The sequence below is a fragment of the Campylobacter massiliensis genome (genome assembly GCF_014253065.1).
Classification (GTDB): Bacteria; Campylobacterota; Campylobacteria; order Campylobacterales; family Campylobacteraceae; genus Campylobacter_A; species Campylobacter_A massiliensis.
In genome coordinates this window covers 575,834-633,504 of the sequence record NZ_JACLZK010000001.1, presented here as the reverse complement: position 1 = coordinate 633,504, position 57,671 = coordinate 575,834, and the positions used below count along the sequence as shown (strand labels likewise).

Genomic DNA, 57,671 nt, shown 5'->3' with positions numbered 1-57,671 from the left:
GCAAACGGCGAACCGACGCTTTACCCGGATCTGGCGCGGTTAGTAAGCGAGCTAAATTTGATAAAAGGACGAGCTAAAACGCTCATTCTCTCAAACGGTTCGGGCGTGCTTGATCCTAAAATTTGTGAGGCGTTAAAGGGGCTTGATATCGTCAAATTTAGCCTTGATAGCACGGTGCAAAAGACCTTTGCTAGGATCGACCGCTCGGGCGAAAAAATTGGCGTCGGCGAGCTAGTGGCTGCTATGGCTAAATTTAGGCAAAAATTTAAAGGCGAGCTAGTGCTTGAAATCCTGGTCGTAAAAGGACTAAACGACACGAAGGCTGAATTTGAAGCGCTAAATGCGGCGATAAATCAAATTTTGCCAGCCCGCGTGGACATAAGCACCATAGATCGACCGCCTGCGTACCCGGTCAAAGGCGTGGGCCGAGAGCTCCTATATGAGCTTGCGCAGCAAATTTCCGGCGTACCGTGCGTGATAGCATCGGCAAAATACGGCGATGAAAAATTTGAGCTTAGCAAGGAAGAGCTGCTAGAGCTCGTAAAACGTCGCCCGCAAAGCGAAAATGATGTAACAAATAGCTTTTCTGAAAGCTCGAAGCAAAATTTGCAGGAGCTTTTGGCTGACGGAAAGATAAAAATAGTAAATGCGGCTGGAACTAAATTTTACCGACTTGCGTGATTTTTGCGTCAAAATTTATCTTTTTGCTCACTAAATTTTTGCCACTAGTAAATTTAAGCTAAATTTAATTGACAAACGATACGTTTTTGCCTATAATACGACTTCTTTTAAAATGTTCCGGATTAGCTCAGCGGTAGAGTAGTCGGCTGTTAACCGATTGGTCGCTGGTTCGAATCCAGCATCCGGAGCCATCTATACTCAAAAATCTCTTTAAAACCCCGATTTTATCGATATTTCAAGAGCTTTAAGCTTTATTGGTTTTATTAAATTTGTTCCCTATTTGTTCCTAATTTTTTTAATATTTCAATTTCTCACCGTGTTTTCTAAGTCAATCTAAGATGCCTTATTTTTGTTTTTAAAAACAAAAAAATAATTTTTTATCCTAAATTACTCTAAAATACCCTAGAGAACCATAGGGTATTAAAAATTTTTCGAAAATTACTTAAAAATCATTCAAAAATGCAAAAGTAAACAAAAAGTTGCTGTAATTAGTTATATAAGAACTAAGCAGAAGGAGAAAAATAATATGCTTAATGAACTATATAACGACGTAGAGTACAAAGCACTTCTCGAGCATATAGCCATCAATATAAAGGACAAGCGGTGCTAAACAGGCAACAAACGGCAAAACTTCTTAGTATCGGCGTATCTACACTTGATCTTCGCATATCGCAGGGCAGGGATATTCCGCGTTATATCAAAATGGGAGATGCGAAGAATTCTAGAATAGCGTTTGCTATTACGGACATTGCGGCTTATATTTTTCAAAAAAGGGTTAAAACATGCTCTTAATTTCTATGGTAGATAATAAAGAAAAGGATCAAAAATGAGTAATGCCCTTCAAATAGGCGGACACAACGTGGTTCTTTGCGTTAGAAGCGAGTTTTTAACTTTAAAGAAGGCTATTATAAGGTATGAGCACAATGTTAGAGAGGTTAAACATGCCTCTAAGATCGGATATCTTAGAGGTAACAGCCGAAATAATAGATACCTAGTGCTTAGCGAGTATAACGATAACGGCAATATGCGAGAGATGCCTAGTAGCGATAGGGAATTTAACGACAGAAAGTATATAAAAGCACTTTTGAAAAAATACCACGAAAAAATGAAAGCCGACTACGAAGCCCAATCAAAAACATATAAAAACGGTAGAGTAGTAAAGAATCATTGGCGAGATAATATGGTCGGATTTTCAGAAGTAGTTATTAGCTTTGGTACAGAGCGTCCAAAAGACCCCAAAGAAGGACTAAACCAAACCGAAGTTAATTTTGTTAATGCTCAAGTTTCGCTTGACAGAGTCCTTAAATTTGCAAGATTATACCGTGCAAAATACGGAGTAAAATGCTTGTTAGTTGTTGAGCATAACGATGAGAAGACTAAGCACTATCAGCTTATTTTTACAAACTACTTATTTCAAGAGCATAAAAATACCAGGTTTAACGGTAAAGACGAAACGATAGAAAATTTACAGGATAAGTTAACTATATTAGAAAACTTTAAAACGAAGGTTATTAATTTTATCTCAAAAATAAGTAATTTAATACCGAATTTTAGTAGGTTGCTAGATGACGAACCAAATGAGGTAAGAAAAGAGATAAAAGGCAAGATGTATATTAGGGATGGGATGGAGATGTAGCTGGTCTATGAGGTGATCAAGGAAGTTTTTACAATGAAATCATAACAAAAGTTAAAAGCAGTTATCTATCCAAGATAATTAGTGTAAATAAAGCTTAATAGCTTTAAATGCGATTTGCTATATAAGCTACAATAAAGGACCGACGAAGGCTACTACGATAAGTCATAAGCCTAAGCGTCCCAATGCTCTTGGCTCAGTCACATGCCCCTATTCTTCTACTGAAATTTAATTAAAAATGCACTCGCGCCTCAAAAGCTATAGAAATAAAGGTGGTTTTTAGATTAGAAAGAGATTATAACAGCATGATTTTGAAGAGAATCACAGTAAAAATCAATAGGAATAGAGAATATAGCCTTTTGAATGTATATTTTTTATATCAAGATTTAAATTTCTTTTTAACACGCCTACTAAATTTTGCATAGCTATTTTTGAACTCATTTTATCGTGATAAACGACCTCTTCTATCATTGAAAAGGTGGTTATATTATTTACGTTTTGGGCTAGGAGCAAGATCAGCTTATGCTGTAAATTTGTTAGAAAAATTTGTTCGTTATTTTTATAAATTTGCTCTTTTTCGAGATTTATCTTAATTTCTTTGTTTAGCATTAAAAAGCTTGCCTCTTTGCTAGGAGATAGCATAGCGATACTATCGAGTAAAACGCTTGTTTTAATGGGCTTAAACAATATAGCAGAACTTCCGCCGTGAAAATTTTTTAAAATTTTAGAATAGACTTTTTTGTTTTTTGCTAAAAATATAAATTTTTGATTCGGCGAGATGGATGAAATATTAAAGAAATCAATTTCTTCTTTATTCTCAAACAAAGGGTCCAGGTCGATAATTACGACATCTAAATTTGTATTGCAATTAAGATAAAAATCCAAAAAGTAATCAAAATTTATAAAATATAAATTTAAGAATTTATCCTTGTTTAGCCTTATTTTTCAATTAAATTTTCGTCGCTACAAACAACTAACGCACAGAGCTTTTGAAGCCTTTTTATTCTTGATGTAATTTAAAATCCTTATAAGTTTAATTTGATTTATTATCCAATAAATAAGCTAAATTTAATTTTAAAAATGAAATTAAAATGAATTTATTTAATATAATTGCGGCGAAATTTTGAAATTTAAGGAGACAAAATGTCAATTTCAAGACGAGATTTTTTAAAGACATCCGCTGCAACCACGGCAGTAGTTTGCTCAAATCCCCTTATGTCCAAGGAGAGCAAGATCAAAAGTATACTGCACGCTTCAAATTTAGGTGCATTTTACGCCGACGTCGACGAAAACGGAAAGATAGCGAAAATTAGACCGCAGGTATCTGATAAAGACCCTAAATATCCCGGAAACGAGGCGTGGATAGATAGAGTTTATTCCGATACCAGGATAAAATATCCTTGCGTTAGAAAAAGCTACCTAGAAGGTAAAAACGCTCCCGAGCTTCGCGGCAAAGAGGAATTTGTGCGAGTGAGCTGGGATGAGGCGATGAAGCTAATAGTTAAAAAGCTTCAAAGCGTAAAGACGGACGAGATTTATAATGCAAGCTATGGCGGCTGGGGGCATCCCGGTCTTCTTCACAACTGCAACTCCGTGGCGGGTAGATTTTTTAATACCGTTTTTGGCGGAGCGGTAGGAACTGACGGCGAGTATAGTAACGGCGCTGCTGGCAGAGTAAAGGCAACTATCGTTGGAGATTTGGAAGTTTATTCTCCTCAAACCGCACATGAAGTAATGCTTGAAAATACGAAAGTTTACGTAATGTGGGGCGCTGATTTATTTAAATGCAATCAAATCGACTATAAAATAGCAAATCGCGGAAACAATCCTTATTTTAAAAATACGCAAAATCGGGAATAAAATTTATCACGATTGATCCGCAATACACGGAAATTGCTAAGAAATTTAACGCCGAGTGGATTAAAATTCGCCCAAATACCGACGTGGCGCTTATGCTTGGAATGTGCCATTATCTATATACAAGCAACCAATATGATAAAGATTTTATCGAAAAATACACTTTTGGATTTGATAAATTCCTGCCTTATCTGCTTGGTAAGAGCGAAGATATGGTAGAAAAAACTCCTGCCTGGGCAGCAAAGATAACGGGCGTTGAGGAGAGCGTTATAAAAGCGCTTGTCGATACTTTTGTAAAAAATCGCACATTTTTAGCGGGCAACTGGGCTATGCAAAGAGCTCATCACGGAGAGCAGGCCGACTGGATGCTTATGGTGCTTGCTTCAATGATAGGACAAGTCGGTCTCCCCGGCGGCGGATTTGGATTTTCTATGCATTATAGCGGCGGCGGACAAGCGTTTTCGGGCGTTAGTTTGCCGGTAGGCCTGCCGCAAGGTAAAAACAAAGTAGATGCAAAAATTCCAGCCTCAAGAGTTAGCGAAGCTTTACTAAATCCTGGTAAAAAGATCAAATTTAAAGGCTCTGAGATAACTTATCCAGATATCAAAGTTATGTATATAACGGGCGCAACCGTTTTGGGACACCATCCAGATACAAATGAACTTATAAAGGCTATCCGCAAGCTTGATACCGTGGTGGTTCATGAGCCTTGGTGGACGCCGATGGCAAAGATGGCCGATATAGTGCTTCCTTCTACTACTCCGCTCGAAAGAGACGATATAAGCTATGGCGGCTCTTATTCGCAAGATTATGTTTATGCGATGAGAAAGGTTGTAGAGCCGCTTTTTGAAGCTAGAAACGATTATGACGTTTTTGCTCAGATGGCAAAAATGGTGGGCGAAAAAGAGCATCGTAAATTTACAAGCGGCAAGAGCAAAGAGGAGATCATAAGAAGCTTTTATGAAAGAAGCGATTGCGTTAATTACGTAAGTTTTGATGAATTTTGGGAAAAAGGATACGTGTACTTTGAGCCGGGCGAAGAGGCAAAGAAATTTGTTCGTCACTCCGCATTTAGAGCTGATCCGGTAGCAAATAAACTAGCTACGGAAACAGGTAAAATTCAAATTTTCTCGCAAAAATTTGCTGATTATAAACTTGATGATTTTAAGGGACATCCTATGTGGTTTGAGCCTGCAGAATGGCTTGGCAATGGCGAACTTACGAAGCAATATCCGCTTCATCTGCTAAGTCCGCACCCAAAATATCGCATCCACTCTCAGCTTGATAACTCTTTTGTAAGAAAAGCATATAAAGTAGGAAATAGAGAGCCTGTGCTTATAAATGATGAAGATGCTAAGAAATTTGGTATAAAAGACGGCGATACGGTTGAAGTCTATAGCGACAGGGGTAGAATTTTAGCAGGTGCCGTCGTAAGCAAAGACATTATGAGGGGCGTCGTGTCGATAAACGAAGGCGCTTGGTATGATCCTGAAAATTTAACAGATGAAAACCCAAGATGTAACGCAGGGCACGTAAATTTATTAACCAGCTCAAGACCTACTTCGACTATGGCACAAGCGACTTCTATAAATACCTGCTTGGTGGCTGTCAAAAAAGTTGATGCTAAGGCTTATGCCGGCATTAAAACACCGATAATAAAAGGAGCATAAATGAGAAAAATTCTATTTTTAGCAGCGGTCTTGGCAAATTTTGTTTTTGCAAAAGATATGTTTATCTTTGATATCAAGGCCGATTTGCTTGATCCTAAAACCAAAGAGGTCGTAGGTGAAATTTACGAAGGTACGCCCGTAAAATTTATAAAGCAAGAGGGTGATTTATCGCTTATCGAAGTTGGCGGAGAGGTTACAGATAACAAAAATATCTTAGCCTACAAAAAAGATCCGTTGATAACCTTTTTGATGCTTAAAAATCAGGAGGCAAAGCCGAAGGCGCAGTACCTAATAGACAGCAAAAAATTAAATGAAAATAGCTACGCCTCATGGGAAGAGGCTGAGCTTGTTTATTATGACACTTGTAGCTCATGTCACGCGGCTCACAAACCAAAAGAGCATTTGATGAACGAATGGGATGCATATCTAACCGCTATGCAAACATTTGCCAAAATAAACGATGAATAAAAAGCTAGAATCCTACGCTTTATGCAAGCCTTCGCAAAAGACGGAATAGCAAAAGAAGAAGATTAAAATTTTAGGCCAAATTTGGATAAAAATCTAAATTTGGCCTATTGCGAGACTTTAGTAGCCGCTAACTTTGAATAACAAAGAGTTTAAATATTGTTTACTTAGCTGTACAAATCTAAACTAAATAAATTTAGCTTGTAGCTAGCTAAATTTAAAACGGATATTTGTGATTCCCCATGCCTTCAACGGTGATCCATTTTAATTCCGTCATCTCCTCGATAGAAAAACGCCCGCCCTCGCGACCCAGTCCGCTCATTTTTACTCCGCCGAAAGGAATATGTGCCTCATCTTGCAGTGAAGGGCCGTTTACGTGCAGCATCCCGGTCTCTATTTCCTCGGCGCAGCGCAGATAGTTCGCGACGTTTTGAGTGATAACGGTCGCGCTCAAACCATAATCCGTACTATTGGCTGGTTCTATGGCTTCATCTAGATCGCGAGCCTTGATAATAGCCGCAACCGGCCCGAATGCCTCGGTTGAAAAGATTTTCATATCAGGCGTAACGTCTACCACGGTAGTCGGCATATAAAAGTTGTTTTCGCTCGTGCCGCCGGTTAGTACCCGCGCGCCTTTTTTCTTCGCATCGATAACAAATCATAGATAAATTCGCACTGTTTGCGCTCGATAAGCGGCCCGATAACGGTGCGTTCGTCGGTCGGATTGCCGACTTGTAAAAATTTAACTTTATCCGTAAATTTGGAGACGAAATCGTCATAAATTTTTTCATGTACTATGACGCGCGAGCCCGCCATGCAAATTTGACCTTGATGCATAAAGATACCGAAAAACTCGGTATCTACGGCGTAGTTGACGTCTGCGTCCTCAAGAACTAGAACGGGACTTTTCCCGCCTAGTTCAAAGGTGCATTTTTTCATATATTTTGCCGCGCTTTGAGCTATATGCCTGCCGACCCGGGTCGATCCCGTAAACGTTATCATGGAGATGCGTTTGTCTTCTTGAAACGTTTCGCCAAGCACCTCTTTTGAGCATGGAATAATATTTAGCACGCCGGCGGGCAAGCCGGCCTCCTGTAGGATTTCGCCGAATATTAGACCGCAAACGGGCGTGTTTGACGACGGTTTTAATACGAAACTATTGCCCGCCGCTATGGCAAAGGCAAATTTTTTACTGCTTAGTATCATCGGCGCATTAAACGGCGAAATGCCGGCGACTACTCCGAGCGGACGACGAACGGCATACGAAAAAACACCGTCGTCGTTTGAAACGAAAGTTTGGCCGCTCACGCGTCTGGCCTCACCCGCCGCAACGCGAAATATATCGCTAACGACGCTGATCTCAAAGTTGCATTTTGCGATCGTCGAGCCGCTTTCGCGCATTAATATATCTCTAATATCATAGGCCCTTCTTTCAAAAATTTCAGCCGCCCTTAAAAGAACGGCCTCTTTTTCTCGTGGAGCGGTTTTGGCCCAAAGCTTTTGCGCCTTATACGCGCTTGCGATGGCTAGTTCGATGTCCTCTTTGCTAGCCATGTGCACTTTGGCGAACACCGAACCGTCGGCGGGATTTATGCTATCTACGACGGTGTTGTCGCTTGAGCTTACGTGCTTGCCGTTTATATATAGTTTGTACTCTTTCACGATGTTTTCATTGCTAAATTTAAAGTCTGATTATATACTAGAAATTTTTACTATACATTGAAATTCGCCTAAAATGCCAAATTTTGGCTTAAATTTGACTATTTTCTATAAAAATCGCGCAGATAAAACTCTCTGCGCTCCAGCGCCTAAAAGCGCAGTCGTAGCAGCTAATCTCGCCGCCGCAGCTCGTCTCCTCTTCGTCGTTATCTAGCTTAAATTTAGCGCAGTTTTGGGCTGTTTCTCGCGCTTTTTCGTAGTCAAATTTGCCAAATTTAAACTCGCCTTTTTCGTTAAAATTTAAGTTCATTAAAAATTCCGAAGCTCTTTTACGCTCAAATTTCTAAATCCACCGCCAGCTTCTTTTTTGACGAGCAAGGTCGCTTTAAAATCCAAAAATACGGGCTTTAGCGCACCGATTAATTTTACGCGCTCATCCGGAAAAAGTGGTTTAAAATTTTCATCCGCGACCGCTTCGATAAAATTTAAATCCAAAAGCTCGCGTACGCTCAAATTTGACTTTTCTAACTCAAATTTACCTCTGATCTTGCCATAGTTTCCGCTAAGTCTAAGCCCTATGCCTGCAAGCGCGCCGATGACACCGCGAGCGCTGCTTTTTAGCTCTTTTAAAAATACGTTTTGCTCTCGCGCCGTCTCAAACGCCTGCCGTGGCTTTAAAAATATCTCCTTTGCGCTCTTGCCAAAATTTATCAGCCCTTGCGCGCTTAGGAGATCTTTTTCAAAGACCGCCGCGATACCGGGCTCGGCGCTAGGTGCGCATTTGTGCTCTAGTAAATCAAGCGCGAAATTTAGCGCGCGCTCTTTTTGTGCTTCATCCAGCATAGCTTCTAGGCACATGCAGCTGTTGTGCGAGGTATAGTTTATGCGCGGATCTAGCAAAAGCTGATGGCGCGTGACGAAAGAAACGGGCGCGAAAGAGCCGATAAACGCGGCTATCTCTTCGGCTAGCAGGCCAGTAGAAATATCGCCGCCAAGCTCGTCCGTGTCGTCGATGCAAAGTAGAAATTTAAATTTCATTTTAAAAACCTCGATTTTTAAGTCAAATTTAACTATGTATGAAATAAAATTAACTTTTTATATTTTAATAATATTAATCTCGTTTAAAACGTATTTTACAAAATATATAATAAAAATTTCATTTCCAAGGAGTTATCAATGAAAAGGATTGGCCTAATCGCCTGCTGTGCTGCAATGGCGCTACACGGCGAAGTGTTTACGCTGGGACAAGTTGAAGCCGTAGAAAGCGTCGGCGGCGTACAAAAAAGCGACACGAACGTAGTTGTTTTGGACGAGCAAAAGTTGCAACGAGACGAGATAAAGCGCCTCTCAGAGGTCGCTTACAGCACGCCGGGTGTATACGTAGATAAAAAGGGTCCGCGCGCCGAGCAAAATTTCTACGTTCGTGGCTTTGACGCGCGCAGAGTGCCGCTTTTTATCGATGGCATTCCTGTTTATGTACCTTATGACGGCAACTCGGACTTTGGACGATTTACGACATTTGATCTAAGCCAAATCAACACTCTAGCTCCGTGCTTTACGGTCCAAATACGATGGGCGGCGCGATAAATTTGATCACCAAAAAACCTACAAAAGAACTTGAAGGTAGCGTCGGCTACGGCTTTGAGACGGGTAGAAACGCCAAGACTTACGGCAACAACGTTGATTTCAGTATCGGCACTAAGCAGGAGCTATTTTACGTGCAAGCGGGCGGCAGCTATATGGAGGATGCGGGACAGCAGCTCTCTCACGACTTTAAACCGGGCGTTACTCGCAACGAAGACGGCGGCAGACGCGATAACTCCGTACAGCGCGATAAGAAATTTAATATAAAATTCGGCTTCACGCCAAATGAGACCGACGAGTACGCGATCGCCTATATCAATCAAAAAGGCGAAAAAGAGCAGCCGTACTATACGGGCCGTTACGCCAGATATAATATGGCAAAACGCTTCTGGGAGTGGCCGAGATGGGACAAAGAAAGCATATATTGGCTATCTCATACGCAGTTTGCAAATAGCCTTTACGTAAATACCAAAGCCTTTTATGACAAATTTGTAAACGACCTAAACGGCATCAAGCCTTTTGTATTTAACAGCCACTACCGAGATAAAGGCTACGGACTAGGTACGGAGATAGGCGGCGATATCGGAGATAGAGATACGTTAAAATTTGCGGTTAACTATAAATTTGACGAGCACAAAGAGCATGACGACGGCGAGCCGGTGCAGACCTATCAAGATAAAACATACAGCTTTGCGCTGGAAAATACTTATAAATTTACCGATTTTACGCGGCTGATTTTAGGCGCAAGCTACGATACTAGAGACGCGGTCAAGGCTCAAGAATACGGCAAAATAACGTCAAACAAAAACACGCTTTACGATTTTGAGGTCGCCAAACGCCACGCCTTTAACTACCAAGCCGCGATCAAACACAGCTTTGACGGCAACGACGAACTTAGCGTTAGCTTTGCTAAAAAGACCTATTTTCCTAGTATGAAAGAGCGCTACTCAAAACGCTTCGGCCGCAATGAGCCAAATCCATACCTAAAGCCCGAGGTCGCCAACCACTACGAGGTCGGTTATCAAAGAAGCTTCGGCGAGGCTTTGAGGCTTGAAACGGCGATATTTTACTCTAGGGTCAAAGACGCTATCGGCGAGCATAACATTATCATAGGCGGCAAAAAGCTAGCTCAAGCTATAAACGTAGACAAAGCCGAGTACAAGGGCTTCGAGCTTGGCGCGACATATTTTGCTGGGCAAAATCTGGAGCTAGGCGGCAACTATACGTATATAAGCGCAAAATATAAAAGCGGTGCGGATAGCAGAGTTTACGACATACCTAAGCACAAGGCTTTTGCTTATATAGATTACAAAATCATGCCTAAATTTAGCATTTATGCATCGCAGTATATGATCTCGAGCCGCTACTCAAACTCTTACGAAGTGACTAAACTAGCTGGCTTTGGCGCGACAAACGTCAAATTTATCTACAAACCGACCGAAAGCCTAAGCGTCGAGGCCGGTATATCAAATTTGTTTGATAAAAACTACGAATACAGGGAAGGCTATCCGGAAGAGGGAAGGGTGTTTTTCACGAATTTAAGATATAAATTCTAATTTTATCGGTTAGAATTTGCAGGGCGGATCGCTCCAAAAAGGAGTCGGTCCGCTTAAAATTCGACTCTATTTATATAATAAAATCTATTTTAAAATTTCTTTGGCTATACTTTACAAAATCGTTTAAAGGCAAAAAATGTTTAAAAAATTTTTGTTGTTTTTCTTTGCGTTTTCGGGCTTTTGCTTTGCGATGACGCCTGAGCAGATCAAAGACTACATCGCGCAAAACAGCGAGAATATCGAGCAGCTACAAGGCACTCCGTCTAAAATTTACGCCAGCTCGCCGCCGCTTTTATATATGCTTTACGCGCTCGATCCCGCTAAAATCAGCGGCACGAATTTCGAGTGGAACGACTACGAGCGGCCCTACGTCAAAAAAGAGGTGCAAGAGCAGCCCGTCGTGGGCGGCTTTTTCGGTCAGGGTAAAATTCCAAATGTCGAGATGCTGCTACGCCTAGACCCGGGTCTCATCCTCGTAAACGCAAGCTCTCGCAACACCAAAAAGATGAGCGAGGTCTTCGGCTCTATCAAAAAACCGATGCTCTATCTGAGCGCGACGAAGCTCGAGGATTATCTGGATGGGTTTGAAATTTTAGGCGAAATCACGGGTAAAAAAGAGCGCGCAGCACGTCTCATAAACTACGCGAAGGAGTCGCTAAATTTGACCGCGCAGATCGAGGAGTACATTAAGAAAAACAACCTGCAAAAGGTAAAAATCTACTACGCGCAAGGCGGCGACGGGCTAGCCACCGAGTGCGAGGGCTCGTGGCATGCGACGCTCATCGAGCGAGCAGGCGCGCAAAACGTGCATAAGTGTAGCGAAGATCCAAACGCCAAATCTTTCGGACGCGTTAAGATTAGCTTCGAACAGCTCGTAAAATACGACCCCGACGTCATCCTCATCTACGAAAAGGAGCTGTTTGATAAAATTTACGGCGATCCGAAGTGGCGATTGCTCGGCGCGGTGAAAAACAAAAAGGCGTTTTACATCCCGCGCGAGCCCTTTTCGTGGTTCGACCGCCCGCCTTCGTTTATGAGGTTTTTGGGGTTAAAATGGCTCATAAGCTTAACCTATCCCGATGCGTTTAAATTTGACATGGCTCGCGAGACGCGTGAGTTCTACAAGCTATTTTTGGATCTTGAGCTCACAGATGCGCAAATTTATAAAATTTTGGGACGCGCCGAGTGAGTAAAGAAAAATGAGTAAAAGGGCGTTTGCATTTTTAGCCCTGCTGCTGGCGCTTTGCGTCGCGGGTTCGCTGCTGCTCGGTAAATACGGCTTTAGCGCGGGCGATTACGCGCGCTACGTCGCCGCTCTTTTAAAAGGCGAAAATTTAAAAGAGTATGAGGTCATGCACACGCTTTTGCTCGAGATCCGCCTGCCGCGCATACTTGCCTGCGTGCTCATCGGCGCGAGCCTGGCGATCAGCGGCGCGGCGTATCAGGCGATGTTTGTAAACCCGCTAGTAAGCCCCTCTATCCTGGGCGTTCTAAGTGGCGCGGGATTTGGCACAGCGGTCGGGATGTTTTTTAAGCTAAATGAATACCTAATCCAGCTCAGCACATTCGGCTTCGGTTTTCTTGCCGTGGCAGTGGCGCTAGGCGTTTCGGCGCTGTATTCGCGCAGCGGTAGCGTCATCGTGCTAGTGCTGGGCGGCGTCATCAGCAGCTCGCTCTTTACTTCGCTGCTCTCGGTGCTAAAATACGCCGCAGACCCGAACGACGCGCTTCCGGCGATCACCTATTTTTTGATGGGAAGTCTCGGCTTTGCATCCAAGAGCTTCATCCAAATTTCAATCCTGCCGATGTGTGCGGGCATTTTGCTGCTAGCGCTTAGCGGCAAATACCTAAACGCGCTAAGCCTTGGCGAAGAGGAGGCAAAGAGCCTGGGCGTAAACGTGGCGCGGGTTAAAATTTTCATCATCCTTGTTGCAACCTTCGTTAGCGCGCTTAGCGTGACGATCGCTGGCATCATCGGCTGGATCGGGCTTATCGTACCGCACATCGCGCGCTTTATCTTCGGCGCCGACAACCGCGCAGTTTTAGCTAGCTCGGCGATGATCGGCGCGATATTTCTGCTCTTTTGCGACAGCTTCTCGCGGCTTATTTTTACTTTCGAGATCCCTATCGGCATCGTGACCTCGCTATTTGGCATTCCGATGTTTATCATCGTGCTGCGCCGCGCCAAGAGGAACTTTTGATGCGAGAAAATTTGATAGAAGTGCGAAATTTGCGTTTTGCATATCAGGGCAAGCCCGTGCTAAAGGGCATCAGCTTCGACGTCGCGACGGGCGATACGCTAAGCATTCTAGGCGCCAACGGCAGCGGCAAAAGCACCCTACTTCGCATAATGCTCGGATTTTTAAAATTTGAGGGCGAGGTGCTAATCGGCGGCAAAAGCGTGCGAGACTACGGCAAAAAGGGGCTTGCCTCCCTCGTCGCCTACGTGCCGCAGACGCACGCGCCGTCCTATGACTACAGCGTCTTTGACGTCGCGCTGATGGGCGCGCTGTGCAGGACGCCGCTATTCTCTAGCTTTAGCGCGGCGGATAAAAAGCTAGCCGAGCAGGCGCTGGAAAAGATGGGCATCGCGCATCTAAAAAACGCGCCCTACACAAAGGTCAGCGGCGGCGAGCGGCAGCTGGCGTACATCGCACGCACGCTGGTTCAGGGCACGAAAGTGATCTTTATGGACGAGCCTACAAACGGGCTGGACTTTGGCAATCAGATCAAGCTGCTCGAGATGATCAAGGCGCTGGGAGATGAGGGCTACACTTTCGTGCAGACGACGCACTACCCGCGCCACGCGAAGTTCGTTTCAAATTTGACGCTGTTTATAAAAGACGGCGAAATTTTAGCTTTCGGGCGCAGCGAGCAGCTCATAAACGCCGAAAATATCGATAAAATTTACGGCATAAACTACGAAAGATACGAGGATAGATTATGATTTTACCTTCAAACTACGACGAGATCGACTTTGACGCGCTATATAAGGCGCAAAAGGCAAGAAGCTCATTCGGCAAAAAATTTGCCGCGGACTGGGACAAAAAGGCGCCCAGCTTCAACGAGGGCGTGATGAAAAGCGCCTACGCGCGCGAGTTTATAGACAAGGTTGATTTTACGGGCGTCTCTACGCTGCTTGATTTTGCGTGCGGAGCGGGCGCGTTAAGCGTGCTGGCGGCTAAAAAAGCGGATCAAATTTACGGCTACGACTTTTCGCCTAAGATGCTAGAGTTTGCCAGGCAAAACGCTAAAATTTACGGCGCGCAAAACATTAAATTTGCGCAAAAAGCCTTTGAGGACGACTGGTCGGACGTGCCTATATGCGACGTGGTTTTGGCCTCGCGCTGTCTTGAGGTGGACGATCTAAAAACCGCGCTTAACAAGCTTCTTTCAAAGACCAAAAAATCGCTTTACATCACGTTTAAGGTTGGCAGCAGCTTTGTGGATGATGAGATTTTGGATGCGATAGGGCGCAAGGTGGAGCAAAAGCCCGACTTCGTCTATCTTTTAAACATCTTGTTTCAAATGGGCTATTTGCCAAGCCTTAGTTACATAAAAGCTAAGTGCCATGCGGGCCCGGAAACAAGCGCGCAGGAGCTCATACAAAAGACGCGCTGGGGGCTTGGCGGCGAGCTAAGCGAAACGGAGGAGGCGCGCCTATCGGAGTATTTTAACAGCGGCAAATACAAACCAAGGCAAGAGTTTATGCATTGGGCATTCGTGCGAGTGGATAAAAATAGTTAAATTTGGTTTTTTTAGTTAGTTGATATAAATTCGAGATTAAATTTAAGTGAAGTCAAATTGCTTTAGCGAGCGCTATAAACCGCTCGCCATGTAAAAGCATTAAGCACCAATGATGATGTGGCTAGCTTTGATTATAGCAGTTACTTCATCGCCAGCTTTTAGAGCTAGGTTTTTAGCAGACTCGTTAGTGATGATAGCGCTTAGCTTATCTCCGCCTGCTATCTCGATATCTACTTCAGCATTTACCGCACCCTCTACTACTTTTACTACCTTACCTTTTAGTTGGTTAGTAGCGCTTAGTTTTAGACCGTTATCGCCTTTAGCCACTATGATAGAAGAAGCTTTAAACAGATAAACTACCTTTTTACCCGCTACTAGATCTAAAGCCTTTTGGCTATCTACGGTTACGGTTGCTTTTACTGTCTCTCCGCCTTGTAGCTTTGCTGCTACTAGAGAGTTTACCGCCCCCTCTCTTACCTCTGTGATTTGAGCTGACAGTTGATTTCTTGCGCTAAACATTGCGTTTTCCTTTGTGATTAAATTTGATTTCGTATTAAAATCTGGATGAATATTAACAACTTAAACTTTTATAAAACTTAAAAAACGAATATGTAAAATTCTAACTTTATCACTAAAAACTCATACATTAACGATTATCGGAATTTTAGGTATTTTGATAAATGAAGTAGAAAAATTTAATTTCGTAAATTGGAAATTGGGGTAGATGGGTTTTGGGTTAAATTTGAAAAGGAGCGGGAGGGAAATGTAAAATTTGATGAGGTATGCCTGCGTAATATTATAGCGACAGCTCAAAAAACTATCTTTAAGATATATGCTAAATTTGCATATATAAATCATCATCAGATACCGATAAAATCGCACTAAAAATAGTTTAAGTTTTTGCTTGATTTAAGCAATAATTCACTACAATCAAATCTTAAATTTAGATTTTCAAGCTATCATTTCGCAAAAATTAAGGAAAATCATGCAACCTATTTTTACGACGCAAATCATCAAATTTAAAGGCGTGCAAAAAAGCGCCGTGGATGATATTTTGGTGCGCGAGATCAAGCTTGAGATCTACATAAACGGCAAGCGTTTCGGCGCGGTGATGGCTACTCCGACCGATCAGGAGGCTCTGGCCGCAGGCTACCTCATCAGCGAAAATTTGATCGCAAGCCCCGAGGATATCGAGAGTATCGAGCTCTCAGACGACGCTTTAAGCGTGCGGGTAAAGGCTAAAATCAACGAAAAACGCCTCGAGCAGTTTGACGAGGAAAAGGTGATAATCAGCGGCTGCGGGCGCAGCTCGACGGCAAACATTGATCCCGAGGCTATGGCGGCACGCTCGATAAAGGGCGAGGTTAAATTTCACAAAGACGAAATTTTGCGCCAGATGGGGCAGTTTTACACGCAGTGCGAGCTTTACGAGATGACTGGCTGCGTGCACACGGCTAAGCTTTTTGTTAGCGGCAAACAGTTTTATATCGGCGAGGATATTGCCCAGCACAATACGATAGACAAAGCCGTCGGCAAAGCTATGCTAGCCGGCGCGCAGCTGCAAAATTCGTTTTTGATGGTGAGCGGTAGGCTCAGCTCCGAAATGGTCGCAAAAGCGGTCATGCACGGCATCCCAGTGCTCGTCTCGCGCACGGCTCCCACTAGCCTTGGCGTCGTGATAGCGCGTAAATTTAACCTCACGCTGTGCGGCTTTGCGCGCGGCGAAAACATAAACGTATATAGCGGCGCGGAGAGAATCTATGAGTGAGCAAATCCGCGAACTGATCGCAAAACTGCTAAATCCAAAGGGCAGGCTAGACTGCGGAGCGGCGTTTAAGATCGCCTCAAAGCTAAGCATAGAGATCGGCGAGGTTAGCGACGAGGCCGAAAAAATGGGCGTAAAGATCGACAACTGCGAGCTAGGGCAGTTTGGCGGGCTGGAAAACGGACGCGGCAAATACACCGTGATGACGCAGCTAAAACAGATGACCGACGAAAAGGGCAGAATACTGTGCAAAGACGCTAGAGACGCGGCTGCGGGCGTGGGGCTAAAGACTATCCGCTCGACGCTAAAAGACTATAAAATCGACGTAAAATACTGCCAGTTGGGGTGTTTTAAGGAGAAGAAAGGAAAAAAGATGAGAGTAAAAACCAAAACTTGGATAGAAAACGACGAGGGCGAACTGATCTTTGGTAAGGGCAAAACCGAAGTCCTAGACGTCATCGCCGAGGTCGGCTCGATCTCAAAGGCCGCCGAAATCCTAGGCATGAACTATAAAAAATGCTGGAATCATCTGCAAATTTTGCAAAAAAATCTAAAAGAGGAGCTCTTTACCACCAAACAGGGCGGCGGCGAAAATGCCGGCACGACGCTAAACGAGCGCGCACATGAGCTGATAAACGCCTACAGGCAGCTACAAAACGATATCGAGGACTTTGCGGATAAGCGCTTTAAGGAGCTGTTTTTGAAAAAAGACGGCGAGAAAAAGGACTCGGCCAAAGACGACGCAAACGATAAAAAGAAATAAAACCACATCAAATTTAAGGGAGAAAAATGTACGTAAAATTAAACGATAGGGTCTATCTAAACAAAGGCAAGATCACTAGAATAAAGGTAGATAGCGTCCAAGACGGTATCAGGATCCGCTTCTACGAGGGGCAAAATCAGGTCGCTAAAAGCGGACGCTTCGAAACTGAGGCAAAAGCTATCGAGTGGCTAGAGAAAAATTTTATAAATAAATAAATAAAATTTCTAACTCTCGCAAAGGGTCGCGAGCCTCTGCAGCTAGCGTCTCTTTGCCTTAAAAACTCGCAAAGAACGTTAAATTTGTCGCTTGGTGGTTAAAATTCTACTTTTTAAATTTAGCGCTTAAATTCCTCCACAATAAAGTTGCCGCAAGTAAATATCCGCTCAGAAAATCAAAAATCGCTTTTAAAATTTCACTTTTTGTTTTGTAAATTTTAAGCTCGCAAACGATGCGAGTAAATTTGACCGATAAATCAAAACGCGTCCTCATCGTTGCTCAAATTTGGCTGCGCCTCAAGGCTAAATTTATCTATTTTACGCGCCAAATTTAGGGTAAAATTTAGCCGTAAATTTTTAAAATGAGCCTACAAATTTGCCGCCAAATTTTATGTGCGAATATCTTTTAAATTTGAGTAAATCGCCGCGCGGCAAGTTTTATGCAGCTAAGCGCAAATTAAAAATAATAGCCCGCAAAATTAGCTTCAAATTTCCCAGAAAAAGCCCTAAATTTGCGAAAATTTACTATAATTACCGTATCAAATTTAAAGAGTAAAAATGCTAAATTTAGACGAAATTCGAAAAAATATCATCCTAAAACCGGGCGTGCATTATTTTGACTACACTGCTTCGGGGCTTGCTTATGAGCCCATTGAGCGCGAGATAGCGGAGACTCTCAAAACCTACGCCAACACCCACTCCGACAGTAGCTCCAGCGCCATCATCACGCAGCGGCGCTACGAGGGCGCGCGAGAGAGCCTAAAAAAGCTACTTGGGCTTGACGAGCGGTTTTATCTCATCGCTTGCGGGCAGGGCGCGACGGCCTCTATTAAGAAATTTCAGGAGCTGCTTGGCATCTACCTGCCGCCTGCAACTAGAAGCGCAATCGGCGAGGCAAATTTACGCGCCGCACAGCTTCCGCTCGTGCTCGTTTCGCCATACGAGCACCATTCAAACGAGCTTAGCTTTCGCGAGGGGCTTTGCGACTACATGCGCGTGCCGCTTAGCGAGTCCGGCGAGATCGATCTACTCGCACTTGAGCGTATCTTGAAGCTAAATACAGGACGCCGCATCATCGGCTCGTTTAGCGCCGCCTCAAACGTCACGGGCGTCGTCAGCGACTACAAAAAAATCAGCGAGCTAATCAGAGCGGCGGGCGGTATCGTGGCCTTTGACTGCGCGGCGCTGAGCTCGCACGCAAATTTAGACTGCGATCATTTTGACGCGATTTTCCTCTCGCCGCATAAGTTACTCGGCGGAGTCGCAAGCTGCGGGCTTTTGGCGATCAAAAAGGAGCTGCTTAACAGCGACGTGCCGACATTTGCCGCGGGCGGAACGGTCGCTTATGCTAACCGCGAAGGACACGTATTTTTGAAAAATCCCGAGCAGCTAGAGGAGGGCGGTACGCCGCCTATCATCGGGCTTATGCGGGCAAATTTAGCCTACGCGCTGCGAAACGAAGTCGGCTTTGAGAGGATAAAAAGTACCGAGGACGAGCTAGCGCGGCTTTTTGAGAGCGAGCTAGCGGGCATTGACGAGATCATAAACTACGCCCCAAAGGACGCGCCGCGGTTACCGATAATTTCGTTTAACGTGCGCGGCGTATCGGCTTATGATTTCGCCGCGAGCCTTAGCAACGACTTCGGTATCCAGACTCGCGCGGGCGTGATGTGCGCGGGACCCTACGCTCACGATCTGCTGGGTATCAAGGAGGGGCGCATGCCAGAAAGCAAGCCCGGCTTCGTGCGCGTGAGCCTGCATTACACGCACACCGAGCAGGACGTGCTATATCTAGTTGGCGCGATAAAATCTTGCATCAAAAAACACCGCGAGCTCTGGGGCGAGGAAAAGGCGATGTATGAGATGTTCGGCGGGAAGATTTAAATTTAAGCGGGTTAAATTCAGCTTGCGAAAAGGTCAAATTTGAGCAAATCAAAAATACGCGGTCAAATTTGAAAATTTACGCCGTAAAGATACGGGTTTGGGCGGTCAAATTTGATTAAATTTAAAAACTAAAAAGAGTAAATTTAAGAAAGAAAAAGGGCACAAAGCGCGCCCGAATCACGCAAATTTAAGCCCTAAATTCGACCCAAATTTGCGCGTAAAAAAGTTAGTTCTTGCGAGTATTCGCGTCAGGCGTGAAAAGCGGCTTATCTAGCAGCTTAAAGTCGCCGATAAACTTCTGACCCTCTTCGCTAGTCGCCCACTCGATAAATTTATTCGCATTTTCGATGTCGGCCTTAGCGCAGTGCTTCGGATTTACCGCGATTAGCGAGTAGAAGTTCTTTAAGTCGTTGTCGCCCTCGTTGATGATAACCATCTCAGGCGCGCCTTTTTTGGTGTCCTCGTACTTGATGTAGGTGCCGCGGTCGGTGAACGTTACGCCCTTTTGCTCGGCTGCTGCGTTGATAGTAGCTAGCATGCCTTGGCCGGTTTGCATGTACCAGCCGTCTTTTTCAGGCACTTCGCCGACGATTTTTTTCCAGATACCTTTTTCTTTGTTGTCGGTGCCTGATTTATCGCCGCGAGAGAAAAATTTGATATTCTCTTTTTTGATTAGCTCAAAGCTCTCTTTTATGTCTTTGCCTTTAAATTTATCGGCGATCGATTTATCGGCGATAACGACGAAGTCATTGTACATTACGGCTTTTCTCTCGACGCCAAAGCCCTTTTCTACGAATTCTTTCTCGACTTTTGGCGAATGCACGAAAAGTATGTCCGCATCGCAGTTTTCGCCGAGTTTCAAGGCCGCTCCGGTGCCTACCGCCGTCCATTTGATATCGACGCCGGTTTTTGCTTTATACGCAGGATAGATCGCGTCTAGTAGTCCCGTATTATCGGTGCTGGTAGTGGTTGCCATGATGAGTTCGCTATCGCCCGCAAACGCCAAAACGCTCGCAACTAGCGAGCCTAATATTACTTTTTTCATTTTTCTCCTTTTTTAAAAAGTATGCTATTATAGCACATTAAATTAATACTTAAGAAATATGCAAGGAAAGAATATTTGGATTTTTTACTAAACGGATTTTTGGAGGCCTTTAGGCTGCTTTTTAGCGGCGACGAGGAGACGTATTCGGCGATCAGGGCGACGCTTTACACTTCGAGCGTTTCGATATTTTTTGCGATTTTAGTCGGTTTTCCGCTCGGATTTACGCTGGGATTTTACGATTTTCGCGGACGGCGAGTATTACGATTGCTTAGCGATACGGCGCTTGCGATGCCGACAGTTGCGATCGGGCTTATTTTGTATGCCTTTATCACGCGAAACGGCCCGCTTGGCGAGTTTGGACTGCTTTTTACGCTAAAGGCCGTTATGCTCGGCCAGTTCGTGCTGGCTCTGCCTATCATCGTCTCGCTAAGCGCTAGCGTCGTGGAAAATATGGACAAAAAGCACTATCTAACCATACTAAATTTACGCCTGAGCGCGCCAAGGCTCGTCGGATGCGTACTTTACGAGCTAAGATACGCTTTGATGGTGGTCGTAGCGACGGCGTACGGGCGCATCGTCGCCGAGGTCGGCGTGGCGATGATGATCGGCGGAAATATCAAATACTTCACTCGCACGATCACGACCGCGGTGTCGCTGGAGACGAATAAGGGCGAGTTTGCGATGGGTATAGCGCTGGCTTTGGTGCTTATCTTTATCGCGTTTGCCGTAAATTTGACGATACACGCGCTAAAAAGGCTTGATAAATGAAATTTGATAAATTTAGAAATTTTACGCTCGCAAAATGTGGGCTAGGCGCGTCAAATTTGAGCCTTTGCGCAAATTTAACGAGAAAGGCGCGCAGTGATAAACGTTAGAAATTTACGCCTAAACTACGGTGCGAGCGAGATTTTAAATATCCCGCGCCTTGATATCGACGTCACCAAAATCACCGCGCTAACGGGCAGCAACGGCAGCGGCAAAAGCACGCTGATGCGAGTGATGTCGTTTTTACAAAAGCCCACTAGCGGCGAAGTGCGGCTGTGGGGGAGCAGCGCGCCGAGTCTAAATTTACTGCGCGACATTAGCGTTTTGTTGCCGGAACCCGCGCTTTTAAAACGCTCCGTGAGGGAAAATTTTAGAGCCGTTTTAAAAAGCCGCGGAGTGCTAGCGGAATTTGAGCAAAGGGCGAGCGAGGCGTTAAATTTGGTCGGGCTTGACGAGAGCTTTTTAAACAAGCGCCACTTTGAGCTTAGCTCGGGGCAGACGCAGCGCGTTAGCTTTGCGTTAAATTTAGCGCTTAGATCGCGGCTTTATCTACTCGACGAGCCGACAAATAGCGTGGACGTGGGCACGTCAAAGCTTTTCGGCAAGGCGGTGCTTTATATGCGGCAAAGATACGGCTGCGGCTTTGTGATCGCTAGCCACGACGACAAATGGCTAAGCGCGGTCGCCGAAGAAAACGTCTTTTTGCACAAGGGTCGCGTGTGCGAATTTGAGTACAAAAATATTTTCGACGCGCAGGGTGGGGTTTTAAAATTTGACGAAAACGCGAGCGTAAATTTGCCGTCAAATTTGCGTAACGCTGTAAAGATCGCCGTAAATCCAAGCAAAATAACGCTAAGCAAAACGCCGATAGAAGGCTACTTAGGCGGCATCTTGCACTCGGTTTCGCTCTATCTTGGCAAAGAGCTTTTGGTAAAAATCAAAATCGGCGACTTTTTGATAAAAACGCTGGCGCCAAATTCGCAAAATTTTAACGTCGGCGAAAATATTTATTTTAAATTTGACGATGGAGCTTTTTTGAGGCTTGAATGAGCCTCAAATTTTACAAATTTCGCCCCCGGTTTTAAATTTAGGCTCATTTAACGCCCGTTAAAATAGCCGAGTTAAAAGTAAATATCAAAATGAAGCGTAAATGCGAGATATATGCGCAAATTTCATATTTCTTTTATCCCCTAAAATTCGCTACAAGTAATATGCAATTAAGGCATATTTAAGCGTATATTAATTTTTCTAATTTATTTTTTTTTAAGTATAAGAAATAAGCCAAAAAGTAGTATAGTTTCACAATCGAGAAAAATCTCAAAAAATAGACAAAAATGATAAAGGAAGGCGATGACTAGCAAGGGCGAATTTGCGGCGGGACGCGGGCTTTACTACTCGCTATTTTCGCGTTTTTTCGTTTTTAGCCAAGACGCCGATAGATTTAGCGGCGTAAATGCGATGCTAGGCCTTGCCTCGGCGCACGCTCTAAACGAAGAATCGGCCGCCGCGATAATGCGCATACAGGCAAAATTCGACGAGAAAAATCCGCAAAATTTAGCTGATGAATTCGATGAAATTTTCCACACTCCGCCAAGTCCGCTTAGAAACTCGCTGTCGTACTACGACGAGGGCTACGAGGTTGGGCACGCCTGCGCTAAAGTGCGTAAAATTTTAGCCCGCACAGACCTTAGGCGCGACGAGGCTAAATTTAAAGAAAACGAAGATAATGTGGGCTTCGTGTTTGCGCTGATGAGCGAATTTATCGCGCGCGAGAGCGAGCAGGAGCTATACGGCGAGCTTGAAGAGCAGCTTTTTAAGGAGATCATAAACCCAAACATCGACGAGTTTATAGAGAGTCTTTTTAATCACGAAAGCAGCGAAATTTATAAAGACGTCGCAGTGCTTCTGCAAGGATTTATAGAGTTTGAGCGCGTAGTTTTAAGCGCACCGCGTCCTATAAATCACGGCGAAAACAAAAAGACTTTGGATGGAGTTTCAAGATCCGAAGCCATAAGAAGACAAAAAAACCGAGTGAGAAAGCTAAAAGCTATGGAGGAAGAAAATGCAAAAAAATAGGCGAGAATTTTTAAAAAAGGCTGGACTAGTCGGCGCGGTAGCGGCTACGGCCGGAGTGGCGACGGCAGCGGCGTCAAACCTAAAATACGGTAAAAGCAAAAAGACCGAAGTGCTATACAAAAGAAGCAAAAACTGGGATCTATACTACGAACAAGCGAAATAATAAAATTTAAGAAAGGATGAATATGTCTGAGGCAAATTTACGTCTTATGCCCCACTCAAACGCAGTCGGGCGAAGATCGTTTTTAAAAATGGCCGCGCTAGCGGGCGTTGCGGGCGGCATGAGCGGACTGGCTGCTAGCGGCGTAACTAGAAGCGCGACCAAAGAAGAGATGGCAAATCCGTTTCCAAACTCTAAAATCGTAAAAACCGTTTGCTCGGTTTGCTCCGTTGGATGCGGAGTGCTAGCCGAGGTAGAAAACGGCGTTTGGGTACGCCAAGAGGTAGCCCAAGATCACCCGGTAAGCGCGGGCGGCCACTGCTGTAAGGGCAGCGACGTCATCGATATGGTGCGCTCTCATTGCCGCGTAAAATATCCGATGAAAAAAGTCGGCGGTAAATGGAAACGCATCAGCTACAAAGACGCGCTTGACGAGATCGGCGCCAAACTAAAAGCATATCGCGAGAAAAACCCGGAGCAAGTGATGTTTCTGGGCTCTGCAAAAGACAGCAACGAGCAAAGCTACTACATCAGCAAATTTTCCGCGATGTTTGGGACGAACAACCTAGATCACCAAGCTAGAATTTGACATAGCGCAACAGTCGCCGGTGTGGCGAATACGTGGGGTTATGGAGCTATGACTAATCACCTTGGAGATATCCAAAACGCGAAGTCTATCTTTATAATCGGCGCAAATCCGGCTGTAAACCACCCGGTAGGATTTAGGCATTTTCTAAAAGCGAAGGAAAATAACGGTGCAAAGCTAATCGTGGTCGATCCAAGATACACTAGAACTGCTGCAAAGGCTGATTATTTCGCTCAAGTTCGCCCAGGCACGGACATACCTTTTATGTATGGTATGATAAATTTGATATTTGAAAACGGTTGGGAAGATAAGAAATTTATAGATGACCGTACGTACGGCATCGACGAGATCCGCAAAGAGGCCGCAAAATGGACGCCGGAAGTCGTTGAAGACGTGACGGGAGTGCCGGCTGCGACGCTAAAAGAGATAACCGAAGTTTTTGCTAAAAACCGCCCTGGATCGGTCGTTTGGGCGATGGGTCTAACTCAGCACACCATAGGTAGCTCAAACACTCGTATCGCTCCGATCCTTCAACTAATACTAGGAAATATGGGCGTATCAGGCGGCGGCTGCAACATCCTTCGCGGTCACGATAACGTTCAAGGCGCTAGCGACATGGCAAACGCTCCAGATAGCTTGCCTGGATACTACGCTAAAAACGAAGCTACGTGGAAATATTTCGCTAAAATGTGGAAAGTAGACTACGAGTGGCTACAAGGAAATTTCGTAAAACCAGAGTGGATGTTTAAGCCGGGATTTACCCTAGCTCGCTGGTGGGCTGGCGTACTTGACGGCAAAAACGGCAACGACCCAATTGAAAACGCAGGCGATAGCCTAAAAGCACTTGTGGTTATCGGCAACGGTATCACCTCGACAGCTCAACAAGTAAAAGTACAAGAGGGCCTTGACGGCCTTGAGCTTTTGGTGCTACTTGATCCTTTCGTAAACGACGCTGGCGTTATCACAAATAAAAAAGACGACGTATATCTACTGCCTGCGGCGACGCAGTTTGAGGGTAGCGGCACGGTTGTAGCTACAAACCGTAGCGGCCAGTGGAGAAGCCAGGTCGTAGAGCCTTTGTTTGAGAGTATGCCCGATCACGAAATTTTATTTGAGCTGGCAAAGAGAATAGGCTTTTACGACGAGCTAACTCGCACGATCAGAGATGCTGAAGGCAAGATCGAGTGGCCGGAGGCTGCTACTCGCGAGATCGCTAGCATCGTAAAAAGCATCGGCCTAACTGGCTGGACGCCGGAGCGTCTAAAACGCCATCAGGCTAACTGGGATAAATTTGATGAGAAAACGCTAATGGGCAAAGAGGGCACCGAGGTAGCTGGCGAATACTACGGCTTGCCGTGGCCTTGCTGGACGGAAAAACACCCGGGCAGCCCAAATTTATACGATATAAATAGGCCGGTAATGCAAGGTGGCATGGGCTTTAGAAACCGCTTCGGCTTAGAGCATAACGGCGTAAATCAGCTAGCTGGTGACGGTAGCGCGCCTGTAGGCGGAGCGCAAAGCGGCGGATATCCGGAGATCAAAAAAGATAACATCGAAAAGATACTAGGCATCACGCTAACAGATGAAGAGCGCGAAAAAATGGGAGCGACGTGGGCAACCGACGCTAGCAACATAATCGCCGAAAAATGCATGGAAAAGGGCATCGCTCCGTACGGCAACGCAAGAGCCAGAGCGGTAGTTTGGACCTTCGTCGATCAGATACCGCAGCACAGAGAACCTATCCACTCGCAGCGCCAAGACCTTGCGCAGAAGTATCCGAGCTTTGAGGATAAGCCGAATCACTACCGCGTATTTACGAAATATAAGAGCCTGCAGTTAAGTAAGGACTTCTCGAAAGAATTCCCGATAAATCTAGTCACGGCTCGTCTCGTAAACTTTAGCGGCGCGGGCATGGAGACGCGCGCTAGTATGTATCTATCGCGTATCACGCCTGAGATGTTTGCGGATATCCACCCTGAGCTTGCGGCTAAACACGGCATTAAAAACTGGGATTTCGTATGGATTCATTCGCCTGAAGGCACGAAAATCAAGGTACGCGCTAGAATCGTACCGTCGGTCAAGCCTGATATGATTTTCTTGCCGTTTCACTGGGCGGGACACATGCAGGGCGTCGATATGACGGGCAATTTCCCTGACGGCACGAAGCCTTATGCAGTAGGCGAGAGCGCAAATACCGTCACCAACTACGGCTACGATATAGTCACTCAAATTCCAGAAACAAAAGGCGGTCTATGCCGCATAGAAAAGGCGTAAAATGAGCGAATTTAACGATAATAATAGACTTAAATTTTACTGCGACGACGATAGATGTATCGACTGTAACGGCTGCGCGGTGGCTTGCGACGAGGCTCACGAGCTGCCTCTTGGTATCCGCCGCCGCCGCGTCATCACGCTAAACGAGGGCGTACCCGGCAAGGAAATATCAACCTCGATAGCTTGCATGCACTGCGAGGACGCTCCGTGCTCGCTGGTTTGCCCGGTCGATTGTTTTTACATCAGAGCCGACGGCGTCGTGCTACACGACAAAGATATCTGCATCGGCTGCGGATACTGTCTATACGCGTGTCCGTTCGGCGCGCCTCAGTTTCCGCGCGAGGGAGTGTTTGGCGCCAAAGGTTCGATGGATAAGTGCACGATGTGCGCAGGCGGTCCGCTACCGACAAATAGCGAAGCCGAGCGTGAAGAGTACGGACAGGATAGAATTTCCGAAGGAAAGGTGCCGGTTTGTGCGGCAATGTGTTCTACAAAGGCGCTGCTAGTAGGCGAATCGGCTATGATAGAGAAGATCTACGGCGACAGAGTCAAGGCTCGCGGCTACGGCTTTAAAGACCTAAAACAAACTCCGACCTGGAAGCTTGCTTATTACGCGGGCGACAGGCTAAAATACAGCTTCTAAATTTATCCGCTCCGCTCGCTTTGGCGGGGCGATTAATCTCATCAAATTTGACGCGTTTTGTCTGCGTCAAATTTGACTCACACTTCTTTAATTTCATTAAATCTTACACGGATAGTTCGTTAAATTTGACTCATATTTCTTTAATTTTATTAAATTTTACGCGGTAGTTCGTCAAATTTGAATGCAGGTAAATTTGAAATAAAATTGATAAATTTAGGTAGAAAAGGGCGGTCTCCCGCCCTAAATTTAAGCCCTAACAGGCGACAAATAAGGATTTGCCGAGTGCATCGATATCTCGTTTTGCTCTCTAAATTTGATAAACTCCTCTTCGCTTAGACGCCTGATATTTGCTATCGTCATCTTTAGCGGCGTGATGCCTGAGAGCGGATCGGGATCGCCGGCGTTTGCTAGCTCGTTGCCGTCGGCTTCGCTGTAGTGAAAGGTCGTAAATATCGTGCCTTCTTTTAGATCCGGATTTACGCGTAGTTTGGCCGCGATCTGGCCGCGTTTGTTTTGCACGAGCGCGTAGCAGCCCTCCTCTAGCTCCCTCTCGCGAGCGATATCGGGGCTTACCTCGATGAGCGCGCCCTCTACGCCGGCGCCGTACTCTAGGGCAGGGCACTCTCTCGTCATCGTGCCGGTGTGGTAGTGATAGACCTTGCGTCCGGTCGTAAATAGGCACGGATATACCTCATCAGGCACTTCACTAAGCGCGCCGCTACCGACTGGGTAGCCCTCCGGGATATTCATCTTGGCTCTAAATTCGGCCTCAGCCTTTGCGCGCTCCTCTTTATCATCTACGTAAAGTACCGGCGCGAAGCGGAATTTACCGCCAGGCAGCATGGACTTGTGATCTGCGTAAAGCACGGGCGTACCCGGATGCTCCTCGTCGGGGCACGGCCAGCTGATACCGCCTAGCTTACTTAGTCTATAGTAGCTGATACCGCCGAAAAATTTAGGCATAAGCTCTCTTAGCTCGTTCCAAATTTGCTCAGGGCTCGCAAAGTCAAACCCCTCTAGCCCCATGCGGTTTGCGATGTTGCAAACGACCTTCCAATCAGGCTCCACGCCGCTAACGGGTTCGCTAGCCTTGCGCGTGCGTTGGACGCGGCGAGAGGTGTTGATAAAGGTTCCGTCCTTTTCGCCCCAGCCCGCGGCAGGTAGCACCACGTCAGCCTTGTGTGCGCTCTCGGTAAAGAAAAGATCCTGCACGATAAAGCAGTCTAAGTGATGTACGGCGTGGACGAAGTGCTCGGTCCAAGGATCGCTCATTACGGGGTTTTCGCCGTAGACGTAGAGGACTTTTAGCTCGCCGCTATCCATTTTATCGGGTGCTTGCGTTAGTTTAAAGCCCGGAACCGGATTTAGCTCAAAGTGCCATACTTTGCGCGCTTGCTCCTGCGCATAAGGGCTGTTTACCGCGCCGGCCGGGATGACGTTAGGCAGCGCGCCCATGTCGCATGCGCCTTGGACATTGTTTTGACCGCGCAGAGGATTTACGCCAGCGCCCTTTTTGCCTAAATTTCCCGTTAAAACGGCTAAATTTGATAGCGAAAAGACGTTTGACGTGCCGTCGCTAAACTGCGTGATGCCCATCGTGTAGCAAATCGCCGCCGCACCTGCTTTAGCATACATCCTAGCTGCCTCTATGATGAGCTCTTTTTTTACGCCCGTTTCGCGCTCAAAACGCTCAGGCGTAAAGTCCTTAACCGCTTCTTTTAGATATTCAAATCCCTCGGAGTACTTCTCGATAAACTCGCTATCTTGCAAATTTTCGGCGATGATTACGTGCATCATCGTATTTAGCGTTTTGATATTCGCTCCGATCGGGATTTGCAAGAAAATATCGGCTTTTTTGGCCATATCGGTGCGCTTTGGATCCACGACGATCATCTTCGCGCCGCGCTGAAGACCGCGCTGCATCTGCATAGCGATGATCGGGTGGCACTCGCTCGTGTTGGTACCGATCAGTAAAAATACGTCTGTATCGGTCGCAAATTCGACCAAATCGTTCGTCATCGTTCCGTTTCCTAGCGTGCTGGCAAGACCTGCCACTGTAGGAGCGTGTCAAAGACGGGCGCAGTGATCGACGTTGTTGCTGCCCTGAGCGCGGAAAAATTTCTGGAAAACGTAGTTGTCTTCGTTATTTGAGCGCGCAGAGCTAAAGCCCATGATCGAGCTTGGGCCGTATTTTGCGACGGTGGATTTAAATTTATCCGCGAGGAAATCATAAACCTCCTCAAAACTCACTTCTTCAAGCTCGCCGCGCTTGTCGTAGACGCCGTTTAGCTTTCTCATCATCGGTCGGCTTAAGCGTTTAGGAGAGTTTACAAACTCCCATCCGAACATTCCTTTTAGGCAAAGCTCGCCGTCGTTTACGTGGTGGTCTTTGCTAGGTTTGGCATCTACGATTCTACCGTTTCGCACGATAAGATCGATGCCGCAGCCCGTACCGCAATATGGACAGGTGGTCTTTACGATCTCTTCCATTTTTGCTCCTTTCTGGTATTACTGAAATTTATGAGATTATTATACAACGGCAAATATAAATTTAGTTTTAAAACTAGTATATTTTTTTAAGAATTATTTAAGTAATATGCAAATTTAGCATATTACTTTTTAAATTTGTAAAGCATAATATATGGCTCATATTGTACTTCGGTACAATAGATTTTTGCATAAAATATATGTATAATCCGCCCGTAAATCAAAATTTATACTAAGGAAAACAATGGCAAACAAAGTAGGTATCATAAAAGATATAAGCGGCGGCGCAGCTACGGCGGTAGATAGTAGCGGCAACAAAAGAACACTAAACATAGGAGACGTGGCATACTTAGGAGAGGTTATAAAGACCGATAGCCCTACTGCAAAAGTAGTAATAGAGCTAAATAACGGTAAAGAAGTCGCTCTTGTGGGCGAGGATACTTTGTCACTTGATCAAAGTGCGGTAATTAACGAAGGTTTTGGCGGCGAGGCCGTAGCCGACGTTTCTGCTATTCAGCAGGCTTTGCTTAACGGCATGCAGCTTCAAGATTTGGAAGAGACTGCTGCAGGCGGCGGCTCTGTCGCTTCTTCTGACGGCGTTAGCTTGAGCCAAGTTTCTTTTTTACAGGGCGGACATATATCTAACGTTAATACAATGTATGGAAATTTAGGCAATGTGGTAAATAGCGCAAATCCGCTTCAGTCCGCTTATAGTAGCAGTAGTAGGCCAAGTCTAGCATCTGCTCAGGAAAACAATATCCCAACTCCGACGCCAACGCCAACTCCGACGCCAACGCCAACTCCGACGCCAACGCCAACTCCGACGCCAACGCCAACTCCGACGCCAACGCCAACTCCGACGCCAACGCCAACTCCGACGCCAACGCCAACTCCGACGCCAACGCCAACTCCGACGCCAACGCCAACTCCGACGCCAACGCCAACTCCGACGCCAACGCCAACTCCGACTGTCACCATGACCGAAGATATCAATAACGACGGAATTTTAAATAAAACAGAAAACGGAGTAGACCCTGATACTACGACAGCTAAGATCACAGTACCTTCAAGTGCGGCAATAGGAGATACTCTAAATATTACGGTTACATATCCGGACGGCACCGAAATAAAGCATAGCGTGACTATTACTCAAGATATTAAAACTAACGGCTATATCATGGATAATAGCACTGCCGATAAAACAGTTCCGGTTCAAGACGGACAGGTGTCTAAAGTATCGGCAACGATAACCAATCAAGCGGGCGTAGAAGGTCCGGAAGGTAGCGATAGTGTTAAATTTGATACCGCTACGCCTGCTGCTCCTACCGTCATTATAACTGAAGATATCAACAACGATGGAATTTTAAATAAAGATGAAAACGGAATAGATACTAACACTACGACAGCTAAGATCGAAATCCCTGCAAACGCTGTAGTAGGAGATACCCTAAACGTTACTGTTACATATCCAAATGGTACGCAAAGAACGCATAGCGTAACCATCACTCAAGATATTAAAACTAACGGCTATATCATGGATAATAGCACTACCGATAAAACTATCCCTGTCCAAGATGGGAAGGTCTCTACAGTATCTGCTACTATAACTAACCAGATAGGTAATGAAAGCCCAGAAAGCAGCGATAGCGTTAAATTTGATACTACCGCCACTTTGGGTCTTACTGTCACTATGACGGAAGATAAAAATAACGACGGAATTTTAAATAATGTTGAAAATGGACCTAGTTCTACTACCACGACGGCTAAGATTACCGTGCCTTCGGGTGCAGAGATTGGAGATACGTTAAAGGTTACCGTTACAAATCCGGACGGCACCCAAAGAACGCATAGCGTAACCGTAACTCAAGACATTAAAACTAACGGCTACATTTTGGATAATAGTTCCCTTGATAAAACCATCCCTGTTGAAAATGGAAAGGTCTCGAAGGTATCTGCAACTATAACTAATAAAATAGGAAACGAAAGTCCAGAAGCTAGCGACAGTGTTAAATTAGATACCACCACGCCTCCGACTCCTATAGTTAAATTTACCGAAGACAACAATGCCGATAGCGGATTGCTTAGCTATTCTGAGAATAATCAAGACGGCGATAAAAGCATTACCGAAGCTAAGATTACTGTATCTTCTAATGCAACTATAGGAGATACACTAAATATAACCGTCGTGAAGCCAAGTGGTGCTCCGGTAACACATAGAGTACCAATTACTCAAGAGATTATAGATAATGGATACTCCTTGCAAATCGAAACTAAAGATATGAGTAGATATACGCCAACTACGGTATCTGCTACTATATCCAATTCAATAGGCAACGAGAGTCCAATCGCTAAAGATACGTTAAGATTGGATGTAAATCCAGTAGTTTACTTGCCTGAGAATTACAACGGAGACCGAATCTTAACTCCTTCTGAAAATATAAGAGATGGGAATTTAAATTTCACGACAGTAAAAATTACCATCCCTGAGGATGCAAGAGCCGGCGATGATATGAAAATAACTATGACATATACTGATAAAAACGGTAACGTAACTACAGAGGAAAGAATAGAAGTAATCAAGCAAGAACATATTGACAACGGACGAGCGATGGTAATCGACGGCATGGCTAAGGTAGCTCCGGGAGTTAAAACTGGAGTTATAGCTAGAGTCGTAGATCACGGTAACGGCGATCAGAAGAGCGAAGACTCCAACAACGCAGAAGTAACATTCTACGACGGCAATATAGGCGTAGAATTTAACGAAAAACCTAGCAAGGTACAGGCATCGGGAGCTAAGATACTATCTAGAGCAGACGGTATGACCGATCAAAACGTAAACGAAACTAACGCTACTATAACTATACCTTACGATGTCAAAGACGGCGATAAACTAGTCTTGAAGGTTGAGGAACCTGGCAAAGGCGTAGTTACAAAAACGTATACTATTAAATTAAATGCGCAAGGCGTTATAGAGTCTATAAAAAATGATGCTGATAGCAGCGATATTTTACCTAGAAAATCTACTAAGCCGATCTCTGATCTAAGAACAGACGACGAGCTTTATAAATTTGAGTACAAAGATCTCGACGTAAGATCAAATCAAGATACGAAAATAACGGCTACCGTGCAATACGCTGAACCGCAACCTAACAAAACTGCCGATGCGAAAATCAGCATCGAAGCCATAAAAGAACCGGGCGTGATTTTTGAAGACGCTAAAGGCGGAAAGGTTACGGATAGAACGGTTGCTGGGCACACGAACAGCGAATACACGACGACCGTAACGATTAAAATTCCAAACAATGCGGTTAACGGTGATAAACTAACTGTGACAATTAAAGAACCTCAAGCCAACGGACCACATATAGATACCGTCAAGCACTACACTATCGAGAAAGATAACAACAAGAGCAATGCTGTAACGAGACTCAAAGATAGTGCTGGCAACCTTGTAGATATGAAAACAAAAAATAGCTTCGAGATAAAAGACGTTCCTATGCGCACGGATAAGAATACTATCGTAGAGGCTGAGATAAAAGATGCTAATGACATAGAGAAGGCTAAAACTACTAAAGATAGCATAATCAACAATCTAGACGCTATGGAAGTTAAATTTGATAAAGACGTTAATCAAAATTTAACTTTATCAAGAGCCGAAAGCGCTGAGGGTGGTAATACGCAGATCCATAAAACTACGGCAAGCATAAAGCTTCCTTATAACATAGTTGACGGCGATAAGTTAAATATCACTGTAAAAAATAAAGCCGAAACGACAGGCGAGACGAGCCAAACTAAAACATATACTCTTCACAAAGATGGCGACGTATTTAAGGCTGTAGCTGATAATGGTAGCGGCGAAGTGATTTACGCCAAAAAAGACTATACGGTACAAGTAGGCGTAACTATGGATGAGGGATACAAAACCGTAGTAGAGGCTGATGTTTCCGATGGTAAAGGCGGCAAAGCAGCTGCTAAAAACAACAGCGGAATAACCCCTCTTTATGACGATATGTATGTGGCATTTGCCGAAGATGAAAACAACGACGGATCTATCTCTGCCGGCGAAAATGCTCAAAGCGGCGTAACTACCGCTACCGTAAAACTACCTAGCAACATAGTAAATGGCGACAAGCTAAATATCGACATTAAACATAATGGTGTAAGCGAGCCTCTTAGAACTTATACTATTAAAGATGAAGGTAATAAGCAATTTAAAATCGTGGATGCTAACGATGTCGAGGTGGCCAAGGTTAAACAAAATAATACGGTAGAAATCAAAAATATATCTATCAGTGATACTGCAAATACGCAAGTAAATGCCGAAGTAATCGGAGCAGACGGAATCGGAAAAACCGCATCTGCAGCTAATACCACGATCCTAGGAAGCGGCGCGGGACATAGACCTCTTTATTTGGGCTTTGAGGAAGACGTAAACAGAAACGGTAAGCTAACTAGAACGGAAGCAGACCTAGACGGCAATATCCATAAGACAAATGCCCTAGTTACGATCCCTAGCAATGTAGTAGCCGGCGATAAAGTACAAGTTAGCATAAAACAGCCAAAACCGGATGGAACTACCGAGAATATCCCAAAAGAATTCTCTATAGTAGGCGTAAATCCTGATGGAGGCTATAAGGTTAGAGGTAACGACGGGGTTGAATTTGATACCGGCAAAAACGGCATCATAAAAGTTCCTGTATCTATGATAGCCGGCAAAGAAACCTTAGTCGGCGCTAAAGTTGTTGATGGTGCGGGAACTGAAAAAGCGGCCGTTGCAGATAAGGGTCTTGAGCTAACTCCTGAGTTAAACAATAAAAACGTGTCTGTAAGCTTTGACGAAGACAACGCTAATAGAAACGGTGTAATAGATAGAAGCGAAGCGTCAAGCGACAATAGCGTACTTACTACTACGATTAGCGTAACTCTTCCTAGCGGCGTAGTAGCTGGAGATAAACTAACCGTAAATATAAACGGAGCCGACAAGGTCTATACCTTTGAAAAATCAAACGGCAAGCTACAAGCTGTCGGTACGGACGACTCAAGGCTAGATGTAGAGGACGATACGGTAAAAATTAAAAACGTACCTATGACAAACAATACCGAAATCGTTGCAAAAGCAACACTCTCTGACGAATTTGGAATAGATAAAACTCCTACGGCCGAAGCTAAAAATAAATTAAACAGCAACTGGAGCGGAGAGCTAACCGCTAGATTTGAAGAAGATGTCGATGACGACGGTAAGATTAGCAGGATAGAAGATACCGCAGACGGCGGATATGCTAAAACGACTATCGCGGTAGGACTTCCAAGCAATATAATAAACGGCGATAAGCTAAATATTAATATTAAAGAGGGCGGCGTAAGCATAAGCAATAAGTCGTATACTATCCAAGAGTATAAAGATGCAAACGGAGTCAAGAAATTTAGAGCCGTAAGCAGTGATGGATCGGAAACTCTAGAGGTAGAGGGCGGCGCAGTACGAATTCGCAACGTAGGTATGAGACCGGATGATCAAACTAAGGTTTCCGTAGAAGCTACGCTAACCGATGCGTATAACAATAATAGGGTCACAAGCAATGATGAGGCTGTCCTAGAGAAAATACAAGATATAAGTGCAATAGGATATAACGAAGCGGGCGGTGACAGCAAACTAACGGCGGCGGAAAATGCACAGGACGGAAACAAGGAATCAACGGGCATAAGCATTTATCTACCTGACGATACGGTAGCCGGAGATAAAGTCGTAGTGAGATACACTGATCCTCACGATGCAAGCAAAACGATAACCAAAGAGTTGCCTGCTCTGACCCAGAACGATATAGATAACGGTTACGTCTCTACCGATATATTGATAAATAGCGAAAAAGACAATAACGTAAAGATTACTGCTACAATGGAGGATCAAAACGGCAACAAAGGCACTACCGTCCTTTTCCCTACGTTAATCGTGGAAAAAGACGCTACTAACGACACTGTTACATATGATACTACTAAAGATAGGATGTACGGCGGACTAGGCAAAGATACGTTGGTGTTTAATGACAGTATCGACTTGAGTCAAGTAAATAACCTAGATCATAAGGTTGAAAGCTTCGAGGAGTTACAGCTAGGCGCCAACGGCTCAGCCGGAACGGTAGAGCTAACTATAAGTGCCAAAGACGTGCTAGATATCACCGATAATGCCGATACGATACTAAAAATAAAAGGCGACGAGCACGATAAAGTTAAAGGTCAAGGAGAGTGGAGGCTATCGAGCGATCAAAGCAAAGCCGATGCCGGCTATAAGATGTATGATAGCGTGGATAGTGTAGACGGCAAAACCGTACACATACAAATCGACGAAAAAATCCATACAGACTTTTAAATTTTAAACGCTCTGCGGCAGGAGAAGTAAAATCTCTTGCCGCAAATTTACTTCTTCAAATTTATCCCTAGCTTTCCCAAATTTAGCCTAAAATTTAACTTCAAATTTATCCGACTTTCATTTTTAAATTATTAATTTTAAAAGCATTTAAGTGTATAATCAAAGCAGAAATTTTCCAAAAAGGAGCACCCATGAAAAATTTAGTCATTTTTCTAGTCGTCCTAGGTATCATCGGCGGTATCGCACTGAAGTACGTTAATGCCTTCCCCGTACTTGACGAAACGGTCAAGGAGAAGTGGGCTCAGGTGCAAAATCAGTACAAACGCCGCGCAGATCTTATTCCAAATTTGGTAAAAACAGTTCAAGGCTACGCTAGTCACGAGGAGAGCGTGTTTAAAGAAGTAACGGAAGCTAGAAGCAAGGCTTCTCAGATGACGATCGACGTTAGCTCGCTAGATGATCCCGCTAAGCTAAAAGAGTTTGAAAACGCTCAAAAAACTCTAGGCGGCGCGCTATCTAGGCTAATGGCTATCACCGAGAACTACCCTCAACTAAAAGCCGATCAAAATTTCCTCTCCCTGCAAAGCCAGCTTGAAGGTACGGAAAATCGCATCGCGGTCGCTAGAAAGGATTATATCGCAGCCGTCAAGGATTACAACGTCGCTCTGCGCAAGATCCCGGGCAAATTTATCGCCGAAATGATTTATCCCGAGCTAAAACCGCGCGTGACATTTGAAGCTAGCGAAACCGAACAAAGCGCACCGGACGTATCTTTTGCCAAATAACCCAACCAAGGTACAAAAATGAAACGCATTTTATCTACTTTATTTTGCGTTTTTACGCTTTTAGGACTTACGGCTATAAATTTATCGGCAGCAGGTAATGCTACCGAACAAAACCTAACCGTAAAAGAAACTACTACTCAAACGTCAAACGAAAAGAGTTCAAATTTCCCTGCCTTAACTGGTAGAGTAGTAGATCAAGCAAACGTACTAAGTCCATCTATCAAAGACGAACTAGAAACCATGCTAGCTACTCATGAAAACAACACCACTAATCAAGTAGTAGTAGTTACTATAAAATCTCTAGGTAACGCTCAAATAGAAGAGTACTCCCTAGAACTAGCTAGACATTGGGGCATAGGACAAAAAGGTAAAGATAACGGAGTGGTATTAGTAGTAGCTCCAAACGACAAACAAGTACGCATAGAGGTAGGATACGGTCTAGAAGGTACTCTAACAGACGCTCTTAGCAGTAGTATAATAAACTACTACATAATCCCTGAGTTTAAAAAAGGCGATATCCAAAACGGTATAAACATAGGCATACAAAAGATCATCGCTCTACTTGATGGGGATGAGGGGGTGAAAAAGGAGATAGAAAAGCAAGATGAGACGCCTGTGGAGGCTTACGGGATAGTAGTGGGCATGGTGATGGTATTTGCTTCGGCTATTTTCGGCGCGGCAGCTTTGCGAATCGGAGCTAGCGCGACGCTATCAGGCTTTATCTCGGGCGTAGTCGCAGGAACGTTTGGTATCGAGGATCTGCTTGTTAGAGGCGGGGTCTTACTCGTTCTTTTCGTACTACTTTTGTACCTAATGCGAAATATGAAAACCGGCGGCAGAGGCTTGTACGGCAGTGGCAGCTCTGGCGGTTACGGCGGCGGCGGATTTAGCGGCGGAGGCGGAAGCTCAGGAGGCGGAGGTTTTAGCGGAGGGGGCGGAAGTTTCGGCGGAGGCGGAGCTAGCGGCAGGTGGTAGCTGCTTTAAAATTTAGCGTCAAATTTTACGGACTTGCTTGCTAAATTTGACGCCTTTGCTTTGTAAATTTGATTTAAAACCGCGAGTCAGCGTTTTAAATTTGACCAGGTTACCGTCAAATTTGCGCCTTTTTGGGCGTCATGGATGAGGTGCGAAAATGAAACGAATTTTAATTAATACTTTATACGTCGTTATTGCGCTTGTTTTAGGACTTTTGTTATTGGGCCCTTCGGACGAGACGCAAGAGCCTCAAAAAATCGTCGATCAGCCAAATTTCCCTGCTTTAACGGGTAGGGTGGTCGATCAGGCGGGCGTGCTAAGCCCGGCCGTAAAAGACGAACTAGAGGCCATGCTCGCTACTCACGAAAACAACACCACAAATCAAGTCGCAGTCGTCACGATAAAATCTACGGGCAGAGTAAGTATCGATGAATACTCTTCGCAGCTTAGTAAACACTGGGGCGTTTGGCAAAAAGGCAAAAGCAGCGGCGTACTGCTAGTCGTCTCTTTAAACGGTAAGCAGGCGCATATAGAGGTCGGACATGGCCTAGAGGGCACGATAACGGAAGATTTCGGCGAAGCCATCATCGATAACTACATCGTTCCCGAGCTCACAAAAGGCGACATAGAGGGCGGTATAAAGATGGGCGCGCAAAAGATAGTCGCGCTGCTTGATGGCGATGAAGCCGTCAAAAAAGATATAGAAAAACTAAGCGAATTTCCGGTAGAGGGCTACGTGATGTTATTTGGCGCACTGCTGTTGCTCGTGCGAAATTTCTTCGGCATAATCGGTCAAGCGTGCGCCATGATCGGAGTTAGCGCGTTTGCGGGCGGTGCTATCTCGCTTTGGGCCGCGCCGAGATTGGGCATCGAGGATTTCGCCGCCAGAGGCTGGATAACGGCTGCGCTTTCTGCGATACTTTTTGGCCTGGCTTTAAGAGGTGTGCTAGCCAAAGAAAATAAAGGCTCTAGCGACGATAGCATCGGATACAGCGGTCCGGATATAGATATCGCAAGCAGCAAGGACTCTAAAGGTAAATTTAGCGGAGGGGGCGGAAGCTTTGGCGGAGGTGGAGCCAGCGGCAAATGGTGGTCGCGCGGCTCTAAAAAATAGCGTCAAATTTGAGCTTTACTACGGCTAAATTTGACGCAGACTAATAATTCCAAGGTACAAAAATGAAACGCATTTTATCTACTTTATTTTGCGTTTTTACGCTTTTAGGACTTACGGCTATAAATTTATCGGCAGCAGGTAATGCTACCGAACAAAACCTAACCGTAAAAGAAACTACTACTCAAACGTCAAACGAAAAGAGTTCAAATTTCCCTGCCTTAACTGGTAGAGTAGTAGATCAAGCAAACGTACTAAGTCCATCTATCAAAGACGAACTAGAAACCATGCTAGCTACTCATGAAAACAACACCACTAATCAAGTAGTAGTAGTTACTATAAAATCTCTAGGTAACGCTCAAATAGAAGAGTACTCCCTAGAACTAGCTAGACATTGGGGCATAGGACAAAAAGGTAAAGATAACGGAGTGGTATTAGTAGTAGCTCCAAACGACAAACAAGTACGCATAGAGGTAGGATACGGTCTAGAAGGTACTCTAACAGACGCTCTTAGCAGTAGTATAATAAACTACTACATAATCCCTGAGTTTAAAAAAGGCGATATCCAAAACGGTATAAACATAGGCATACAAAAGATCATCGCTCTACTTGATGGGGATGAGGGGGTGAAAAAGGAGATAGAAGCTAAGGGCGACTATGATATGCCCATAGAGGTCTACGGCATAATGGGCGGTATCGCGGCGATAATCGCATCGGCTTTTTTGGGCGATATGATCATGAATATCGGCCTTAGCGTCATGGTCGCTAGCATCATCGGCCTTTTTGTAAATTTATGCTTCGGTATCGAGGATATCACGGCTCAACTCGCCGTCGTACTCGGGATCGCCGCGGGACTTTACTATCTTGTTAAAGACGTGAAGGTCGGTAGCGGAGGTAGCGGAGGAGGCTCATCGTCGAGCGGCTCCAGTAGTAGCTCTAGCGGAAGCGGTAGAAGCTCCGGGGGCGGATTTAGCGGTGGAGGCGGAGGCTTTGGTGGAGGCGGAGCTAGCGGCAGGTGGTAGCTGCTTTAAAATCTAGCGTCGAATTTAAGTAATTTAAAAAAATAATCAAATTTAGCGCGACCTCGATAAAGCGGGACTTTAATTTGCCATTGAGCGTAAAATAAAAAATAGGAGTAAAAATGCAAGGCGATCAAAAAATGAAAGAAATTTTTTCTCGTTTAGACCCAAATAAGGCGACCCAAGAAAAGATAGAAAATTTTATGCGCGATTTGCTGGAAAACTATGTGCTAGAGGTTGCGAGCGAAAAATTCGCTTTTGCAGAGATCGAAATTTATACGAGTGCAGATAAAAACACCTACAAACGAGTGTCGAGCACCGGCGACATATTTTTTCATAACTTTGGTTTCGATATCTGTTTTGAGAGCTCAAAAGAGGCTTACGGCGGCGTGCTCGTGCGCTCGCTTTTGAGGCTTTCTGATCATGAAATAATAAACGGCCCGCGCAGATGTGCGAACGCGATTTTAAATATATCCGAACCGAATTTAAATTTTTGCCTTTTGGATGCTAAGTATCCGCAAGAAGCGTCGAAAAATTTTAACTGTAGAGTTCGTAGAGCCGACTTTGACGAAAGCGGCAAACCGATAGACGATCGCAGGCGGCTTACTTCGAGTGAGTTTAAAAGTTGGCTAGAGTCGGACAAAAAAGAAGCCGAAAAATACAAAAAAGATATAAACAGATACAAAGACGGAGCAGAAAATAAAAACTCAACGCCGAACCAAGCAAATTAGCAAAATTTATCTTAAGGCGGCGGCTTAAATTTGCTTTTTATGCACTTAAAAGTTGAAATTTAAGCTACGCCGTCAAAATACATGCAAATTTTACCAGCTGCGCTCAAATTTGCACACCCACTATTAAATTTGCACCCAAATCCAAGCTCAAATCTCCCCCAAAATCTTTTTATAGTTACTAAAAATCGGCGAATCCTCGCCAAAATACAAACTCATCGCGCGCACGTAGCGATCGAGCGGATTTTGGATGCGGTTTAGCGCCAGCCGATCGCGAAACGGCAGGTCGTAGCTGCTTAAAATCACGCTAAAAGGCACGGGAAAATCGGTGCCAAAAAGGATTTTGTCGTGGATTTGGGTTTGGGTTTTTAGATGCGGCAGGATACGGGCCTTGTTTATGCAAAGTAGCGCCGAGACGTCGGCGTAAAGCCCGTCAAATTCGCGTAGCCAGCCAAGTAGCGTGAAGTAATTTGCGCCGAATTTTTCTGGGTCCCTAGAAAGCGCCGTGAAAGCGCCGTCGCTTGAAGCGCCCATGTGAGCGCAGACGATGCGGCAACCAAGATTTAGCGGAGATTTTAGCTGCTCGATGCCCTCAAGCGCCTTGTTTGAGGCGAGCGAGCTTTCGTTGCCCACGTGGATAACAAGCGGTAGCCCAAGCTCGCTAAGTAGCCTAAAATAGGGCTCGTAGCGCTTGTCGTTTAGATCCGTCTCCCAGTACGAGTGCAGTAGTTTGCCGCCCTTAAAGCCCATTTTGTGGTATTTTTCGATCAAATTTAGCGCGTCTTTGCGGTTTGGATTTACGCTAAAAAACGGAACGACCTCGTTTGGATTTTGCTCGCAAAAGGCAAAAACATCCTCGTTTGAGGCGCAGACGGTTTTGTCCTTGTGCACGAGGTTTCCGCTCTCGTCAAATTTCGCATCGACGCCGAAAACCACGGACTTTTGGACGAAATTCGAGCTTTTTATCAGCCGCGCGAAGTTGCTTTTGTAGCCCTCAAAGCCGTTTTTTATAAGCTCGCGCCTGTTTATGTCAAATTTTTTAGCGAAAAACGCAAGCGCTAGCTTATCGTAAAATCGGTCGAATTTCACATCCGCGCTAAGCAAGTGCGAGTGGATATCGACGGTTTTTATCTGCGTTAAATTTGCGCTTTGCAAGCCGCTAAGTTCGCTCTCCCGCACGGCGATTTCGTTAAATTTGCCCGATGAAAATCCGCTTAAATTTGCTTCGTTTGCCGTCAAATTTACGCTAGTTTGAGCGCGTTTGCTTTCGGCGTAAATTTGACTTGCCGCGTTTTGGCAAAACCCGAGCGTTTTTGGCGCGGCCGTCTCGCTCGCTCTCAAATTTGAGCTCAAATTTGTCCGCGCGTTTTGCTCGGTTAAATTTGCGCGAGTTAAATTTGCCTCCGTTTTGCGAGCTACTAAGCCAAGGCTTGCGGCGTTTGCTCGGGCCAAGTTTGTCGCCGTTTTTCCGTCTATCAAATTTGTACTAAAACCCAAAGCGTCCAAGCGCTCGTTCGCGCGGTAAAAAACATCTCGAAACATCGTTTCTCCTTTTTAAAATTTGGCGAAATCATAGCCTAAATTTTAAAAAGTGTCAAGTGATGCTTTACGCTTTATGATTTTCTAAGCTAAATTTGCGTAAGATTTCGTCAAAATTAACGAAAGGAAAGAGATGAGCTACAAGATGAGCGAGCTTTGCGAACTATCGCAAACGCCCAAATCAACGATACTCTTTTACGTCAAGGAAGGGCTTTTGCCAGAGCCCGTGAAGGTAAAAGACAACGTGCATCAGTACGGCGAGGATACGCTTTTGATGCTAAATTTCATCAAATACGTCCAGAGCAACTTCCACCTCAGTCTAAAAGAGGTCAAGGCGCTCACGCAGCAAAAGGGCTTTAGCTTTAAGCGCTGCTACGAGGCGCTTTTTGATTCGCTAGATACCTTTATGGGGTCAAATTTCGCCCAGACGCTAAGCGCCGAGCAGGCGTGCGAGAGGCTGGGTATCAGCCAGGCTGAGCTGGATAAATTTATAAAAGACGGATTTATCTTTATGCGCGGCGGCAAGCTAACGGAAAAAGAGGTCGAGATCCTGCAAATCGTGCTAGAGACGCAAAAGAGCGAGCGCGGGCAGGAAATTTTACGGACCTATATAAATTTAGCCAAACAAACGGCCAAAATCGAAGCCGAGTGCGCGCGCGAAATTTACGCGAAAGCAAAGGATAAAAACGCGGCCTTAAAGCTCATTTTTGATAATATCTTGATCCTAAAACCCTACATCTTAAATTTTCACACATTCGATGCCTACAAAAAGGAGAACAAATGAAAGGCGTTTTTTCGGTTAGGGGCTTTTTGCCCTTTTTGATAGTTATGTTTATCAACGCGGTCGTCGATCTTGGCCACAAGATCACGATCCAAAACATACTTTTTAAGAGCATCGAGGATGAAAATTTACAGATCATCCTGACTTCGCTCGTAAATTTGCTAATCTTGCTGCCCTACATCATGCTTTTTAGCGTTTCGGGCTTTTTAAACGATAAATTTTCGCGCACCCGCATCACGAGATACGCGGCGGCGAGCGAAATTTTACTCACGCTTTTTATCACTATAAGCTACCTTTGCGGCTGGTTTTACGTGGCGTTTGGCACGACGCTGCTGCTAGCGGTGCAAAGCGCGGTATATAGCCCCGCCAAATACGGCCTTATCAAAAAAATCGTAGGCGCAGAAAAGCTGGGCGCGGCAAACGGTATCGTGCAGGCCTTTACTATCGTAGCGATTTTGCTTGGTTCGTTTGTTTTCTCGGCGATTTTTGAGAGCTACGCCGCTACTAGTACGGATGCCGGTGAGATGATAAAATCGGTCTGGTTTATCGGCGCAATACTTTTTGTTTGCTCGGTAGCCGAGACGATTTTTACGTTTAAGATTCCGTTTTTCGAGGCAACCGACGCGGAGCTTAAATTTGACGCGAAAAAGTACTTTAAACTAGGCTACCTAAAAGAAAACACGAAGCACATCTTTAACAACAAAAACGCCTTTTTATGTACGCTGGGACTTTCTGTTTTCTGGGCGGTGGCGCAGCTGGTTATCGCCGTTTTCCCCGCTCACTACAAGGCTATGAGCGCGGATAATAACGTCATGATCGTGCAGGCTATTTTAGCCGTTAGCACCATCGGTCTAGTCGCCGGCTCGGCGCTAGCGGGCAGCTACTCGAAAAATCACATCGAGATGGGCATCGTGCCTTTTGGCGCGCTCGGGCTTTTTGTTTCGCTGCTTATGTTCGCGCAGGGTTCAAGTGCTGCGTTTATGACGCTGGCATCGTTTTTGTTCGGTTTTAGCGGCGGCATTTTCATCGTGCCGCTAAACGCAAATATCCAGTTTTTCACGCCCGAAGAGCAGATGGGCCGCACGCTAGCGGGCAGTAACTTTATCCAAAACATCTTTATGGCGGCGTTTTTACTGCTTGCGATGGCGTTTAGCATATTTGCGGTTAGTACGCCGGGAATCTTCGTCATTACCTCTTTTAGCGTGCTTATCTGCGCGCTGGTAGCGATAAAGTACCTGCCGCATCTTTTTACTCGTTTGCTTATCATGCCGTTTTTTAGGATCGGATACACGATCAACGTCGACGGCGTCGAAAATATCCCGCAAAAAGGCGGCGTGTTGCTACTTGGCAACCACATGAGCTGGATAGACTGGGCGGTACTGCAGATGGCCTCTCCGCGCCCGATCAGATTTGCGATGCATAAGAGCTTTTATGAAATTTGGTACCTAAAATGGCTGTTAAATTTATTTGACGTGATCCCGATAGGAGCAGGAGCGAGCAAAAGCGCGCTAGAAAAGATCCGTGAGTGCCTAGACGCTGGCGACGTGGTGGCGCTGTTTCCTGAGGGTCACATCAGCTATAACGGCCAGATAGACGAGTTCGCGCACGGTTACGAGATAGCCGCAAGCGATACGAACTCCGTCATCGTGCCGTTTTATCTGCGCGGTCTTTGGGGTTCGAGCTTCTCGCGCGCTCAAAAATACTACCAAAAGATCAGCCGTAAAATAGACGGCAAGCGCGCTATCAGGGTGAGCTTCGGCGCGCCTTTGGCACCTGAAACCAAAGCCCCGCAGGTGCGCGAAAAGGTCGTCGAGCTGTCGTTTTTTAGCTGGGCCGAGTATCTAAAAACCCTTGAGCCTATGCAGTTTAGCTGGCTAAAACACGCTAAAGCAAATCTGTTTAAACGCTCGATGGTAGATAGCACGGGCGCTGATCTAAACAATCTCAAGGTTATCGCGACGGTGCTAGTATTTTTGTCCAAATTTAAATTTGCGTTTTTAAAAGAGCGAAACGTCGGCGTGATACTGCCCTCCTCGGTGATGGGTAGCATTATAAATTTGATACTATTTATCAGAGGCAAGATAAGCGTAAATCTAAACTACACGCTTAGCGAGCAAAATTTGATCGGCTGCGCGGACAAGGCTGGGTTAAGAAGCATAATCACGTCGCGCCAGTTTATCGCCAAGCTAAAGGCTCGCGGCTTTGAGCTGGAAGAATCTCTAAAGGGCAGACTAATCTACCTCGAAGACGTCGCGCAGGGCATAAGCAAAGCCGATAAAATTTGCGCGATGCTAAAGGCGATTTTGATGCCGCGCTGGCTGCTTGAGCTTATATATTTTCGCGACGTTCGCATCGACGATGATGCAACGATACTCTTTAGCAGCGGCAGCGAAGGCACGCCAAAGGGCATCGTGCTAACGCATAAAAACATAATGGCTAACATCAAGCAAATTTCAGAGATCGTAAACACGGACGGCAACGACGTTATCTTAGCGTCGCTACCGATATTTCACTCGTTTGGGCTTACTGCGGCGACCTTTTTTCCGCTTAGCGAGGGTATCGCCTCGGCTCACGTGCCTGATCCCACAGACGCCTTTGCCGTGGGCAAGATGGTTGCTAAATACCACGCGACGATAATGTTTGGCACGTCGACGTTTTTTAGGCTCTACACCAAAAACAAAAAGCTAAATCCGCTGATGTTTTCTACGATCCGCTACGCGATCGCCGGCGCGGAGAAGCTAAACGCAGCCGTTAAGCGCGAGTTTAAGATGAAATTCGGCGTCGAAATTTACGAAGGCTACGGCACGACCGAGACCTCGCCCGTCGTTAGCGTAAATACCGCAAACGTGCTAGAGCCCGAGTTTTTTAAAGAGCTTGTTTTCTCAAAAGAGGGCAGCGTGGGTCTACCGACTGCGGGCACGATAATAAGAATCTGCGATCCTACAAACCTAGCAAAGCTAGAAAACGGGCAGGCGGGCCTCATCCTAATCGGCGGCCATCAGGTGATGAAGGGCTACTACGAGGACGAGGAGCGCACGAAAGAAGCGATTGTCGAGCTAGACGGCGTGCGCTACTATAACAGCGGCGACATCGGCTTTTTGGACGAGGCGGGCTTCCTAACGATCACGGATAGGCTATCTCGCTTTGCTAAAATCGGCGGCGAGATGATAAGCCTGGGCGCGGTCGAGGCTCAAATCTCATCCGTGCTGGGCGATGAGGCGACCTTTGTCTGCACCAACGTCGCCGACGAGAAAAAGGGCGAGCAAGTCGTCATGCTCTTTAGCGGTGAGATCGGCGAGGAGGAGCTGGGTGCGCGCATCAGGGCATCTGCGATACCGTCCATCATGCAGCCTTCAAAGATTTACAAAGTAGATGCCGTACCGGTGCTGGGAACGGGCAAAGTGGACTTTAAATCAAGCAAAAAGCTAGCGGCCCAGCTGGCCTTGGGCGAGGGAAATTTGGGCGCTGCGGAGGAAGCGTGAATTTGAGCGGTAAATTTGGGGCGGCGAAATTTGACGCCCTAAATTTGCAAATTCGACGAAACGGGCTTAAATTTGCGAGTTAAATTTAAGCCCGCAAAAGCTAGCGAAATAACGTAAATTTGACTCAGCAAACGAGTCAAATTTACACCAAATCCCTGCTGCTAAAGATAAAATACCCCCCGACAAGCATAATCGCGCCTAAAATCAGCGGATAAAAAATCGAGTAAATCACAAATCCAAACGCACTAAAGTTGTTTAATACGAAATTCGACGCCACTCCGATCACGGCTAAATTCGGATCAAACAGGCTAATCGCCGCAATCCTAAAGACCTCGATGGGGTTAATGAGCGCGATAAAAAAGATGATATCCTCGCGCACGTTGCTTTTCATCAAAAAGCCGATCAGCGCGAGATCTAAAAACGCCAGCAAGATAAGCCAGAGTAAAAATGCGACGCCTTGACCCATTTCTTGATTTTTGATCATTGATGAGATGAGAAATCCAAACGACAAAAACACGAAGCTAAGCGCGAAAAGTAGGGCGGTGTAGAGGGTTAGGATATTCCACGGGATTTCTATTTTTTTAACTAGCCCCGCAATCACCGCAATTGCAAAAGAGAGCAAAAGCGGCACGAAAATGACGAAAATACGCCCCAAAGCCTTACCGAAATAGTATTCGCCCAGGCTAACGGGAAAGCTAAGCATATACTCAAGCAGGTTCGTATCGCGGTCGGCGCTGATGCTGCGCACGGTCGAGATGAGGATAAAAATGGGCACGATGATGATACAAATTTGGATAAAAAGCAGCAAAAGCCGCGTAAGCCCGCTAAAGCCGAGCACCCGCGAGTCCGTCACGCCGCTAAAAATAAAAGTAACGATAAGCCCCATAAAAACTAGCATATAGATGAGAAACCAGCGCGAGCGCAGCGACTCGGCGACGTCTAGTTTGGCGATGAGTAGCAAGTTACGCATGCGCGCCTCCTTGATAGATCGGCTCGTCTTTTATGATCTGCCCCAGGTCCATCTCGACGTAGCGGTTTGATATGCCCTGCACCTCATCAAGTCTGTGCGAGATAAAAACCAGCGTCTTTTCGCGCGCAAACTCGCCTAGCAGATCCATAAAATTTCGCCTGGCTTTCGGGTCTAAATTTGCCGTGGGCTCGTCAAACATCATGGCCTCGGTGTTTTTAGCAAAGGCGATTGCGATTAGCATTTTTTGCTTCATACCGCCCGAGAGCTTGTAAAAAGGCTTGTGAAAATTTCCTTTTAGATCAAGCTCCATTTTCTCGCAAAATTTTTCTATGTTTTTCTGAGCGACGCCCGAGCTTTTGCAGACGAACTCGCAAAGCTCTTTTAGGTTAAATTTAAGCGGCGGCGGCGTTTGTGGGACGAAAGATATCACGCTAAGAGCTTCTTTGCGCGCGGTAAAAGGGTCAAAGCCGTTTACTCGCACCTCGCCGCTGTTTGGCTTAAATTCGCCCAGGATTATACGCATCAGCGAGCTTTTGCCGGCGCCGTTTTGCCCTAGCACGACCGTTTTTTGCCCCTTTTCTATGCTTAAATTTACGTTTTGCAGTATCTTTTGTGAGCCGAAAGCCTTTGTGATGTCTTTTAAGATTATCAAATTTATCCTTTTAGATGAGCTTTTTAAAGCCGTTGTCAAATTTCAGCGCGTCGTGGTGACATACGTCGATACAGCGCCCGCAAAGCGTGCAGTCGCCGCCCACGAGACGAAATTCTTTTTTATTTTCGTCGCCGTCTAGTTTAGCGTTTTTCTTCGTGATCTCTAGCACGTGCGGCACGAGACAGGTATCTATGCAGACTAAACAGTGGTCGCAGCGCTCTTTGTTCCAGCTAACTTTAACGGCGTTGGTGCGGGTTAGTAGTGAGTACGTCGCGCCGATGGGGCAGACGTAGCGGCACCAGCCTCTGCGGGAGTAGAAAATCTCGACTAGAAGTATAAAAACCGCAAACCAAATCGCATGAAAATAGCCGTAAATGACGAATCTAGAAACTATACCCGTCACGCTAAATATCTCAAACACGAGCTGCGCGCTGGCAAAACTCATCGCGATAAAAAGCGCGGTAAAGACGTAGCGCCATTTCGGATCGAAATTTCGGCGTTTGATTATCTTTTTAGCAGCTAAATTTTCGTGTATTTTCTCGCCGATCTCGCCCAAAAAAGTATAAGGGCAAATCCAGCCGCAAAAGGCTCGCCCGCCCACAAGCGCGTAAAAAAGCAAAATCGTAGCCGTGCCGATGATCAAATTTGTCGGAAACTCGTGCGTCGCGGCAAATACCTGAAAGCTCATAAAAGCGTCGGTCAAGTGAAAGCCTAAAATCCTTGATCCGCTGATGTCGCCTTCTAAAATTTGAATATCCGCGCGGTAAGAAAGCACGAACAAAATATGCACCAGCGCGATCGTCATGAGCCGCCAAGCGCGGATGCTAAGGCGCTTTTTGCCCTCGGCGTTTTTTACCGTGAGCGTGCTTAGAAACGGGACTTTGGCGACCGTGCAGCGCGTGGCGTACTTGTCCATTTTCTACTCTTTAAATTTTGAAATTTCATCAGCTAACGCGCCTAGATCCTCGTCCGATACGTTTGTAAGAAGCCCCTTCATCAGGCTATTTGGCACCTTGCCCTCTTTGTAGTTTTTTAGCGAAGCTAGGATTTCGTCCTTGCTTTTGCCCGCGATGCTAGGCGCCATCACGCCCTTGCCGTTTGCTCCGTGGCAAGGCGCGCAGGAGGTTAGGTATCGTTTGCTAACGCCCTCGCTAGGCTGGTTTGCGACGCTGTTTTGTAGCTGTTTGATCTTTTTTATCTCTTCGCTATCTTGCAAATTTATCTCTTCGTTTGCGGCTTTTGGCTGCGTTTGCTGCGCCGGTTTTAGCTCGGGCCTGCTAGCGTCCTTTATAGGTGCCGACGGCTGGCTAGTCAGCATAAAAACCATGAGCGCAAGTACCAAAACTCCAAAGATTATCGCTATTTTCTTTCCCATTTTAGCCTCCTATTTTTTTCTAAATTGCTCGTTAAATTCGCTAATCTCGTTAGCCATCGCCCTGATCTGCGCCTCGTCCATGCCGCGCACCAGATCTTTCATCAAAGGATTTGCCTTTTGCTTGCTCTTATACGCGGCGATCATGTCGTAAATTTGATCCGAGGTTTTATTTAGCAGCGACGGGCCGATGATGCCGTTGGCGTAGTCGTCGTGGCAGGCGGAGCATTTTACGATAAAGTCCTTGCTAAGTCGCCCTTTGATGAGCTTTAAATTTATACTTTGTAGCGGGCTTCGCACCATCGCTAGCGCGCCGACTGAGCGGCTAGTCTCGCTCTCTTCGTCATCTAGGCCGAATTTGACTCTCTTTTTGCCGTTTATGTCGTAGCTCATAAACTGATCGTAGTCTTTTTGCGCGGTTGCGTTAGCGTCCGCTTTTTGCGTCTCTATCATGCCTGCGGCAACGGGCGTCGCTTGCGTTTTTGCCGCTTGCGTCGTCGGTTTTTTATCATCCTTGCTCTCACAGCCGGTTATCAGCATGGCGGCGGCGAGAGCCGCGAGACAGCCTAAAATTTTATTTCTCATTTTTATCCTTTGTAAATTTCGTCATAGCTGCGGTTTGGCGCTATATCGATGATCTGTGCCGGGCAAACCTCGGCGCACACTCCGCATCCGACGCAGCCTTGTTTAAATTCGGGCAAATTTCGCCCGTCGCTTTTTGCCATCGTTATGGCGGCGTCTCCGACCGGGCAGAGGCTAACGCACAGATCGCAGGGCTTATCCACGCTATTTTGGACGGCGTCTTTTACGGCTTGCTCGCGGTCGTTGTAAATTTTACGCTCAAGCATTTTCGTAACGCTGCTTAAATTTACGTTTTCGTTTTTGTATGCTAGACAGGCTTCATGCTCCCTTAGCACGCCCACGCCCATCTTTACGTCGCTGATCTGCGTCGTGGCGTGATCTAGCGCGCCGCTGGGACAGGCTAAAACGCAAGGAAAAAGGTCGCACAGATAGCAGCCTCGCTCGTGCGCGTCGATGTAGGACGTGCCGTTTGAGTAGCCCTGCGCGATGTCTAGTAGTTCGATGCTGTGATATGGGCAGACTTGCACGCACTGGCCGCATTTTATGCAGAGCGATTCGAAATTTTTAACAGCTCCGGGAGGCCGTAAAAAAAGCTCGTCCGCGCGCGTTTTGGGTAAAAAATATCCGATGCCGTAGCCTGCGGCCGCCGCGCCTGCCGTTAGGGCGATAAAATTTCGTCTATTCATAGCGTTGCCTTTTGAGCGTTGTTTGGGCGCATTTTAGGAGAGCCGTCCTCTAAAAGCTTGAGCGGCTCGGAAAAAGGCGCAAGCTTAGCTAGGAAATTTAGCCCGCTAATCACGGTCGAACCGTAGAAAAAGCGCAGAGTCGGATAATACTGCCAAAGCTTGTCGGCGTAAACGAAGTGCAAGTATGGCGTATCGCCGATACCGTCTCTATCGACGTCTAAGCCTTCGTATTCGTCGAAATAATTACCGCTCCACTCGTTTAGCTCGATCTTTGAGCCCGGAGTGTCGTTGATAGCCGTTTCCATGTTGCCGATAAAATCATTGCCCTTAAACACGCTTTTTTCCTGCGTCGCGTGCATTTGCAGCCCGATGACGTTGTATAAAATTTGATTGTTTTTGAGGGTGTTTACGGTGCCCGGATTTAACGGCGAGCGGTCGGAGTAGATGCCGCGCGAGTTATACAAAAAGGTATTTTCTCTAATGTTAAATCCCGAGGCGTCTTTTAGCGCGATACCCACCCCAAACGCTCCGTTTGAGTTTATTATCACGTTTCGGCGCACGAGAGAATTTGTAGAAAACATAAAATACATCCCCACGGCACCGCCGCTAAATTCGTTATCCTCGATGAGGTTGTCCGCCGAATACATCGTATGTACGGCGTATCGGTTGTTTTTGCCGAAATTTTTGCGGATTATGTTGTTGCTAGAAAACCACGCCACGATATCGCGGCTGTTATAGACGTAGTTTCGCTCGATCAAATTTTCGTGCGAATACCACGCGCGCACCGCGTCTCCGCGTCTAGGCACGTCAAAGCCCTCTTTTGAAGTGATGTTATTATCTCTGATGACGGCTTGGTTGCATTCTGATAGCTCGATACCGAAAAGCACGTCTTTAAAGCGGCTTTTCTCGACTAAAATATTATTGCCCTTTGCGCAGCTTATGCCCGCGTCTAAGTTCATCTGACTCGTGCCGCTGCCTTCGATGTTTAAATTTATGAGTTTAACGTTTTTTGCCGTTACTTTTATCACGCTTGATTTGCGGTCGCCTCTGATGATCGCATCTTGGCCTTTACCTATGATTGAGAGCGGTTTATCGATTATGATATTCCCCTCGTAAAGGCCGTCGTTTAGGCGCAAGATGTCGCCCGGTTCCGCAGCGTTTATAGCGTCTTGCAGCGGGCCGGCGAAGGCCGTCAAATTTAGCGCGCAAAAGAGCAAAAGCTTAAATTTCATTTCGCGTCTTTGAGCTCTTTTTTCTTTGAAAATACGGCTAGGATACAAAGCGCGCTCATAGCCATCATCACCCAAAATCCTATGCTAGGATACGAGTGCGTCGTAAATTGCGCGACCTTGCCGTCGCCAAGCACGGTCGGCATAAACGGTTTTATCTTAAACGCGCCCCACTCTTGCATATTGTGCCCGTACCAATAAAGCCAACCCGCAAATGCGCCCATAAAAAGCAGCGGAGCGATGGTCGGAAGTACCATGAGCAGGGAGTTAAATTTGCCGTCGTAGTATAAAAAGGCTAGCATGCAAAGCGTGGAAATGAGCAGATAATAAGGCGCAATCGCGCGCTCGACGTTGCCGCCGTGCTCCATCGGATACATGCCTATGTAGTGGTTTATGGTGTTCATCTCATGCACGTCGCCGCCGTATCCGTCAACGTGAAAATAAACCGGAATGCCGTCGGGAAAGGCGTCTTTAGGGTAGTTTGGCGCTTCAAGCGCGACGTACCAGATAGGAAAAGATGGCGTGCCGATCTCGGCTTTTTGCTCGATCATCTTTTCCAGACTGCTTGCGACGTCCTTTGACATCAGGTGGTTTTTGTACTGAAACGAGGTGTAAAGGTCGTAAATTTTATACGAATATCCGGCAAGCGGCTCGCCCGCGGCGATCTTAGCCTTGGCTCCAAAAAAGCCCAGCACCGGGATCGTAAAACAAACGGTCATCAAGACTAACGCGATAATAGTGTAAATTTGATACTTCTTCATCGTTTCTCCTTTATTAAATTTAAAAAATTTTTCGCAAAACGCTTTTTAAATTTAACGTAGGAGGCTCGGGTTACGCGCGCCGAGCCTCAAATTTAGCGAACTGATTCGGACTGCTAAGCCCGAATCAAATTTGGATTACATTCCCGCGTTTTCGTCGATCCATTTTAGATATTCGATGATATCTTTGATCTCTTGGTCGCTCATGTGCTGATTAGGCATCCTGAGGTTAAAGAAATCTATCATAGATTTGACGTACTCGTCGTTGTAAAATTTAGCAGGATCTTTGATAAAGTCAAACACCCATTTCTCGCCGTTTTCGTGACGCAAAAGAACGCCGGTTAGATCAGGGCCTGAGCTAACCTGACCGATGACGTGGCAGCCATTACAACCGCCTTTTAGATAGGCTTCCTCGCCTTTAGCGGCAGCCGGGCTCATAGGCGTAGCGATCTCTTTAGCGAGATTGTTTTTAGCTCTTAGGCCGACGTCTGCGGTTTTAACCATATACTGCCATACTTGGTACTCCCATAGGATCGCGCCGTTTACGTCGCCTTTTTTGTAGGCTTCGTCGGCTTTTGCTTTTACTTCAGGGATTTTGCCGTACTGATCCAGCGCGTCGGTAACTAGCTCTTTTACCTTAGGATATTTTTCGTAATGCTTCTCTTTTAGATACGTAACGACGCTTTGGATAACCTCGTCGGTAGCTTTGTTTGTAGCGATTACTTTATCGTATTCGGCTTTTAGAGCTTCTGGGCTTAGGGTTTTTAGCTTGCTTGCTTTGGCGGATTCGTATTTTTTGTTCGGATCTTTAACTAGCAAGTAACCCATCATCTCAAGGTGCAGCGCAGAGCAAAATTCGGTGCAGTAGTAAGGGAACACGCCCTCTTCGTCCGCTACGAAATTTACGGTCGCTGTTTTACCCGGCTCTAAAGACGCATGGATGTTGTAAAGATCCACGGTAAAGCCGTGCGTCTCGTCCTGCGCGCGCTCTAGGTTTGTTAAGTGGATAGTTACGTTGTCGCCTTTATTTACCTCGATGTGCTCAGGGTTGATGTGACTTCTGATCATCGTAGCATAAACGGTTACGTTTTTGCCGTTACGCTCGACTCTTTCTTGTCCGGCAAGAGTTACGAACGGACTTTCTTTGCCCGTGCGAGAGTTTGTTCCCATCGTGTATGTAGTAGCAGGTTTTAGCTTGCTAGCCGCGATAGAAACTACGTCGTGAGGCTCGCCAAGAGGTATCGGCATATCGTATAAAAGCTCCATCTTAGCACCAGCGATGTCGATAAGCTGGTGGTTTTGCGGGTGAAGAGGGCCTACCGGGTTAAAGCGATCGATCGAAAGTTTATCAAGAGCGATAGCGTATTTGCCCTTAGGTTTTGACGATTTTCCCTCCATAGTATCAAGGTGTCCGATATTGTAGTGGACGTTGATCCTATCTAGAACTTTTAAATTTTTATAGTCCCATTTCACGATCTGGCTATCGACGTAAAGAGAGGTATAGATGATGCCGTCTTTTTCGTCAAAAGAGTTGTGCAGAGGTCCAAGGCCAAGCTCGACTTGTCCTTGCAAGCTCTTTGCCATATCAAGCACAGGGATGCCGTACGGATCGGTGCCGGCGAACTCTTTTTTGTCGATTAGGTTTTTGATCTTTTTAAAATCATAAACCGTCGCGTGAGTATCTAGCTTGCCGCCGATAACGATATAGCGGCCGTCAGGAGTGACGTCTACGCCGTGCGGGCTCTTTGGTTCAGGGATCAAAAATAGCGCGCCGGCTTTAACCGCGGCGTCTATCGTAACTACTCTATGGCCGTTTATCTCCATATAGTTTTTCTTATCCTGAGCTAGTTTTTCTAAAATTTGCCAGTTATAAACGTGCAAATAGTCAGTGTCGTTTCTGCTCGCGCCCGCTTCAAACGGAGGCAAGCCCTTTTCGATACCGCCCGTATACATCTCGGAGTTTATCGAGTTTGTAAACGCCCAGCCGAAGCTCTCGCCCTTACCGGCGTCGCTTAGGTCCTGCCAGTACGGAGGAAGCTCGAGCGAGAAGGAGGCTTTCTCGTCTATCTTACCTTTTGGATAGTCGAATTTCCAAAACGTTACCGCGCCGCGGAAAACCGCTTCGTATTCGTCCATCGAGTGATAGCCGTTATCTAGCGGAGCCGCGTACTGCGCCGCTTCGATGACGTATTCGCTGTTTGGAGTGATAAAGCTACCGCCGTGTTCGCTTTTCATGATAGGGTTAACCACGATCTGAGTCGTCTCAAAATCGTGTAAATTTATCACCGCAATGCGAGGGTTGGCCTTGTCGTTGATAAAAAGATAATCGCCGACGTATTCGCCGTTTTTCTCCGTAAGAGCAGGGTGGTGAGTGTCGCCCCACGTGATTTGTTTGCCTCTGATGGCGCCGCTTTTTAGGATGGCTTTAGACTCCTCGTCGTAGCCATATCCCTGCCAAGGCTCGGGCGTAAAGACGCCGATATACTTGTAAATCCTCATCGAAGGCACGCCGTAAACCATCACCTGTCCGCTTTGGCCTCCTGAGGAAAATACGATGTAGTCGTCTTTTTTACCGCTTGGCTGATACGTTTTAGCGGCCGCTAGGATGTCTTTTTCCGTTAGCCCGCGCGCTTTCATGATAGCTTGTAGGTCGCTACCCGATGCACACGCGCTGCTAACGGTAAACGCGAGGCCCGCAGCCGCAACGATACCGCAACTAAGTAGTTTGTTCATTGAAAATCTCCTTTCCTAAGATTTTTTCTTGTAAATTTGGATCTCGCCGTTTATGCTAACGGCTATGACGCTATCTTCGTCGTTAAAAACTTTTATCACGGTGTCGGAGTTTTTGCCTATTTTTTCTATCTGTTTAAACTCAGCGTCGCTTCGTAAAATTTCGCCGTTTCCAAGCCCGATATAAACTTTATCCTGCATGATCAGTAGGCTTTTAATGCGCGAATTTGAGATTTTGTAAATTTGAATTTCTGCGTCCGTCAAATTTGCGTTTGCTTTGCCGTTAGTCAAATTTAGATCCGCTTTGTTTTGTGTATTTTTGACGGCGGTCAAATTTACGCTTGCGTTTTCTTTGTCGCTTGTTTGAGTTAAATTTGCTTCGGCGGCCAAATTTGCCGCGCTAGGCTGCTTGCTTGCTAAATTTTCGTTCGTTAAATTTTCGTCTGCGTCAAATTTGAGGCTGGCTATCTCGCCACTAGCAAGTCCGAAAATCACGCCCGAGTTTATCTCCGCCGCACTCAAGGCTACGGATTTTAACTTGCCCAGATTTTTTGCCCGCATCGTGCTTAAATTTACGCTAAAAACCGATCTATCCCAGCTGGTTATCAGCGCGGCGCCGTTTAAAATTTTACAGGTTGCGATACGGTATGCGCCGTTAAGATTCGCGCGCGTCAGCTTTTTTGATGCAATGTCGTAGGAGACAAAGGCGTCTTTGCCGGCAACCGCGTAAATTTTGCCCTTTGCGACGTGAAGGTGCGTTATCTGCGTATCAAGGCTTAAATTTGAAAGATTTAGCATGCCGGCAAAAGAGCTAAAATCATCGCTAAATTTAGCTACCTCGCCGCTCGCAAATCCTGCGTATAAATTTGCGCCGTCAAAAGCCAGAGAGGTTATCTCGTCCGTTTTAACGTCAAATTTGCTTATGGGTTTTAAGTCTTTTTGATTAAGTATTTTTAGCGAATTTTTGGCATCGTAGACGGCTAGTGTTTTGTTTTGCTCGCTATATGCGCAGCTTTTTACGTCGAGGCTAGCCGTAGCGCTAACATCGCTTGCGAAGGAGAAAACAAATAGAGCGCATACGAGCGCTATAATTTTCATAAATGTCTTTCAAATTTAAATTTTCTATTAATGAAACTATACAACCGGAAGGCTTAAAGTATATTGATTTAAATCAAAATCGTTAATAATTGAGTATAAAAAAATATCTTTGTGTTATAACGTAACACCTGCAATTTACGAAATAATAAAGCTGTTATTATTTCAGATTTTCCAGCGTTTTCTTGATATTTTGCGCCGTTAGATTGGAGATCTCGGCGACGAATTTATCGTTTTTGTCTAACACATAAAGCGAGGAGCTATGAGCGACAGAGTACTCTATCGCCGATTTTTCAAGCAGCACCTTTTGATACTTCACGCCGTAGCTTTTGGCAACCTTAGGCAGATCGTCTAACACTATGCCGTAAGAATTCGGATAAAAATACTTCGCATACTCGTCGACGTTTTTAGCCTCGTCGCGCTCCGGATCGAGGGTGACGAAAATCACGACGATGTCGTCTCGTTTAAGTTCGTTTAAAACGCCCGAAAGGATACCCAGAGTCGCAGGGCAGACGTCGGGGCAGGTGGTGTAGCCGAAGTAGATAATCTTATTTTTACCCTCAAAGCTCTTTAGACTCACCGCGCCGTTTGCGCCTTGGCCGGCAAGAGCGTATTTGTTTGAGTAGAGTGCGAGATAGCCTGCACCAAGAACCGTTAAAATCAGTACAAGTACGATAAGAAGCTTTTTCATCATCCGCCCTTTCAAGTGAAATTTGCGCCTATTGATGCAAGTCGAAGTCTATATAAAGTCCGCTTTTTTTACCGTTTTCTAGTACTTCGAAACGGTACCTCATGATGTTTATCAGGCACGCGCTTAGCACGATGTTTGATATGTAGGCATTGTCGCGTTTTTCGACTTCGGCCTTGATAACGCCCATGTCCATATTTACGCCGTGGATCTCAAGGCTCGGCTTTTTAAACCCTTCTAGTCCCTCGATACGCACGATAGTCGGTTGCATCGTGTAAACGGGCTTTGGCGAGAGGCTAAATTTAACCGTCTTGCCGCGAAACTCTACGCCGCAGGAGTGCTCTGTGTTCATATCGCAGGGAAGCGGGGTTAAATTTGCCCCCACGTCCTCTGCGCTCAAAAAGTCCTCTTGCGCTTGCGGTTTAAAAAACAGGTACGCCGAAGTACCCAAAACACCGACCAGAAGGACTAAAATTATGAGAAATTTTTTCATTAATGCTTGTGATGTCCGCCGTGATCGTGCGCGCCGTGATCGTGTCCGTGTTCGCCGTCTTTTTTAGCTACGACCGACTTTGCGACGATATCTTTTAGTTCGAGTTTTTGTCCGTTA

47 protein-coding genes, 1 tRNA gene and 2 pseudogenes (2 of these 50 running past the window's edge) are annotated in these 57,671 nt (G+C 45.7%); 29 read left to right on the top strand and 21 right to left on the bottom strand.

Annotated features, from left to right (window positions below; translation table 11 throughout):
* The 3 genes from H7R39_RS02980 to H7R39_RS02970 form a co-directional block, all read left to right on the top strand.
* Nucleotides 1–681, top strand: the 3' portion of a protein-coding gene (locus tag H7R39_RS02980) for a radical SAM protein (RefSeq protein ID WP_185897899.1). It extends 225 nt beyond the left edge of the window; the window shows 681 of its 906 coding nt (coding positions 226–906); its start codon lies beyond the left edge, outside the window; it ends in the stop codon at nucleotides 679–681.
* A gap of 116 nt (nucleotides 682–797) precedes the next feature.
* A tRNA-Asn gene (locus tag H7R39_RS02975) sits at nucleotides 798–872 on the top strand.
* 635 nt (nucleotides 873–1,507) lie between these two features.
* Nucleotides 1,508–2,317: a hypothetical protein gene (locus H7R39_RS02970; protein ID WP_228724708.1), complete on the top strand. Its 810-nt coding sequence runs from the start codon at nucleotides 1,508–1,510 to the stop codon at nucleotides 2,315–2,317.
* 330 nt (nucleotides 2,318–2,647) lie between these two features.
* On the opposite strand, the gene H7R39_RS11200 is transcribed toward H7R39_RS02970, so the two are convergent.
* On the bottom strand, nucleotides 2,648–3,001 hold the full coding sequence (locus H7R39_RS11200) for a response regulator (RefSeq protein ID WP_228724707.1): 354 nt from the start codon (nucleotides 2,999–3,001) through the stop codon (nucleotides 2,648–2,650).
* A 456-nt stretch (nucleotides 3,002–3,457) separates the two neighbouring features.
* On the opposite strand from H7R39_RS11200, the pseudogene H7R39_RS02960 reads away from it, so the two are divergent.
* Both H7R39_RS02960 and H7R39_RS02955 read left to right on the top strand, forming a co-directional pair.
* A pseudogene (locus H7R39_RS02960) lies at nucleotides 3,458–5,841 on the top strand (molybdopterin-dependent oxidoreductase).
* The gene (locus H7R39_RS02955; RefSeq protein WP_228724706.1) at nucleotides 5,842–6,309 is read left to right on the top strand and encodes a hypothetical protein; all 468 of its coding nucleotides are present in this window, start codon (nucleotides 5,842–5,844) and stop codon (nucleotides 6,307–6,309) included.
* A gap of 214 nt (nucleotides 6,310–6,523) precedes the next feature.
* Here H7R39_RS02955 and H7R39_RS02950 read toward each other — a convergent pair.
* The 3 genes and pseudogenes from H7R39_RS02950 to H7R39_RS02940 form a co-directional block, all read right to left on the bottom strand.
* Nucleotides 6,524–7,878, bottom strand: a pseudogene (locus H7R39_RS02950) (aldehyde dehydrogenase family protein).
* Between the two features lie 178 nt (nucleotides 7,879–8,056).
* A complete protein-coding gene (locus H7R39_RS02945; protein WP_185897897.1) occupies nucleotides 8,057–8,275 on the bottom strand; it encodes a molybdopterin biosynthesis protein MoeB in 219 nt (72 codons plus the stop codon).
* Nucleotides 8,275–9,003, bottom strand: a complete 729-nt coding sequence (locus H7R39_RS02940) for a hypothetical protein (protein ID WP_185897896.1) — start codon at nucleotides 9,001–9,003, stop codon at nucleotides 8,275–8,277. The genes H7R39_RS02945 and H7R39_RS02940 overlap by 1 nt, the downstream gene beginning before the upstream one ends.
* 138 nt (nucleotides 9,004–9,141) lie before the next feature.
* On the opposite strand from H7R39_RS02940, the gene H7R39_RS11195 reads away from it, so the two are divergent.
* The 6 genes from H7R39_RS11195 (at nucleotide 9,142) to H7R39_RS02915 (ending at nucleotide 14,852) form a co-directional block, all read left to right on the top strand.
* Nucleotides 9,142–9,552, top strand: coding sequence for a Plug domain-containing protein (locus H7R39_RS11195; RefSeq protein WP_228724705.1), 411 nt, complete (start codon nucleotides 9,142–9,144; stop codon nucleotides 9,550–9,552).
* The gene (locus H7R39_RS02935; protein ID WP_228724704.1) at nucleotides 9,537–11,105 is read left to right on the top strand and encodes a TonB-dependent receptor plug domain-containing protein; all 1,569 of its coding nucleotides are present in this window, start codon (nucleotides 9,537–9,539) and stop codon (nucleotides 11,103–11,105) included. Before H7R39_RS11195 ends, H7R39_RS02935 begins: the two co-directional genes overlap by 16 nt.
* Nucleotides 11,106–11,241: 136 nt before the next feature.
* On the top strand, nucleotides 11,242–12,294 hold the full coding sequence (locus H7R39_RS02930; protein ID WP_185897895.1) for an ABC transporter substrate-binding protein: 1,053 nt from the start codon (nucleotides 11,242–11,244) through the stop codon (nucleotides 12,292–12,294).
* Between the two features lie 10 nt (nucleotides 12,295–12,304).
* On the top strand, nucleotides 12,305–13,306 hold the full coding sequence (locus H7R39_RS02925) for a FecCD family ABC transporter permease (protein ID WP_185897894.1): 1,002 nt from the start codon (nucleotides 12,305–12,307) through the stop codon (nucleotides 13,304–13,306).
* Nucleotides 13,306–14,052: an ABC transporter ATP-binding protein gene (locus H7R39_RS02920; RefSeq protein ID WP_185897893.1), complete on the top strand. Its 747-nt coding sequence runs from the start codon at nucleotides 13,306–13,308 to the stop codon at nucleotides 14,050–14,052. The genes H7R39_RS02925 and H7R39_RS02920 overlap by 1 nt, the downstream gene beginning before the upstream one ends.
* The gene (locus H7R39_RS02915) at nucleotides 14,049–14,852 is read left to right on the top strand and encodes a class I SAM-dependent methyltransferase (protein WP_185897892.1); all 804 of its coding nucleotides are present in this window, start codon (nucleotides 14,049–14,051) and stop codon (nucleotides 14,850–14,852) included. The genes H7R39_RS02920 and H7R39_RS02915 overlap by 4 nt, the downstream gene beginning before the upstream one ends.
* Before the next feature lie 99 nt (nucleotides 14,853–14,951).
* On the opposite strand, the gene H7R39_RS02910 is transcribed toward H7R39_RS02915, so the two are convergent.
* Nucleotides 14,952–15,371, bottom strand: a complete 420-nt coding sequence (locus H7R39_RS02910; RefSeq protein ID WP_185898478.1) for a TOBE domain-containing protein — start codon at nucleotides 15,369–15,371, stop codon at nucleotides 14,952–14,954.
* 466 nt (nucleotides 15,372–15,837) lie between these two features.
* On the opposite strand from H7R39_RS02910, the gene fdhD reads away from it, so the two are divergent.
* The 4 genes from fdhD (at nucleotide 15,838) to H7R39_RS02890 (ending at nucleotide 19,479) form a co-directional block, all read left to right on the top strand.
* Complete coding sequence (gene fdhD / locus H7R39_RS02905; protein WP_185897891.1) at nucleotides 15,838–16,620, top strand: formate dehydrogenase accessory sulfurtransferase FdhD; 783 nt, start codon at nucleotides 15,838–15,840, stop codon at nucleotides 16,618–16,620.
* Nucleotides 16,613–17,380 (top strand): winged helix-turn-helix domain-containing protein, encoded by a 768-nt coding sequence (locus tag H7R39_RS02900; RefSeq protein WP_185897890.1) that lies wholly within the window; start codon nucleotides 16,613–16,615, stop codon nucleotides 17,378–17,380. Before fdhD ends, H7R39_RS02900 begins: the two co-directional genes overlap by 8 nt.
* 26 nt (nucleotides 17,381–17,406) lie before the next feature.
* The gene (locus tag H7R39_RS02895) at nucleotides 17,407–17,595 is read left to right on the top strand and encodes a sodium-dependent tyrosine transporter (RefSeq protein ID WP_185897889.1); all 189 of its coding nucleotides are present in this window, start codon (nucleotides 17,407–17,409) and stop codon (nucleotides 17,593–17,595) included.
* A 558-nt stretch (nucleotides 17,596–18,153) separates the two neighbouring features.
* Nucleotides 18,154–19,479 carry an aminotransferase class V-fold PLP-dependent enzyme gene (locus H7R39_RS02890; protein WP_185897888.1) on the top strand — a complete coding sequence of 442 codons (1,326 nt, stop codon included), beginning with the start codon at nucleotides 18,154–18,156 and terminating at the stop codon, nucleotides 19,477–19,479.
* 226 nt (nucleotides 19,480–19,705) lie between these two features.
* Here the strand turns inward: H7R39_RS02890 and tupA are convergent, their stop codons facing one another.
* Nucleotides 19,706–20,524 (bottom strand): tungstate ABC transporter substrate-binding protein TupA, encoded by an 819-nt coding sequence (tupA, locus tag H7R39_RS02885; protein ID WP_185897887.1) that lies wholly within the window; start codon nucleotides 20,522–20,524, stop codon nucleotides 19,706–19,708.
* 75 nt (nucleotides 20,525–20,599) lie between these two features.
* Here tupA and tupB point away from each other — a divergent pair, with 75 nt between their 5' ends.
* From tupB to fdh3B, 6 genes are all read left to right on the top strand, one after another.
* The gene (tupB, locus tag H7R39_RS02880) at nucleotides 20,600–21,292 is read left to right on the top strand and encodes a tungstate ABC transporter permease TupB (protein WP_185897886.1); all 693 of its coding nucleotides are present in this window, start codon (nucleotides 20,600–20,602) and stop codon (nucleotides 21,290–21,292) included.
* A gap of 93 nt (nucleotides 21,293–21,385) precedes the next feature.
* Nucleotides 21,386–22,339, top strand: a complete 954-nt coding sequence (gene tupC / locus H7R39_RS02875) for a tungstate ABC transporter ATP-binding protein TupC (protein ID WP_185897885.1) — start codon at nucleotides 21,386–21,388, stop codon at nucleotides 22,337–22,339.
* 300 nt (nucleotides 22,340–22,639) lie between these two features.
* Nucleotides 22,640–23,365, top strand: coding sequence for a TorD/DmsD family molecular chaperone (locus H7R39_RS02870; protein WP_185897884.1), 726 nt, complete (start codon nucleotides 22,640–22,642; stop codon nucleotides 23,363–23,365).
* Complete coding sequence (locus H7R39_RS02865) at nucleotides 23,352–23,528, top strand: twin-arginine translocation signal domain-containing protein (RefSeq protein WP_009496297.1); 177 nt, start codon at nucleotides 23,352–23,354, stop codon at nucleotides 23,526–23,528. Before H7R39_RS02870 ends, H7R39_RS02865 begins: the two co-directional genes overlap by 14 nt.
* Nucleotides 23,529–23,574: 46 nt before the next feature.
* Nucleotides 23,575–26,385, top strand: a complete 2,811-nt coding sequence (locus tag H7R39_RS02860; protein ID WP_185898477.1) for a molybdopterin-dependent oxidoreductase — start codon at nucleotides 23,575–23,577, stop codon at nucleotides 26,383–26,385.
* Between the two features lies 1 nt (nucleotide 26,386).
* A complete protein-coding gene (fdh3B, locus tag H7R39_RS02855; protein WP_004321074.1) occupies nucleotides 26,387–27,028 on the top strand; it encodes a formate dehydrogenase FDH3 subunit beta in 642 nt (213 codons plus the stop codon).
* A 246-nt stretch (nucleotides 27,029–27,274) separates the two neighbouring features.
* On the opposite strand, the gene H7R39_RS11575 is transcribed toward fdh3B, so the two are convergent.
* Nucleotides 27,275–29,518, bottom strand: coding sequence for a molybdopterin oxidoreductase family protein (locus tag H7R39_RS11575; protein ID WP_407644563.1), 2,244 nt, complete (start codon nucleotides 29,516–29,518; stop codon nucleotides 27,275–27,277).
* A gap of 241 nt (nucleotides 29,519–29,759) precedes the next feature.
* Here H7R39_RS11575 and H7R39_RS02840 point away from each other — a divergent pair, with 241 nt between their 5' ends.
* The 6 genes from H7R39_RS02840 (at nucleotide 29,760) to H7R39_RS02815 (ending at nucleotide 40,500) form a co-directional block, all read left to right on the top strand.
* Nucleotides 29,760–35,879: a hypothetical protein gene (locus H7R39_RS02840; protein ID WP_185897882.1), complete on the top strand. Its 6,120-nt coding sequence runs from the start codon at nucleotides 29,760–29,762 to the stop codon at nucleotides 35,877–35,879.
* Nucleotides 35,880–36,070: 191 nt separating this feature from the next.
* Nucleotides 36,071–36,664 carry a LemA family protein gene (locus tag H7R39_RS02835; protein WP_185897881.1) on the top strand — a complete coding sequence of 198 codons (594 nt, stop codon included), beginning with the start codon at nucleotides 36,071–36,073 and terminating at the stop codon, nucleotides 36,662–36,664.
* Nucleotides 36,665–36,682: 18 nt separating this feature from the next.
* The gene (locus H7R39_RS02830) at nucleotides 36,683–37,639 is read left to right on the top strand and encodes a TPM domain-containing protein (protein ID WP_185897880.1); all 957 of its coding nucleotides are present in this window, start codon (nucleotides 36,683–36,685) and stop codon (nucleotides 37,637–37,639) included.
* A gap of 157 nt (nucleotides 37,640–37,796) precedes the next feature.
* Nucleotides 37,797–38,753, top strand: a complete 957-nt coding sequence (locus H7R39_RS02825; RefSeq protein ID WP_185897879.1) for a TPM domain-containing protein — start codon at nucleotides 37,797–37,799, stop codon at nucleotides 38,751–38,753.
* A 62-nt stretch (nucleotides 38,754–38,815) separates the two neighbouring features.
* Nucleotides 38,816–39,772, top strand: a complete 957-nt coding sequence (locus tag H7R39_RS02820) for a TPM domain-containing protein (protein WP_185897878.1) — start codon at nucleotides 38,816–38,818, stop codon at nucleotides 39,770–39,772.
* A gap of 137 nt (nucleotides 39,773–39,909) precedes the next feature.
* Nucleotides 39,910–40,500, top strand: a complete 591-nt coding sequence (locus tag H7R39_RS02815; RefSeq protein WP_185897877.1) for a sulfate ABC transporter ATP-binding protein — start codon at nucleotides 39,910–39,912, stop codon at nucleotides 40,498–40,500.
* Between the two features lie 147 nt (nucleotides 40,501–40,647).
* Here H7R39_RS02815 and H7R39_RS02810 read toward each other — a convergent pair whose 3' ends face one another.
* Nucleotides 40,648–42,039: an amidohydrolase family protein gene (locus H7R39_RS02810; RefSeq protein WP_185897876.1), complete on the bottom strand. Its 1,392-nt coding sequence runs from the start codon at nucleotides 42,037–42,039 to the stop codon at nucleotides 40,648–40,650.
* 130 nt (nucleotides 42,040–42,169) lie between these two features.
* On the opposite strand from H7R39_RS02810, the gene H7R39_RS02805 reads away from it, so the two are divergent.
* Complete coding sequence (locus tag H7R39_RS02805; RefSeq protein WP_185897875.1) at nucleotides 42,170–42,820, top strand: MerR family transcriptional regulator; 651 nt, start codon at nucleotides 42,170–42,172, stop codon at nucleotides 42,818–42,820.
* Nucleotides 42,817–46,299, top strand: coding sequence for an acyl-[ACP]--phospholipid O-acyltransferase (locus tag H7R39_RS02800; RefSeq protein WP_185897874.1), 3,483 nt, complete (start codon nucleotides 42,817–42,819; stop codon nucleotides 46,297–46,299). The genes H7R39_RS02805 and H7R39_RS02800 overlap by 4 nt, the downstream gene beginning before the upstream one ends.
* Nucleotides 46,300–46,441: 142 nt before the next feature.
* Here the strand turns inward: H7R39_RS02800 and H7R39_RS02795 are convergent, their stop codons facing one another.
* From H7R39_RS02795 to H7R39_RS02735, 13 genes are all read right to left on the bottom strand, one after another.
* Nucleotides 46,442–47,269, bottom strand: coding sequence for an ABC transporter permease (locus H7R39_RS02795; protein WP_185897873.1), 828 nt, complete (start codon nucleotides 47,267–47,269; stop codon nucleotides 46,442–46,444).
* The gene (locus H7R39_RS02790) at nucleotides 47,262–47,921 is read right to left on the bottom strand and encodes an ABC transporter ATP-binding protein (protein WP_185897872.1); all 660 of its coding nucleotides are present in this window, start codon (nucleotides 47,919–47,921) and stop codon (nucleotides 47,262–47,264) included. The genes H7R39_RS02795 and H7R39_RS02790 overlap by 8 nt, the downstream gene beginning before the upstream one ends.
* A gap of 10 nt (nucleotides 47,922–47,931) precedes the next feature.
* Nucleotides 47,932–48,837: a NapH/MauN family ferredoxin-type protein gene (locus tag H7R39_RS02785; protein ID WP_185897871.1), complete on the bottom strand. Its 906-nt coding sequence runs from the start codon at nucleotides 48,835–48,837 to the stop codon at nucleotides 47,932–47,934.
* Nucleotides 48,838–48,840: 3 nt separating this feature from the next.
* The gene (locus H7R39_RS02780) at nucleotides 48,841–49,296 is read right to left on the bottom strand and encodes a c-type cytochrome (protein WP_185897870.1); all 456 of its coding nucleotides are present in this window, start codon (nucleotides 49,294–49,296) and stop codon (nucleotides 48,841–48,843) included.
* A 9-nt stretch (nucleotides 49,297–49,305) separates the two neighbouring features.
* Nucleotides 49,306–49,878 carry a c-type cytochrome gene (locus H7R39_RS02775; RefSeq protein ID WP_185897869.1) on the bottom strand — a complete coding sequence of 191 codons (573 nt, stop codon included), beginning with the start codon at nucleotides 49,876–49,878 and terminating at the stop codon, nucleotides 49,306–49,308.
* Nucleotides 49,879–49,880: 2 nt separating this feature from the next.
* Nucleotides 49,881–50,561, bottom strand: coding sequence for a 4Fe-4S dicluster domain-containing protein (locus H7R39_RS02770; RefSeq protein WP_185897868.1), 681 nt, complete (start codon nucleotides 50,559–50,561; stop codon nucleotides 49,881–49,883).
* Nucleotides 50,558–51,793 carry a nitrous oxide reductase family maturation protein NosD gene (locus H7R39_RS02765; protein WP_185897867.1) on the bottom strand — a complete coding sequence of 412 codons (1,236 nt, stop codon included), beginning with the start codon at nucleotides 51,791–51,793 and terminating at the stop codon, nucleotides 50,558–50,560. Before H7R39_RS02765 ends, H7R39_RS02770 begins: the two co-directional genes overlap by 4 nt.
* Entirely contained in the window at nucleotides 51,790–52,551 is a 762-nt protein-coding gene (locus tag H7R39_RS02760) for a cytochrome C (RefSeq protein WP_185897866.1), read from the bottom strand. The genes H7R39_RS02765 and H7R39_RS02760 overlap by 4 nt, the downstream gene beginning before the upstream one ends.
* 135 nt (nucleotides 52,552–52,686) lie before the next feature.
* Nucleotides 52,687–55,281: a Sec-dependent nitrous-oxide reductase gene (gene nosZ / locus H7R39_RS02755; RefSeq protein WP_185897865.1), complete on the bottom strand. Its 2,595-nt coding sequence runs from the start codon at nucleotides 55,279–55,281 to the stop codon at nucleotides 52,687–52,689.
* 15 nt (nucleotides 55,282–55,296) lie between these two features.
* Entirely contained in the window at nucleotides 55,297–56,376 is a 1,080-nt protein-coding gene (locus H7R39_RS02750; protein ID WP_185897864.1) for a WD40 repeat domain-containing protein, read from the bottom strand.
* Nucleotides 56,377–56,533: 157 nt separating this feature from the next.
* Nucleotides 56,534–57,064 (bottom strand): SCO family protein, encoded by a 531-nt coding sequence (locus tag H7R39_RS02745; RefSeq protein WP_185897863.1) that lies wholly within the window; start codon nucleotides 57,062–57,064, stop codon nucleotides 56,534–56,536.
* 28 nt (nucleotides 57,065–57,092) lie between these two features.
* Complete coding sequence (locus H7R39_RS02740) at nucleotides 57,093–57,554, bottom strand: hypothetical protein (RefSeq protein WP_185897862.1); 462 nt, start codon at nucleotides 57,552–57,554, stop codon at nucleotides 57,093–57,095.
* Nucleotides 57,554–57,671, bottom strand: the end of a protein-coding gene (locus tag H7R39_RS02735; protein ID WP_185897861.1) for a copper chaperone PCu(A)C. The gene runs 377 nt beyond the window's last position; 118 of the gene's 495 nt are visible here — the last part of the coding sequence; its start codon lies beyond the right edge, outside the window; it ends in the stop codon at nucleotides 57,554–57,556. The genes H7R39_RS02740 and H7R39_RS02735 overlap by 1 nt, the downstream gene beginning before the upstream one ends.

Excerpts from the sequence above, each read along its gene's own strand:
- H7R39_RS02970 (WP_228724708.1), top strand. The coding sequence starts at position 1,508 with ATGAGTAATGCCCTTCAAATAGGCGGACACAACGTGGTTCTTTGCGTT.
- H7R39_RS02955 (WP_228724706.1), top strand. The coding sequence starts at position 5,842 with ATGAGAAAAATTCTATTTTTAGCAGCGGTCTTGGCAAATTTTGTTTTT.
- H7R39_RS02945 (WP_185897897.1), bottom strand. The coding sequence starts at position 8,275 with ATGAACTTAAATTTTAACGAAAAAGGCGAGTTTAAATTTGGCAAATTT.
- H7R39_RS02940 (WP_185897896.1), bottom strand. The coding sequence starts at position 9,003 with ATGAAATTTAAATTTCTACTTTGCATCGACGACACGGACGAGCTTGGC.
- H7R39_RS11195 (WP_228724705.1), top strand. The coding sequence starts at position 9,142 with ATGAAAAGGATTGGCCTAATCGCCTGCTGTGCTGCAATGGCGCTACAC.
- H7R39_RS02935 (WP_228724704.1), top strand. The coding sequence starts at position 9,537 with ATGGGCGGCGCGATAAATTTGATCACCAAAAAACCTACAAAAGAACTT.
- H7R39_RS02930 (WP_185897895.1), top strand. The coding sequence starts at position 11,242 with ATGTTTAAAAAATTTTTGTTGTTTTTCTTTGCGTTTTCGGGCTTTTGC.
- H7R39_RS02925 (WP_185897894.1), top strand. The coding sequence starts at position 12,305 with ATGAGTAAAAGGGCGTTTGCATTTTTAGCCCTGCTGCTGGCGCTTTGC.
- H7R39_RS02920 (WP_185897893.1), top strand. The coding sequence starts at position 13,306 with ATGCGAGAAAATTTGATAGAAGTGCGAAATTTGCGTTTTGCATATCAG.
- H7R39_RS02915 (WP_185897892.1), top strand. The coding sequence starts at position 14,049 with ATGATTTTACCTTCAAACTACGACGAGATCGACTTTGACGCGCTATAT.
- H7R39_RS02910 (WP_185898478.1), bottom strand. The coding sequence starts at position 15,371 with ATGTTTAGCGCAAGAAATCAACTGTCAGCTCAAATCACAGAGGTAAGA.
- fdhD (WP_185897891.1), top strand. The coding sequence starts at position 15,838 with ATGCAACCTATTTTTACGACGCAAATCATCAAATTTAAAGGCGTGCAA.
- H7R39_RS02900 (WP_185897890.1), top strand. The coding sequence starts at position 16,613 with ATGAGTGAGCAAATCCGCGAACTGATCGCAAAACTGCTAAATCCAAAG.
- H7R39_RS02895 (WP_185897889.1), top strand. The coding sequence starts at position 17,407 with ATGTACGTAAAATTAAACGATAGGGTCTATCTAAACAAAGGCAAGATC.
- H7R39_RS02890 (WP_185897888.1), top strand. The coding sequence starts at position 18,154 with ATGCTAAATTTAGACGAAATTCGAAAAAATATCATCCTAAAACCGGGC.
- tupA (WP_185897887.1), bottom strand. The coding sequence starts at position 20,524 with ATGAAAAAAGTAATATTAGGCTCGCTAGTTGCGAGCGTTTTGGCGTTT.
- H7R39_RS02870 (WP_185897884.1), top strand. The coding sequence starts at position 22,640 with ATGACTAGCAAGGGCGAATTTGCGGCGGGACGCGGGCTTTACTACTCG.
- H7R39_RS02865 (WP_009496297.1), top strand. The coding sequence starts at position 23,352 with ATGCAAAAAAATAGGCGAGAATTTTTAAAAAAGGCTGGACTAGTCGGC.
- fdh3B (WP_004321074.1), top strand. The coding sequence starts at position 26,387 with ATGAGCGAATTTAACGATAATAATAGACTTAAATTTTACTGCGACGAC.
- H7R39_RS02840 (WP_185897882.1), top strand. The coding sequence starts at position 29,760 with ATGGCAAACAAAGTAGGTATCATAAAAGATATAAGCGGCGGCGCAGCT.
- H7R39_RS02835 (WP_185897881.1), top strand. The coding sequence starts at position 36,071 with ATGAAAAATTTAGTCATTTTTCTAGTCGTCCTAGGTATCATCGGCGGT.
- H7R39_RS02830 (WP_185897880.1), top strand. The coding sequence starts at position 36,683 with ATGAAACGCATTTTATCTACTTTATTTTGCGTTTTTACGCTTTTAGGA.
- H7R39_RS02825 (WP_185897879.1), top strand. The coding sequence starts at position 37,797 with ATGAAACGAATTTTAATTAATACTTTATACGTCGTTATTGCGCTTGTT.
- H7R39_RS02820 (WP_185897878.1), top strand. The coding sequence starts at position 38,816 with ATGAAACGCATTTTATCTACTTTATTTTGCGTTTTTACGCTTTTAGGA.
- H7R39_RS02815 (WP_185897877.1), top strand. The coding sequence starts at position 39,910 with ATGAAAGAAATTTTTTCTCGTTTAGACCCAAATAAGGCGACCCAAGAA.
- H7R39_RS02810 (WP_185897876.1), bottom strand. The coding sequence starts at position 42,039 with ATGTTTCGAGATGTTTTTTACCGCGCGAACGAGCGCTTGGACGCTTTG.
- H7R39_RS02805 (WP_185897875.1), top strand. The coding sequence starts at position 42,170 with ATGAGCTACAAGATGAGCGAGCTTTGCGAACTATCGCAAACGCCCAAA.
- H7R39_RS02800 (WP_185897874.1), top strand. The coding sequence starts at position 42,817 with ATGAAAGGCGTTTTTTCGGTTAGGGGCTTTTTGCCCTTTTTGATAGTT.
- H7R39_RS02795 (WP_185897873.1), bottom strand. The coding sequence starts at position 47,269 with ATGCGTAACTTGCTACTCATCGCCAAACTAGACGTCGCCGAGTCGCTG.
- H7R39_RS02785 (WP_185897871.1), bottom strand. The coding sequence starts at position 48,837 with ATGGACAAGTACGCCACGCGCTGCACGGTCGCCAAAGTCCCGTTTCTA.
- H7R39_RS02780 (WP_185897870.1), bottom strand. The coding sequence starts at position 49,296 with ATGGGAAAGAAAATAGCGATAATCTTTGGAGTTTTGGTACTTGCGCTC.
- H7R39_RS02775 (WP_185897869.1), bottom strand. The coding sequence starts at position 49,878 with ATGAGAAATAAAATTTTAGGCTGTCTCGCGGCTCTCGCCGCCGCCATG.
- H7R39_RS02770 (WP_185897868.1), bottom strand. The coding sequence starts at position 50,561 with ATGAATAGACGAAATTTTATCGCCCTAACGGCAGGCGCGGCGGCCGCA.
- H7R39_RS02765 (WP_185897867.1), bottom strand. The coding sequence starts at position 51,793 with ATGAAATTTAAGCTTTTGCTCTTTTGCGCGCTAAATTTGACGGCCTTC.
- H7R39_RS02760 (WP_185897866.1), bottom strand. The coding sequence starts at position 52,551 with ATGAAGAAGTATCAAATTTACACTATTATCGCGTTAGTCTTGATGACC.
- nosZ (WP_185897865.1), bottom strand. The coding sequence starts at position 55,281 with ATGAACAAACTACTTAGTTGCGGTATCGTTGCGGCTGCGGGCCTCGCG.
- H7R39_RS02750 (WP_185897864.1), bottom strand. The coding sequence starts at position 56,376 with ATGAAAATTATAGCGCTCGTATGCGCTCTATTTGTTTTCTCCTTCGCA.
- H7R39_RS02745 (WP_185897863.1), bottom strand. The coding sequence starts at position 57,064 with ATGAAAAAGCTTCTTATCGTACTTGTACTGATTTTAACGGTTCTTGGT.
- H7R39_RS02740 (WP_185897862.1), bottom strand. The coding sequence starts at position 57,554 with ATGAAAAAATTTCTCATAATTTTAGTCCTTCTGGTCGGTGTTTTGGGT.